Origin of the sequence: Thermovenabulum gondwanense, assembly GCF_001601575.1 — a bacterium.
Lineage (GTDB): Bacteria > Bacillota > Thermosediminibacteria > Thermosediminibacterales > Thermosediminibacteraceae > Thermovenabulum > Thermovenabulum gondwanense.
Map to the genome: position 1 here is coordinate 1 of NZ_LOHZ01000042.1, position 57671 is coordinate 57671.

General features: G+C 32.1%; 48 protein-coding genes, 4 tRNA genes, 2 pseudogenes and 1 riboswitch (1 of these 55 running past the window's edge). Of the genes and pseudogenes, 30 read left to right on the plus strand and 24 right to left on the minus strand.

Annotated features, from left to right (window positions below; translation table 11 throughout):
- The 23 genes and pseudogenes from ATZ99_RS12230 to lexA all read left to right on the plus strand — a co-directional run.
- The coding region (locus ATZ99_RS12230; RefSeq protein WP_187694799.1) for a sodium ion-translocating decarboxylase subunit beta at positions 1 to 128 on the plus strand (128 nt) is incomplete at its 5' end.
- A 26-nt stretch (positions 129 to 154) separates the two neighbouring features.
- On the plus strand, positions 155 to 1552 hold the full coding sequence (locus ATZ99_RS09450) for an oxaloacetate decarboxylase subunit alpha (protein WP_068748991.1): 1398 nt from the start codon (positions 155 to 157) through the stop codon (positions 1550 to 1552).
- A 102-nt stretch (positions 1553 to 1654) separates the two neighbouring features.
- Positions 1655 to 3067, plus strand: coding sequence for a VanW family protein (locus ATZ99_RS09455; RefSeq protein WP_068748992.1), 1413 nt, complete (start codon positions 1655 to 1657; stop codon positions 3065 to 3067).
- A gap of 95 nt (positions 3068 to 3162) precedes the next feature.
- Positions 3163 to 3906, plus strand: coding sequence for a uracil-DNA glycosylase (locus ATZ99_RS09460; RefSeq protein WP_068748993.1), 744 nt, complete (start codon positions 3163 to 3165; stop codon positions 3904 to 3906).
- A 31-nt stretch (positions 3907 to 3937) separates the two neighbouring features.
- Positions 3938 to 5269: a tRNA (N6-isopentenyl adenosine(37)-C2)-methylthiotransferase MiaB gene (gene miaB / locus ATZ99_RS09465; protein ID WP_068748994.1), complete on the plus strand. Its 1332-nt coding sequence runs from the start codon at positions 3938 to 3940 to the stop codon at positions 5267 to 5269.
- Positions 5270 to 5280: 11 nt separating this feature from the next.
- On the plus strand, positions 5281 to 7863 hold the full coding sequence (mutS, locus tag ATZ99_RS09470) for a DNA mismatch repair protein MutS (RefSeq protein WP_068748995.1): 2583 nt from the start codon (positions 5281 to 5283) through the stop codon (positions 7861 to 7863).
- 12 nt (positions 7864 to 7875) lie between these two features.
- Positions 7876 to 9684 carry a DNA mismatch repair endonuclease MutL gene (gene mutL / locus ATZ99_RS09475; protein WP_068748996.1) on the plus strand — a complete coding sequence of 603 codons (1809 nt, stop codon included), beginning with the start codon at positions 7876 to 7878 and terminating at the stop codon, positions 9682 to 9684.
- The gene (gene miaA, locus ATZ99_RS09480; protein WP_068748997.1) at positions 9681 to 10631 is read left to right on the plus strand and encodes a tRNA (adenosine(37)-N6)-dimethylallyltransferase MiaA; all 951 of its coding nucleotides are present in this window, start codon (positions 9681 to 9683) and stop codon (positions 10629 to 10631) included. The genes mutL and miaA overlap by 4 nt, the downstream gene beginning before the upstream one ends.
- Before the next feature lie 39 nt (positions 10632 to 10670).
- Positions 10671 to 10925 (plus strand): RNA chaperone Hfq, encoded by a 255-nt coding sequence (gene hfq / locus ATZ99_RS09485; protein ID WP_068748998.1) that lies wholly within the window; start codon positions 10671 to 10673, stop codon positions 10923 to 10925.
- Positions 10926 to 11054: 129 nt separating this feature from the next.
- On the plus strand, positions 11055 to 12020 hold the full coding sequence (spoVK, locus tag ATZ99_RS09490) for a stage V sporulation protein K (RefSeq protein ID WP_187694844.1): 966 nt from the start codon (positions 11055 to 11057) through the stop codon (positions 12018 to 12020).
- 230 nt (positions 12021 to 12250) lie between these two features.
- Positions 12251 to 13189, plus strand: coding sequence for an aspartate carbamoyltransferase catalytic subunit (locus ATZ99_RS09495; RefSeq protein WP_157074750.1), 939 nt, complete (start codon positions 12251 to 12253; stop codon positions 13187 to 13189).
- On the plus strand, positions 13173 to 14492 hold the full coding sequence (locus ATZ99_RS09500; RefSeq protein WP_068749000.1) for a dihydroorotase: 1320 nt from the start codon (positions 13173 to 13175) through the stop codon (positions 14490 to 14492). The genes ATZ99_RS09495 and ATZ99_RS09500 overlap by 17 nt, the downstream gene beginning before the upstream one ends.
- Entirely contained in the window at positions 14452 to 15540 is a 1089-nt protein-coding gene (gene carA, locus ATZ99_RS09505; protein ID WP_068749001.1) for a glutamine-hydrolyzing carbamoyl-phosphate synthase small subunit, read from the plus strand. The genes ATZ99_RS09500 and carA overlap by 41 nt, the downstream gene beginning before the upstream one ends.
- Complete coding sequence (gene carB, locus ATZ99_RS09510; RefSeq protein WP_068749002.1) at positions 15533 to 18715, plus strand: carbamoyl-phosphate synthase large subunit; 3183 nt, start codon at positions 15533 to 15535, stop codon at positions 18713 to 18715. The genes carA and carB overlap by 8 nt, the downstream gene beginning before the upstream one ends.
- Complete coding sequence (locus tag ATZ99_RS09515; RefSeq protein WP_068749003.1) at positions 18712 to 19503, plus strand: dihydroorotate dehydrogenase electron transfer subunit; 792 nt, start codon at positions 18712 to 18714, stop codon at positions 19501 to 19503. Before carB ends, ATZ99_RS09515 begins: the two co-directional genes overlap by 4 nt.
- 1 nt (position 19504) lies before the next feature.
- On the plus strand, positions 19505 to 20224 hold the full coding sequence (gene pyrF, locus ATZ99_RS09520; RefSeq protein WP_068749004.1) for an orotidine-5'-phosphate decarboxylase: 720 nt from the start codon (positions 19505 to 19507) through the stop codon (positions 20222 to 20224).
- Between the two features lie 6 nt (positions 20225 to 20230).
- Positions 20231 to 20803 carry an orotate phosphoribosyltransferase gene (pyrE, locus tag ATZ99_RS09525; RefSeq protein ID WP_068749005.1) on the plus strand — a complete coding sequence of 191 codons (573 nt, stop codon included), beginning with the start codon at positions 20231 to 20233 and terminating at the stop codon, positions 20801 to 20803.
- Positions 20749 to 21708 (plus strand): dihydroorotate dehydrogenase, encoded by a 960-nt coding sequence (locus ATZ99_RS09530; protein WP_068749006.1) that lies wholly within the window; start codon positions 20749 to 20751, stop codon positions 21706 to 21708. Before pyrE ends, ATZ99_RS09530 begins: the two co-directional genes overlap by 55 nt.
- A gap of 306 nt (positions 21709 to 22014) precedes the next feature.
- A pseudogene (locus tag ATZ99_RS12235) lies at positions 22015 to 22107 on the plus strand (ABC transporter permease); the annotation flags it as partial.
- A 118-nt stretch (positions 22108 to 22225) separates the two neighbouring features.
- A complete protein-coding gene (locus tag ATZ99_RS09535; protein WP_068749007.1) occupies positions 22226 to 23341 on the plus strand; it encodes a C40 family peptidase in 1116 nt (371 codons plus the stop codon).
- A gap of 83 nt (positions 23342 to 23424) precedes the next feature.
- Positions 23425 to 24086 (plus strand): annotated as a pseudogene (locus ATZ99_RS09545) (ABC transporter ATP-binding protein); the annotation flags it as partial.
- 256 nt (positions 24087 to 24342) lie between these two features.
- Positions 24343 to 25629: an acetamidase/formamidase family protein gene (locus ATZ99_RS09550; RefSeq protein WP_068749010.1), complete on the plus strand. Its 1287-nt coding sequence runs from the start codon at positions 24343 to 24345 to the stop codon at positions 25627 to 25629.
- A 403-nt stretch (positions 25630 to 26032) separates the two neighbouring features.
- On the plus strand, positions 26033 to 26638 hold the full coding sequence (gene lexA / locus ATZ99_RS09555) for a transcriptional repressor LexA (RefSeq protein WP_068749011.1): 606 nt from the start codon (positions 26033 to 26035) through the stop codon (positions 26636 to 26638).
- Positions 26639 to 26652: 14 nt separating this feature from the next.
- Here the strand turns inward: lexA and ATZ99_RS09560 are convergent, their stop codons facing one another.
- The 5 genes from ATZ99_RS09560 to ATZ99_RS09580 all read right to left on the minus strand — a co-directional run bounded on the left by ATZ99_RS09560 (position 26653) and on the right by ATZ99_RS09580 (position 29895).
- Positions 26653 to 27939, minus strand: a complete 1287-nt coding sequence (locus tag ATZ99_RS09560) for a methionine gamma-lyase family protein (protein WP_068749012.1) — start codon at positions 27937 to 27939, stop codon at positions 26653 to 26655.
- 6 nt (positions 27940 to 27945) lie between these two features.
- Positions 27946 to 28179 carry a hypothetical protein gene (locus ATZ99_RS09565; protein ID WP_068749013.1) on the minus strand — a complete coding sequence of 78 codons (234 nt, stop codon included), beginning with the start codon at positions 28177 to 28179 and terminating at the stop codon, positions 27946 to 27948.
- A gap of 23 nt (positions 28180 to 28202) precedes the next feature.
- Positions 28203 to 28787: a hypothetical protein gene (locus ATZ99_RS09570; protein WP_068749014.1), complete on the minus strand. Its 585-nt coding sequence runs from the start codon at positions 28785 to 28787 to the stop codon at positions 28203 to 28205.
- On the minus strand, positions 28768 to 29373 hold the full coding sequence (locus ATZ99_RS09575; protein WP_068749015.1) for a GTPase: 606 nt from the start codon (positions 29371 to 29373) through the stop codon (positions 28768 to 28770). Before ATZ99_RS09575 ends, ATZ99_RS09570 begins: the two co-directional genes overlap by 20 nt.
- Before the next feature lie 102 nt (positions 29374 to 29475).
- Complete coding sequence (locus tag ATZ99_RS09580; RefSeq protein ID WP_222927106.1) at positions 29476 to 29895, minus strand: RrF2 family transcriptional regulator; 420 nt, start codon at positions 29893 to 29895, stop codon at positions 29476 to 29478.
- A gap of 224 nt (positions 29896 to 30119) precedes the next feature.
- On the opposite strand from ATZ99_RS09580, the gene ATZ99_RS09585 reads away from it, so the two are divergent.
- Positions 30120 to 31544 (plus strand): sigma-54 interaction domain-containing protein, encoded by a 1425-nt coding sequence (locus ATZ99_RS09585; protein WP_068749016.1) that lies wholly within the window; start codon positions 30120 to 30122, stop codon positions 31542 to 31544.
- 44 nt (positions 31545 to 31588) lie between these two features.
- Here the strand turns inward: ATZ99_RS09585 and ATZ99_RS09590 are convergent, their stop codons facing one another.
- From ATZ99_RS09590 to ATZ99_RS09605, 4 genes are all read right to left on the minus strand, one after another.
- Positions 31589 to 33220, minus strand: coding sequence for a peptide ABC transporter substrate-binding protein (locus tag ATZ99_RS09590; RefSeq protein ID WP_068749017.1), 1632 nt, complete (start codon positions 33218 to 33220; stop codon positions 31589 to 31591).
- A gap of 130 nt (positions 33221 to 33350) precedes the next feature.
- Entirely contained in the window at positions 33351 to 33863 is a 513-nt protein-coding gene (thiT, locus tag ATZ99_RS09595) for an energy-coupled thiamine transporter ThiT (RefSeq protein ID WP_068749018.1), read from the minus strand.
- A 74-nt stretch (positions 33864 to 33937) separates the two neighbouring features.
- Positions 33938 to 34039, minus strand: a riboswitch (TPP riboswitch).
- 65 nt (positions 34040 to 34104) lie between these two features.
- The gene (locus ATZ99_RS09600) at positions 34105 to 36186 is read right to left on the minus strand and encodes an S-layer homology domain-containing protein (RefSeq protein ID WP_068749019.1); all 2082 of its coding nucleotides are present in this window, start codon (positions 36184 to 36186) and stop codon (positions 34105 to 34107) included.
- A gap of 89 nt (positions 36187 to 36275) precedes the next feature.
- Entirely contained in the window at positions 36276 to 37163 is an 888-nt protein-coding gene (locus ATZ99_RS09605; protein WP_068749020.1) for a selenium metabolism-associated LysR family transcriptional regulator, read from the minus strand.
- Between the two features lie 261 nt (positions 37164 to 37424).
- On the opposite strand from ATZ99_RS09605, the gene ATZ99_RS09610 reads away from it, so the two are divergent.
- Together ATZ99_RS09610 and selD are read left to right on the plus strand one after the other, a co-directional pair.
- Entirely contained in the window at positions 37425 to 38585 is a 1161-nt protein-coding gene (locus ATZ99_RS09610; RefSeq protein ID WP_068749021.1) for an aminotransferase class V-fold PLP-dependent enzyme, read from the plus strand.
- Between the two features lies 1 nt (position 38586).
- Positions 38587 to 39624, plus strand: coding sequence for a selenide, water dikinase SelD (selD, locus tag ATZ99_RS09615; protein ID WP_083947453.1), 1038 nt, complete (start codon positions 38587 to 38589; stop codon positions 39622 to 39624).
- A gap of 23 nt (positions 39625 to 39647) precedes the next feature.
- On the opposite strand, the gene ATZ99_RS09620 is transcribed toward selD, so the two are convergent.
- The 10 genes from ATZ99_RS09620 to ATZ99_RS09665 form a co-directional block, all read right to left on the minus strand.
- On the minus strand, positions 39648 to 40667 hold the full coding sequence (locus ATZ99_RS09620; protein WP_068749022.1) for an alpha-hydroxy-acid oxidizing protein: 1020 nt from the start codon (positions 40665 to 40667) through the stop codon (positions 39648 to 39650).
- A 172-nt stretch (positions 40668 to 40839) separates the two neighbouring features.
- The gene (gene pdxA, locus ATZ99_RS09625; RefSeq protein ID WP_245641371.1) at positions 40840 to 41829 is read right to left on the minus strand and encodes a 4-hydroxythreonine-4-phosphate dehydrogenase PdxA; all 990 of its coding nucleotides are present in this window, start codon (positions 41827 to 41829) and stop codon (positions 40840 to 40842) included.
- A gap of 3 nt (positions 41830 to 41832) precedes the next feature.
- The gene (locus ATZ99_RS09630) at positions 41833 to 43083 is read right to left on the minus strand and encodes a four-carbon acid sugar kinase family protein (protein WP_068749023.1); all 1251 of its coding nucleotides are present in this window, start codon (positions 43081 to 43083) and stop codon (positions 41833 to 41835) included.
- 19 nt (positions 43084 to 43102) lie between these two features.
- The gene (locus tag ATZ99_RS09635) at positions 43103 to 44047 is read right to left on the minus strand and encodes a 2-keto-3-deoxygluconate permease (protein WP_068749024.1); all 945 of its coding nucleotides are present in this window, start codon (positions 44045 to 44047) and stop codon (positions 43103 to 43105) included.
- Between the two features lie 11 nt (positions 44048 to 44058).
- Positions 44059 to 45216, minus strand: coding sequence for a UxaA family hydrolase (locus tag ATZ99_RS09640; RefSeq protein ID WP_068749025.1), 1158 nt, complete (start codon positions 45214 to 45216; stop codon positions 44059 to 44061).
- Positions 45194 to 45514, minus strand: a complete 321-nt coding sequence (locus tag ATZ99_RS09645; RefSeq protein WP_068749026.1) for a UxaA family hydrolase — start codon at positions 45512 to 45514, stop codon at positions 45194 to 45196. The genes ATZ99_RS09640 and ATZ99_RS09645 overlap by 23 nt, the downstream gene beginning before the upstream one ends.
- Before the next feature lie 151 nt (positions 45515 to 45665).
- Positions 45666 to 46721, minus strand: a complete 1056-nt coding sequence (locus tag ATZ99_RS09650; RefSeq protein WP_068749027.1) for a sigma-54 interaction domain-containing protein — start codon at positions 46719 to 46721, stop codon at positions 45666 to 45668.
- Between the two features lie 191 nt (positions 46722 to 46912).
- Positions 46913 to 47001, minus strand: a tRNA-Leu gene (locus ATZ99_RS09655).
- A gap of 5 nt (positions 47002 to 47006) precedes the next feature.
- Positions 47007 to 47081 (minus strand) — tRNA-Gly (locus ATZ99_RS09660).
- Positions 47082 to 47085: 4 nt separating this feature from the next.
- Positions 47086 to 47163: transfer RNA gene (locus ATZ99_RS09665), tRNA-Asp, on the minus strand.
- Positions 47164 to 47424: 261 nt separating this feature from the next.
- Between ATZ99_RS09665 and ATZ99_RS09670 the strand changes: the two genes are divergently transcribed.
- From ATZ99_RS09670 to ATZ99_RS09685, 4 genes are all read left to right on the plus strand, one after another.
- Positions 47425 to 47814, plus strand: a complete 390-nt coding sequence (locus ATZ99_RS09670; RefSeq protein WP_083947454.1) for an HIRAN domain-containing protein — start codon at positions 47425 to 47427, stop codon at positions 47812 to 47814.
- A gap of 171 nt (positions 47815 to 47985) precedes the next feature.
- A tRNA-Trp gene (locus ATZ99_RS09675) sits at positions 47986 to 48061 on the plus strand.
- 290 nt (positions 48062 to 48351) lie between these two features.
- The gene (locus ATZ99_RS09680; RefSeq protein WP_222927107.1) at positions 48352 to 50202 is read left to right on the plus strand and encodes an aldehyde ferredoxin oxidoreductase family protein; all 1851 of its coding nucleotides are present in this window, start codon (positions 48352 to 48354) and stop codon (positions 50200 to 50202) included.
- Entirely contained in the window at positions 50192 to 50479 is a 288-nt protein-coding gene (locus ATZ99_RS09685) for a MoaD/ThiS family protein (RefSeq protein ID WP_068749028.1), read from the plus strand. The genes ATZ99_RS09680 and ATZ99_RS09685 overlap by 11 nt, the downstream gene beginning before the upstream one ends.
- A 38-nt stretch (positions 50480 to 50517) precedes the next feature.
- On the opposite strand, the gene ATZ99_RS09690 is transcribed toward ATZ99_RS09685, so the two are convergent.
- The 5 genes in view from ATZ99_RS09690 to ATZ99_RS09710 are tightly spaced (at most 44 nt apart) and all read right to left on the minus strand, a layout consistent with a single transcriptional unit that may run on beyond the window.
- Entirely contained in the window at positions 50518 to 52026 is a 1509-nt protein-coding gene (locus tag ATZ99_RS09690; RefSeq protein WP_068749029.1) for an efflux RND transporter periplasmic adaptor subunit, read from the minus strand.
- Between the two features lie 19 nt (positions 52027 to 52045).
- The gene (locus tag ATZ99_RS09695; RefSeq protein ID WP_068749030.1) at positions 52046 to 54259 is read right to left on the minus strand and encodes an ABC transporter permease; all 2214 of its coding nucleotides are present in this window, start codon (positions 54257 to 54259) and stop codon (positions 52046 to 52048) included.
- Positions 54256 to 54954, minus strand: coding sequence for an ABC transporter ATP-binding protein (locus ATZ99_RS09700; RefSeq protein WP_068749031.1), 699 nt, complete (start codon positions 54952 to 54954; stop codon positions 54256 to 54258). The genes ATZ99_RS09695 and ATZ99_RS09700 overlap by 4 nt, the downstream gene beginning before the upstream one ends.
- Before the next feature lie 21 nt (positions 54955 to 54975).
- On the minus strand, positions 54976 to 56106 hold the full coding sequence (locus tag ATZ99_RS09705) for a DUF362 domain-containing protein (RefSeq protein ID WP_068749032.1): 1131 nt from the start codon (positions 56104 to 56106) through the stop codon (positions 54976 to 54978).
- A gap of 44 nt (positions 56107 to 56150) precedes the next feature.
- Positions 56151 to 57671: the 3' portion of a sigma-54-dependent Fis family transcriptional regulator gene (locus ATZ99_RS09710; RefSeq protein ID WP_068749033.1), read on the minus strand. 390 nt of this gene lie beyond the right edge of the window; the window shows 1521 of its 1911 coding nt (coding positions 391–1911); its start codon lies off the right edge, out of view; it ends in the stop codon at positions 56151 to 56153.

Sequence of the window (57671 nt, forward strand, 5' to 3'; positions counted from 1 at the left end):
TAGCCCAGGTTGTAGCTCAAGAAGAAAAACCGGGCAATTTCATATTAATGCATGCCATGGGACCAAATGTAGCCGGGGTTATTGGTACTGCAATAGTTGCAGGTGTGTTGCTTTCCCTTTACGGATAAACTAAATTGGGAAAGGAGTATGTCGATTGCAAAAGAAAAAAATCGGCATAACGGATACTATTTTAAGGGATGCTCACCAATCCCTCATTGCCACCAGAATGAGAACCGATGAGATGCTAACGGTTGCTGAAAAATTGGATGAAGTAGGTTACCACTCTCTTGAAGCATGGGGAGGAGCTACCTTTGATAGTTGTCTTAGATATTTAAACGAAGATCCATGGATAAGATTGAGGCTTTTACGGGAAAAAATCAAAAAAACCCCATTACAGATGCTTTTAAGGGGACAAAATCTCCTGGGGTATCATCATTACCCCGATGACGTAGTAGAACTTTTTGTTAAAAAATCAATAGAAAACGGTATAAGTATTATTAGAATTTTTGATGCTCTTAATGATATAAGAAATATGGAAAAAGCTATAGAAGCCACGAAAAAATATAAAGCTCATGCACAGGGTACCATCGTTTATACAATTAGTCCCGTGCACAATCTGGAATATTACATAGATATAGCAAAAAGATTAGTGGCCCTGGGCATAGATTCATTGTGTATAAAAGATATGGCAGGACTTCTTACACCTTATAACGCATATGAATTAGTTAAAAAACTAAGAGAAGAAATAGCCTTGCCAATTCAAATCCACAGTCACTATACCAGCGGGATGGCTTCTATGGCATATTTAAAAGCTATTGAAGCAGGGGCTGACATAGTTGATACTGCTCTTTCCCCCTTTGCTCTTGGAACTTCACAGCCTCCAACAGAGACAATGGTAGCGGTGTTAAAAGATACCGAGTTTGATACCGGCCTTGATTTGGAACTTTTATCCTCTATTTCAGATTATTTTAAAAAAGTTAGAGAAAATTACAAAATAGACAGTGTAGTTACAATCATTGATACTGCAGTCTTAAACTATCAGATACCTGGAGGAATGATTTCAAACCTTACCAGTCAGTTAAAGCAGCAAAATGCTCTGAATAAACTCCCCGAAGTATTGAAAGAAGTGCCGAGGGTGAGGGAGGATTTGGGTTATCCTCCTCTTGTAACCCCTACCAGTCAAATTGTCGGTACACAGGCAGTAATAAATGTTATAACTGGAGAAAGATATAAGGTTGTAATTAATGAAGTCAAGAATTACATTAAAGGTTATTACGGTAAACCGCCGGGTGAAGTAAATCCGGAAATTAAAAAGAAAATTATAGGTGATGAAGAGCCTATTGATTGCAGACCTGCCGATTTATTGGAGCCAGAATTGGAAAAGGATTTTGAAGCAATTTCAGGATTTATAGAAAAAGAGGAAGATGTATTAACCTATGCCTTATTTCCTCAAATAGCATTAAAGTTTTTTCAGGAAAGAGAAGCAGGCAAATATAAATACGATTCCAATCTTCTTGTTGAAGATAATAAATTTAAATACTATCCTGTATAAAAATGGCCCCTATTATAGGGGCTTTTCCATTTTAATAATTCAATCATTTTTTTAAGAGGGCATTATTATACATAAAAGTAGGATGCATTGGAAGGTGGTTTTATGAGAAAGAATTTTTTTATCATCCTGCTTTTATGTATAATATTGGTATTTTTTGTCATTATTTTAATTTTCATATATCAGCAAAATAATGATATTCTTCCGTATAATGTGCGTATAGGTCCTATAGATGTAAGTAAATTGAGAAAAGAAGATGCATCTTTAAAAATTCAATCTTATATAGAAGAAAAAAATGATCAAAAAATAATATTCAGATATAATAACAAGAAATACGAAATTACAGTAGGAGAACTAATTATATTTAATCCCGAGAAAAGCATAAAAGAGGCTTTACTTATAAAGAAAGAAGAATTTTTTTTAAAATCCTTTTATTTAGACAAATTTAATAAAAGAAAAGTAACGATTATTCCTTTGAACTACGCCATTAACGAGCAAAATCTTCAAAGTATCATTACCAAAATAGAAAAGGAAATCTGCACCTTACCTCAAAACGCACGATTTACATTTAGACAAAACAAACTTCAAATAATAGATGAAAAGGAAGGTACCGAAATAGATAAGGAACTTTTAAAAACAATGATTTCAAATAAAATATTCGATGATGAAATTATAATTGATCTACCATTAAAAAAAATAAAACCTTTTTATACAAAAGAAAAATTAAAAAATATGAATATTAAATATGAAATAGCATCCTTTTCAACCAGATTTAATTTAAATCAAAAAGATAGGATAAATAATATCAAATTAGCTTCTGAAATTTTAAACGGGATAATTATTGCTCCAACTGAGGTTTTTTCCTTTAACGAAACCGTTGGAGAAAGGACGAAGGAAAAAGGTTATACAGATGCACCGATATATTTCAATAATGAGGTCATCCAGGGAACGGGTGGAGGTGTATGTCAAATTTCCACTACCCTTTATAATTTGGTTCTCCTCGCAGATTTAGAGGTAATCGAAAGGCACCATCACTCTATGCCGGTAGGTTATGTCCCTCCAGGAAGAGATGCAACCGTAAGCTATGGTATATTAGATTTAAAATTTAAAAACAGCACGGGAGGTTATTTGGTATTATCTACTGAAATAATTGGAAATAATCTTGTAATGAAATTTTTTAGCAATGAAAAATTCAATAAAAAAATAGATATCATTTCTGAAATAGTTAACACTTTTCCTCCCGGGAAAATACAAAAAATAGATAATAATTTGGAGTTAGGTAAAACACGAATAGAAGAAGGAAGACCGGGTTGCAAAGTAAAGGTATGGAAAATAATAAATTATCAGGATAGAATTGAAAAAAAATTAGTTTCTATAGATACTTATAAACCATTAAATACGATCGAATATGTAGGTAAAAAGCCTATTTCAAGCCTAAATCAATATATAGATAAAGAAGATCCCTCAGTCGAAAACAATACTAATGATTTATTAGATATTAATGCGGTAAATCAATAATTATTTATAAAATGACCTCGTTAGAGGTTATTTTTTTATTTTCAATCGCTTTATAAATTGTTATAATATCAGTTGAGAAATCGGGGGAGAATAAAATGGAATTGAACGAAATAATAAAAACCTTTAACGGGAGAGAGGTTAAGCTTACAAAAAAAATTGAAATTCTTTTGTCCCTTCAAAAAGAATTTGGACTTCAATTTCAAACCTATGATGATATTCTGGAAAAATTAAAGGAAAAAAATGAAACGGCAAAAATAATGAAAGATTTTATTTATAAAAAAATAAAAGATTATCTTATTGAATGCAGAAATTGTTCCCTCTGTTTTGCTGAATGTCACACACAAAAAGTAGCCGGAGATGGTAACTTTTCTTCTCCTATTGTTTTAATAGGAGAAGGACCGGGAGAAGAAGAAGATAAATTGGGTAAGCCTTTTGTAGGACGAGCCGGCCAATTGTTAAACACCTTGCTCAGCAAGTTTAATGTCGATAGAAATCGTATATATATTACTAATGTAGTTAAGTGCAGACCTCCGAAAAATAGAACTCCCTACGTTAATGAAGTAAAAGCATGTTCAGAAATATTAAATTTAGAATTAGAGTTTATTTCACCGAAAGTAATCATAACCTTAGGTTCTACTCCATTAAAATTTTTTAGACCCGAGCAAAGTATTACTAAAATGAGAGGTATTTGGATAAAAGAAAAAAATTATTGGATTATGCCCACATATCATCCAGCTTATATTTTAAGACAAAGAGGAGAAAGGCTTGAAACTACTAAAAAAGAGATTTATTCTGACTTTAAGAATGCCTTTTTAAAACTTAAAGAGTTATTAAATTAGCAACATACTTACAGAAGGAGTGATCTTTTTAGTGAAATATAAGGTTATTACCTGGGGATGTCAAATGAACGTACATGATTCCGAGGTTATATCGGGTATGCTCGAAAAGATGGGATATGTTCCTGCAGAAGGAATAAAAGATGCTGATATACTGATATTAAATACATGCAGTGTAAGAGAAACCGCTGAACAAAAGGTTTACGGTCGTTTAGGACAATTGAAACCATTGAAGCAAAATAAGCCAAATATGATCATAGCCATCACCGGTTGCATGATACAGCAACCTCATGTGGTTGATTTTATCAAAGATAAATATCCATTTGTTGATATTATTTTTGGAATTCATAATGTCAGCAAACTACCTCAACTAATAGAAACCGTAAACTATTCAAACTATACTATTGTTGAAACCATTGAAAATGAAACATGGCTGGAGGAAGGATTGCCCTATTTAAGGGAGGATAATATAAAAGCCTGGGTTACCATTACTTATGGTTGTAATAATTTTTGCACCTATTGTATCGTTCCTTATGTAAGAGGAAGGGAACGGAGCAGAAAGCCCGCAGATATTATTAATGAAGTTAAATCTCTTGCAGAAAAAGGAGTTAAGGAAATAAACCTTTTAGGCCAGAATGTTAACTCTTATGGAAAAGATTTATTGGATGAAAGGATCACTTTTGCCCAATTACTTTATGAATTGAACAAAATCAAAGGAATTGAGAGAATTAGATTTACCACTTCCCATCCCAAGGATTTAAGTAATGAACTCATATTTGCCATGCGAGATTTAGAAAAAATTTGCGAACATATTCATCTTCCAATTCAGGCGGGTAGTAATAAAATATTAAAATTAATGAATAGAAATTACACCAGAGAACATTATTTAGAACTAATTCAAAAATTAAGGGACGAGATTCCAGAAATTGCAATATCTACCGATATTATTGTAGGATTTCCAGGAGAAACCGAAGAAGATTTTTTAGACACTCTCGATATTGTTCAAAAAGTTCAGTACGATCAAGCATTTATGTTTATGTATTCAAAAAGAAAGGGAACACCAGCTGCTGAAATGGAAAATCAAGTAGAGGAAGAAGTAAAAAAAGATAGATTGGAAAGATTAATGAAACTTCAGGATTCTATATCTGCTAAGAAAAATGAGCAGATGAAAGAAAAGTTAGTGGAAGTGCTCGTTGAAGGCTATTCTAAAAAAGATAAAGGTAAATTAACTGGAAGAACCAGGACAAATAAAATAGTAAATTTTAAGGGTTCGGAAAGCTTAATCGGTCAACTTGTAATGGTAAAAATTGTGGAACCTCATACTTTTTCCTTGTTTGGAGAGCTTTATAACTTTCAAGGGGGTTAAATTATTTTAATATGGAAACTCCAATGATAAAACAATATAAAGAGATTAAAGAGAAATATAAAGATTATATACTATTTTTTAGATTGGGCGATTTTTACGAAATGTTTTTTGAAGACGCTTTTACAGCATCAAGAGAATTAGAAATAGCACTCACTTCAAGGGATTCAGAAAATAAGGTGCCCATGGCTGGAATACCCTACCATGCAGCAGATCAATATATAGCAAAACTTATTGATAAAGGCTATAAAATTGCTATTTGCGAACAAATGGAGGATCCTAAACTTGCCAGAAACATTGTTAAAAGAGAAGTAGTAAAAATTATTACACCGGGTACAGTAACGGATATAAACTTCTTAGACGAAAAAAAGAATAATTACCTATGTACAATTTACAAATCTGAAAATAAATTTGGTTTGGCTTTTGCCGACATATTAACCGGGGAATTTATAACTACCGAAATATCTGCTGAAGATAATTTTCAAGAAGTAATCAATGAATTATATAAATTTTCTCCTACTGAATGCATTGTTAATGATGAAATCTTAAATACTACTATTTTAAAGAAGAATTATTTTGATGCCAATCATTGTACTCTTACTTTAAAAGAAGAGAACTATTTTGATGTGGATTTTACTTTGCTTTCAAATAATTTTGATGTGGACTCTTTAAAAGCCTTAGAAGGCAGGCCTTTTTCACTAAAAGCATCCTGTGCCTGCCTAAAATTTTTAATTGAAACTCAGATGCAGCAATTACAGCATTTTAATAATATTAGATACTACGAACCATCGGAGTATATGATACTGGATGCTAATACAAAAAGAAGCCTTGAACTAACCGAATCTCTTTTTGAAAGAAAAAGACAGGGGAGTCTTTTTTGGGTGTTAGATAAAACTCAGACTGCCATGGGAGCAAGGTTACTAAGAAAATGGATTGAACAACCTTTGATTGATCCCATAAAAATAAAGGAAAGGCTGGATGCGGTCGAAGAATTATTTGAAAACTTCTTTAAAAGAGAGGAATTAAAAAATGAACTAAAGAATATATACGATTTGGAAAGACTTACTGGAAAATTAGTATGCGGCAATGTAAACGCAAGAGATTTGCTGGCCATAAAAAATACTATATCTCGTTTTCCCCGAATAAAAAATTTGATAAAAGATTTTTCTTCAAAACTTATAAGATCTTTAGAAAAACAATTGGATAGTCTACACGATATTTTTGACTTATTAGATAGGGCAATAAATGAGGATCCTCCTCTGTCAGTAAAAGAAGGGAATATAATTAAGGACGGCTTTGATGAAAACATAGATAAACTTAGGAAAATTGCCTTTAAAGGAAAAGATTTTATCGCAGAATTTGAAGCAAAAGAAAGAGAAAGAACGGGTATAAAGTCTTTAAAAGTAGGTTATAATAAAGTTTTTGGATATTATATAGAAATTACTAAAGCCAATTTAAATCTAGTACCCGAGGACTATATAAGAAAGCAAACCCTTGCTAATGCAGAAAGATATATTACCGAACAATTAAAAGAATATGAAGAAATGATACTCGGTGCTGAAGAAAAACTTATGGAACTTGAGTACAAAATGTTCTGTGAAATAAAAAAGGAACTTTTAAAAAACATTAACCGTTTTAAAACCAGCGCTCTTTCAATAGCCACGTTAGATGTTCTTTTGTCTTTTGCTCAGGTTGCAAGAGATAATAACTACGTAAAACCTGAAATTACTACCGGTAACGAAATTGTCATTATTGAAGGTAGACATCCTGTAGTTGAATTAACCTTAAAAAACGATCTTTTTATTCCCAACGATACGTATATAAACTGCAAGGACTCAATGATTTCAATAATTACCGGTCCAAATATGGCAGGAAAATCAACATATTTACGTCAGGTAGCATTAATTGTGCTAATGTCTCAAATTGGAAGTTTCGTACCTGCAAAAAAAGCAATAATCGGAATAGTAGATAGAATATTTACAAGAATTGGCGCTTACGATAATTTGGCCTACGGCCAGAGTACTTTTATGGTAGAAATGATGGAGGTTGCAAATATATTAAAAAATGCAACACCTAAAAGTTTAATAATACTTGACGAAGTTGGAAGGGGTACAAGCACTTATGATGGTTTAAGCATTGCATGGGCTGTGGTGGAGTACATTCATAAAAATGTAAAAGCTAAAACCTTATTTGCCACACATTATCATGAAATTACAAAACTTAAAGAACTTTTCGGAATAAAAAATTATAAAGTTACTGTAAAAGAAAAAGGAGATGAAATATTATTTTTAAGAAAAATTATTCCGGGAGAAGCAGATAAAAGTTACGGAATAGAAGTAGCAAAATTAGCAGGACTGCCAAAAAGTTTGATAAAAAGAGCCAGCGAGTTATTAAAAAATCTTGAGAAAAGTTTACCAGAAAAATCTTATGTAAACAATTCGGGATTACCGGAAAATGATAATGAAGATTCTCAATTGGATTTAGAGAAAATTAAGAATGAAACTATTATTCAAAAATTAAGAGATATAGATATTAACACTATGACGCCATTAGAAGCTTTAAATTTTCTTTACAAATTGAAAATGGAGATTTTGTGAGGGGAAGAGAAAATGGGTAAGATAAAAGTGCTAAGTGAAGATGTGGCACAAAAAATTGCAGCAGGAGAAGTGATAGAAAGACCTGCATCGGTAGTTAAAGAGCTAATTGAAAATTCCATTGATGCAAATGCTAAAAATATTTTAATAGAAATTAAAGATGGCGGGAAAAAGCTTATAAAAGTTTTAGATGATGGACAAGGGATAGCATCTGAAGATGTACTTCTGGCATTTGAAAGGCATGCTACCAGCAAAATATCCAAACTTGATGATATTTTTGCTGTAAAAACCCTTGGATTTAGAGGTGAGGCATTACCAAGTATTGCTTCGGTTTCAAGAGTAACCATGATTACCAGGACTAAGGAAGAAAATATTGGAACCAAATGTATTGTTACGGGAGGAAAAGTTGAATATTTTGATGAAGCTCTATCAAAAGAAGGGTGCACCATCATTGTAGAAGATTTATTTTTCAATACCCCGGCGCGATTAAAATTTTTGAAATCTTCTTCAAAGGAATCAGCCTATATTTCGGAAATAATATCAAAATATGCCTTAGGGCATCCTGAAATTTCTTTTAAACTCATTATAGATGGAAGGGAAATTTTCACTACTTCGGGCAATGGAAACATAAAAGAAGTTTTTGCTAAAATTTATGATTTTGAAGAAGCAAAAAATCTGATAGAAGTTGAAAAACACTATGGCATTTTGAAAATAAAAGCTTATTTATTACCACCTCAATTTTCGAGAAATAATCGATCCTATGAGATATTTTTTGTGAACGGAAGATATATCAAAGATAAAAATCTATCTTTATTTCTGGAAAAAGGTTATTCGCCCTTTTTGCCTGCAGGTAAATTCCCTGTTGCAATAATATTTATTAACATCGACGAATCTTATGTGGACGTAAATGTACACCCTTCAAAAACTGAAATAAAATTTAAAGATGAATATAAAATTTACGAAGCGCTATTACTGATGATAAAAGAGGCATTAAGAGGCGATGTTTTGATTCCCAAGGAAAAAATTTCAATTAATAAAAATTTTATAAAAGAAGAAAGGATAGATTTTTTAAACAATCCAGCTGTTGAAAATAAAATTAATTCCATTAATAGGGAATATTTCTGTAATTTTGAGGATAAAATAGAAAAAAAAGTAAATGAGGTTAACCAATATATTAAAGAATTTAGTGAATTTTATAGTACAGCAGAAATAATAAAAAATGAAGTTGTAAATAAAAGTTTATCAAAAGAAACCTCTACCAATAATTTTAAAGTAATAGGTCAGATATTTAATACTTATATTATTTTTGTGGATGATAATAATCTTTATATCCTTGATCAACATGCGGCCCATGAAAGGATTTTGTATGAAATGTATCTTACCTATTCAAAATGTTTTGTTATTCAGGAACTCGTTGTTCCGCACGTTTTAAAACTGACCCATTCGGAAATGGAATTTTTCAAAGATGCCATAGATATTTTTAAAAAAAACGGATTCGATTTAGATATATTTGATAACAATTCCATAATAATACGAGCTATTCCCTTTACCTTTGGAATTCCTAAGGATCCTTCCTACATAAAAGAAATTCTTGATGAATTGCGGGAAGAAAATTTTCCGAAAGATAAAAATAAAATTGCGGCATCCTTAGCATGTCATGCCGCTATAAAAGCTGATGAAATTCTAAGTATTGAAGAAATGAATAAACTTATTAAAATGCTATTTGAAACTGAAAATCCATATAATTGTCCCCACGGCAGGCCTACGATTATTTCCTTTTCTTTATACGAATTAGAAAAAAAGTTCAAGAGGGTTATTTCTTGAAAAAAGATAAAAAACTATTGCTGGTAATTGTCGGACCTACTGCTGTGGGGAAAACCGAAATAGCAATTGAAGTAGCAAAAATAATTGATGGGGAAATAATTTCTGCAGACTCTATGCAAATTTATAGATATATGAACATTGGCACAGCAAAACCGACCGAAGAAGAAAAAAATGGTATTCCCCATCACTTAATAGATATAGTAAATCCTGATCAGGAATTTACAGTTGCAGATTATAAGTACTTAGCAGAAAAAGCTATTGAAGAAATTACAAAAAGAAATAAAATACCTATACTTTCCGGTGGAACAGGATTATACATAAACGCAGTATGTTATAATTACTCTTTTTCTGATTTTCATAAAGATGAGGAATTAAGAAGAGAGTTAAACCTTTTAGCAGAGAAAAACGGAAATGAATATTTATATAATATTTTAAAGGAGGTCGATCCGAAATCTGCGGAAAAAATTCATAAGAACAATAGAAAAAGAATGATAAGGGCCTTGGAAGTATATTACAGAACTGGAAAACCTTTTTCATTATTTGAAAACGAAAATGACAAAAAAGAAAGTCCTTATGATTTAATTATTTTTGGTCTTACCAGACCAAGGGAGGAATTATATGAAAGGATAAATAATAGAGTTTTAAAGATGATAGAAGATGGGTTAATAGAAGAGGTTAAAAACTTATTAAAAATGGGATATTCAAAAGAGTTGAATTCAATGAAAGGCTTGGGGTATAAAGAAATTATTGAGTATTTAGAAGGTAAAGCTTCGTTAGAAGAAGCAATTTATAAAATTCAACGGGATACCAGACATTACGCCAAACGCCAGTATACATGGTTCAAAAAAAATAAAGATATAATTTGGTTAGACGTTTCTATGGAAGGAAAAGAAAAAATTATCCAATATATTGTTTTAACAGTTGAAGGAAAATTAAAAAATTATTAGAATATATTCTGTAGATATAAATATGAAGGGGGACATAGAATGTCAAAAAATCAAATTAATATTCAGGATGCTTTTTTAAATCAAGTAAGGAAGGAGAACATAGCAGTAACGATCTATCTCATAAATGGTTTTCAAATAAAAGGTCATGTGAAAGGTTTCGATAACTTTACTGTGGTTTTAGATTCCGAAGGTAAGCAGATGTTAATTTATAAACATGCCGTCTCTACCATTTCTCCTCAGAAACCCGTATCCTTTACCAATAACAACAATACTGAAAAAAAACAGGAAGAATAATAAACTCGTGAAAAAACTTCCGGGAAATTCACCCGGAAGTTTTTAATTTTAACTTATTTGTATCAACTACTTTGTATTTGTCATATTATATCTCTAAGGGTTAATTTTAAAAATTTTAAGGTGAAAATCATGTTAGAAATAAAAAATCCAATTTATAAAGATTGCAATGATATATTAAATATGGTTTCTAACGGGTCCCTCTCTCCGCTCGATGCACTATCGTTATTAAAGGAAATGGAAATTAAAAAAAACGAATTAAAAAGAAATAAGGAAGAAAAGGTTAAAGAAGTATTAAATGAACTGGATAGTTTGGTAGGGTTGACCGCAGTAAAACAACTGGTTAAAGAATTACATGCTTTCGTGGAAATCCAAAAAAGGCGAAAAAAAGAAGATTTGATTGCTGAACCTTTAGTTCTACACATGATATTCAAAGGTAGTCCCGGTACCGGTAAAACTACCGTAGCAAGACTAATAGGAAAAATGTTTAAAGAAATGGAAATTCTCCAAAAAGGACATCTTGTCGAAGTAGAAAGAGCTGACCTCGTGGGAGAATATATAGGACATACAGCACAAAAAACAAGAGAACAAATCAAAAAAGCTATAGGAGGAATTTTATTTATAGACGAAGCTTACTCTCTTGCAAGAGGAGGAGAAAAAGATTTTGGAAAAGAAGCAATAGATACTCTGGTAAAAGCTATGGAAGATTATAAAGACAATTTAATAGTTATACTTGCAGGTTACAAGGATGAAATGGATTGGTTTTTAAGAACGAATCCCGGCCTTCGATCAAGATTTCCAATCCAAATAGAATTCCCGGATTATACCTTAGAAGAACTAATACAAATTGCAATTTTAATGGCTGAAAAAAGACAATACAAATTTACACCTGAAGCTATTGAAAAATTAAAATATATACTTTTAGACAGCAAAAAATCCATTTACTTTGATAAATTAGGAAACGCAAGACTGGTGAGAAATCTGCTTGAAAAAGCCATCAGAAAACAGGCTTTAAGACTAATCAACCAAAAAAAAATCTCCAAAGAAGATTTAATATTAATAAAACCTGAGGATATTTTACCCTTAGAGGATTATTAAAAAAAAACTTGACATCGTTTATATTCATGTTATAATCATTATAAATAAATAGTCACCTTTAAACTGGTCCCGTGAGGCTGGTAAGGTGAGGCGAAAAGATAGAAGGAAAAAAGCCTTTCTCTGCCTGACGGAGGAGGGCTTTTTTTTTGCCTAAATCCGTTGTAGATTAATAATATTCTAAAAAAAATCCCTATGCCTCACGGCATAGGGATTTTTTTAAGGAGGAATATATTATGTTTAAAAACTACGGGCTGCTGGGTATTGAACATTTAGAAAGAGAAGAAATTGAAAAAATATTGGAACTGGCTTTTTTTTACAAAGACTGCATCAGAAAAAATATTAAAAAATTATCCGCACTTAAAGGAAAATCAGTAGTTAATTTATTCTACGAACCCAGCACCAGAACAAAAAATTCCTTTGAGTTAGCTGCAAAATACCTTGGCGCAAATGTAATAAATTTTACCACTCAGGGAAGCAGCGTACAAAAAGGAGAAACATTAAAAGATACCGTCTCGACTTTAACTGCCATGGGAATTGACGCTGTAATTATAAGACATAATGTTTCAGGTACTCCAATGTATTTAAAAAAATATATAAATCTTCCTGTAATTAATGCAGGAGATGGAATGCACGAACATCCTACCCAGGCTTTACTAGATATGATGACTGTTATGGAATACAAAGGAACTCTTAAGGACTTAAAAATCGCGATAATTGGGGATATCGCTCACAGCAGAGTAGCTAAATCAAATTTAATAGGGTTTTCCAAAATGGGAGCAAAAGTATTTGTAGCAGGTCCTTCTACATTAGTTCCTGAAGCAGCCAAAAAGTTTGGCGCAATAATTAGTTACAATGTAAAGGAAGCCGTAAAAGAAGCAGATGTGGTAATGGGGCTTAGATTACAATTGGAGCGACAAAAAAAGAATTTATTTCCCAGTACCGGTGAATATGCCAAATATTATGGAATCAATTCAACGGTGTTAAATTTAGCTAAACCGAACGTGTTACTGTTACACCCTGGTCCTGTCAATAGAGAAGTTGAACTTACTTCTGAAGTAATGGATGGAGAAAAGTCCTGTATTGGCGAACAGGTTACAAATGGTGTGGCCATTAGAATGGCGGTTTTAAATCTTCTCATAGGAGGTAATGAGTATGAAAAAGCTGTTTAAAAATGCAAGGGTTATAGACCCATTTCAAGGAATTGATGATATTTTTGATCTATTAATCGAGGGTGAAAAAATAGCAGCTATAGACGTAAATTTAACGATATCCGATGCAGATGTGGAAGATCTTTCCGGAAAAATAATTACCCCTGGGTTGATAGATATGCATGTACATTTTCGGGAACCCGGTTTTGAAAAAAAAGAAGATATTAAAACGGGGATGCTTGCTGCTGCAAAAGGTGGTTTTACCGCCGTAGCCTGTATGCCCAACACAAATCCTCCATTAGATAATCCCTATTTGATTAAGTATGTGATTGATAGAGCCAAAGAATATGACCTAATAAGGTTATATCCTATAGGATGTGTTACTAAAGGAAGATTGGGACAGGAACTTTCTGAAATTGGAAAGATGTGTGAACAAGGAGCTGTAGCATTTTCGGATGATGGTAATCCAATTTCGAATGGTGCATTAATGAGAAGAGCCCTTCAATACGCAAAAGGGTTTGATAAAGTAATAATAGATCACTGTGAGGATTTAAGTCTATCCGAAGGCGGTCAGATAAATGAGGGCTATATGAGCTTTAAATTGGGTCTAACAGGAATTCCGTCATCGGCCGAAGAGATAATGGTCGCAAGGGATGTAATCCTTGCAAAGGAAACCAATTCTAAAATTCATATTGCTCATGTAAGTACAAAAGGATCGGTAGAAATCATAAGAAGAGCCAAGGAATCTGGAATTAATGTAACCTGTGAGGTAACCCCCCATCATCTAATATTAACAGAAGATATGGTAGAAGAATACAATACCTTTGCAAAGGTAAACCCGCCTTTAAGAACCTTGGAGGATATAGAAGCTCTGTTAGAGGGATTAAGGGATGGAACAATAGATTGTATTGCCTCAGACCACGCCCCCCATACTAAGGAAGAAAAAGAAATGGAATTCGAATATGCTCCTTTTGGAATATCTGGTATAGAAACATCCTTAGGAATAATTATTGACAGATTGGTATCAAAAGGGATTATATCTTATGCTCAAATGGTAGAAAAAATGTCCCTGAACCCTGCAAAAATATTGAACATTAATGGAGGCAGGTTAAAAAAGGGAGATTATGCTGATATTACAATTATTGACCCGGATTTGGAATGGGTAGTCAATAATAAAGAATTTTTATCCAAAGGTAAAAATACACCCTTTAATGGTTATAAACTAAAGGGTAAAGCAATCAGGACTATTGTAAGAGGTAAAGAAATTTATAGGGAGGACTATTATGAAAGCTTTGTTAGCACTGGAAGACGGTTCGGTATATGAAGGGATTGCTGTAGGTTCAAGCGGAACGAAATACGGTGAACTGGTTTTTACAACGGGCATGACGGGATATCAGGAAATTTTAACCGACCCTTCCTATGCTGGTCAAATTATTTTATTTACTTTTCCCCTAATAGGCAATTACGGTACGTTTGATGAATTTCAAGAATCCACAAAAATTTACGCAAGAGGTGCTATAGCAAAAGAAATAAATGAAATGTCCTTTACTGATATTGAAAATTTAACAAATTATTTAATTAAAAATAAGACATTAATGATAACCAATATTGATACAAGGGCAATCACTTTAAAACTTAGAAATTATGGAGTTATGAAGGCAGCTATTTCAAGTGAATTAAATAAATCCGAACTTATCGAATTTGTAAAAAAAGCTCCAGGTTTATCTGAAGAAAATCTTATTAAAGAAGTAACCTCTTCTGAAAAGATAATTTACAAACCTACCTCCCAGGCTGAAATCCCTTTAAGAATAGGTGTTATGGATTTTGGAGTAAAAAAAGGTATTATTAATGAGTTATTAAATAGAGGTTGTGAAGTGGTTGTTTTCCCAGCATTTACTTCTTATAAAGAGATTTTAAAAGAAAATTTAGACGGATTAATTTTGTCTAACGGGCCCGGTGATCCAAAGAATGTTCAATTTGCCATAAAAAATATTGAATACCTTATCGGCAAATTACCCATTTTCGGTATATGTCTTGGACATCAACTCCTGTCCCTTGCTTTAGGCTGTGAAACTTACAAGTTAAAATTCGGCCATCGAGGTTCTAATCATCCCGTAATAGATTTAAAAATCAAAAAAGCTTTTATAACTACTCAAAACCACGGTTTTGCAGTTTCTGAAAAAGGTTTAGAAAAGAATGTTAAAATCACTCACATAAATGCGAATGATAAAACTATAGAGGGTATTGAATGCCCGGATTATAATATTTTTTCAGTACAATTCCATCCAGAAGCTTGTCCTGGTCCAAATGATACAAATTATTTATTTGATAAATTTATCAGATTAATTTTAAAGGAGGAAGCTAATGCCTAAGGATCAAAATTTAAAAAAGGTATTGATTATCGGTTCGGGGCCAATAATAATCGGACAGGCTGCTGAATTCGACTACTCTGGCACCCAAGGATGTCTTGCATTAAAGGAAGAAGGTATAAAAGTAATACTTTTAAACAGCAATCCCGCTACAATTATGACCGACCCTAAGGTAGCGGATAAGGTATACATGGAACCAATTAATATAGATTTCGCAGAAAAAATTATACAAATAGAAAAACCCGACGGAATTCTGCCCACCCTCGGTGGGCAAGCAGGATTGAATCTTGCTGCAGAACTTTACGAAAGAGGAATTCTTAAAAGGCAAGGTGTAAGATTACTCGGTACCCCGATTACTGCAATTAAAAAAGCGGAAGACAGAAAGCTTTTTAAAAATTTAATGATAAAAATTGGTGAACCAGTACCGGAAAGTGCGATAGTAAAAAACGAAAACGAAGCATTAGAATTTGCAAAAAAGCATGGTTTTCCTCTTGTAATAAGACCTGCTTATACCTTGGGAGGTACAGGTGGAGGAATTGCATTTAATGAAAAAGAACTAATAGAAATTACAAAGTTAGGACTTCTATATAGCAGGATAAAACAGGTTTTGATTGAAAAAAGCTTACTCGGTATGAAAGAAATAGAATACGAAGTAATCAGGGACAAAAAAGGTCAATGTATAACAGTATGTAACATGGAAAATATTGACCCGGTTGGGGTTCATACTGGAGACAGCATAGTAGTTGCACCAAGTCTTACACTTAGTGACAAAGAATATCATATGTTAAGAAAAGCCGCAATAAAAATTATAAATGCTCTTAAAGTAGAGGGAGGATGTAACATTCAATTTGCCCTCGACAGTAAAAGCGGTAAATATTATGTAATAGAGGTTAATCCAAGAGTATCAAGATCCAGTGCTCTCGCATCAAAAGCCACAGGTTATCCAATCGCAAAAATAGCTGCAAAAATTGCCCTGGGTTATACCCTTGATGAGCTGAAAAATCCGATTACCGAAAAAACAGCCTTTTTTGAGCCGGCTTTAGATTATGTTGTAGTAAAATTACCTCGTTTCCCCTTTGATAAATTTGAGGATGCGGATAGGACTTTAAATACCCAGATGAAGGCTACAGGTGAAGTAATGGCAATAGGCAGAACCTTTGAATATGCGTTAATGAAGGCAATTAGGTCTTTAGAACAGGGCTATTTAGGACTAATAATATCAGATTTCAGTAATATTTGCGATGATGAACTTTTAAAATTAATTTGTATTCCAACGGATAAAAGAATTTTCGCAATAGCTGAAGGCCTTAGAAGAGGACTAACCCCTGAATTAATTTCAGAGAAAAGTAAAATAGATCGCTTTTTTATAGAAAAAATAAACAACATCGTAATTGCGGAAAAACAACTCATAGAAAATCCCACCGAAGAAACAATTAATAAAGCAAAAATGATGGGCTTCCCCGATAAATTAATATCGGAAATAATAAACAAAAATGAGGAAGAAGTAAAACAAAAAACTAAAATCCGTATCTCTTATAAAATGGTAGATACCTGTGCAGGAGAATTTAAAGCCTTCACTCCCTATTATTATTCGAGTATTGGTGAAGATAATGAAGCTCATCCATTAGAGGGAAAAAAAGTAGTGGTAATAGGTTCCGGTCCTATTAGAATAGGGCAGGGAATAGAATTTGATTACTGCAGTGTTCACGCTATTAACGGAGCAAAAAAAGAAGGATATAAGGCTATAATTATTAATAATAACCCCGAAACGGTAAGTACCGATTTTACAATAGCCGATAGGTTATATTTTGAGCCCCTGTATGTAGAAGATGTACTTTCAGTTATTGAAAACGAAAAACCAGATGGGGTGTTACTGCAATTTGGAGGTCAAACTGCTATAAATTTAGCAGAAAAATTAGCCCGAAAAAATGTAAAAATCTTCGGTACTCCCGTAGAATCAATAGATATTGCCGAGGACAGAGAAAAATTTGATAATTTACTGGAAAAATTAGATATAAAAAGACCTCCCGGTGTCGCAGTGAAAAGTAAACAAGAAGCTGTATTTGCGGCATCAAAAATAGGTTTTCCTGTATTAATAAGGCCCTCCTATGTTCTGGGCGGCAGAGCAATGGAAATTATATATAGCATAGAAGAACTCGAAGAATATCTAACAAAAGCAACAAAAGTGTCGGAGGAAAAATCTATACTAATTGATAAATATATTTCAGGCAAAGAGGTGGAAGTGGACGCAATATCGGATGGAAAAGAAGTATTAATACCCGGAATTATGGAACATATAGAAAGGGCAGGAATTCATTCGGGAGATAGCATTGCCATTTGCCCTCCCAGAGATTTAAAAAAGGAAACCATAGAAAAAATAATTAATTATACTGAAAAAATATCTATAGCTTTAAAGGTTCGAGGTTTAATAAACATTCAATTCGTGGTGGATAAAGATGAAGTTTACGTCATAGAAGTAAATCCCAGATCCAGTAGAACCGTTCCATTTTTAAGTAAAATAACAAATATTCCTTTAGCAGAAATAGCAGCAAGGATTGCATTAGGAAAGAATTTAAAGGAATTGGGTTTAAAAGGAGGTCTATATAAACAGGATGGAATATTCGCGGTAAAGATGCCGGTATTTTCTTTTTCAAAGCTAAAGAAGGTCGAACCTTCCTTAGGTCCCGAGATGAAATCCACCGGTGAGGTTATAGGAATTGATAAAAACCTCGAAAAGGCTTTGTATAAAGCGTTTTTAGCCACAGGTGTGAAAATATCCGGCCAGGGGACTATTTTAGCAACCATTGCCGACAAAGATAAAAAAGACGCAATTAACTTATTAAAAAAATTTCATGAACTGGGCTTTTCGATCATAGCTACGGAAGGAACAGCAAAAGCTCTTGAAAAAGCAAAAATCCCTGCGGAAAAAGTTAAAAAAGTGAATGAACAAGAACCTAACATTTTAGATTGTATAAGGGAAGGGAAGGTACAGTTAGTTATAAATACCCTCACAAAGGGGAAAGCACCCGAAAGGGATGGATTTAAAATAAGAAGGGCTGCTACCGAAACCGGTATACTTTGCATTACTTCAATGGATACTGCAAAAGCTTTATACAAGGTTCTTCAATCAATAACTTTAAAACCTGTAAGCATAGATTGTTCCGGAGGGTTAAAATGAAGATAAATGAGAAGGGAATAATTTTAGAAAACAAAAAAATTAGCAATAATATACATTTATTAAAAATACATGCACCCAAAATATCCATATTTTCACATCCCGGTCAGTTTGCCATGCTAAAAATAAATGATAATACACCCTTTTTAAGAAGACCTTTTAGCTTTGCCTGGACGAATAAAGAAAAAGGGGAAATAAATTTTTGTATAAAAGTAGTTGGAGAAGGGACAAAATACTTATCCAGGAAAAAGCCAAAAGAAGTATTAGACATCACTGGTCCCTTAGGAAATGGCTTTCCAATGGTAAAAGATTTTTTAGAATTTAAAAGCATCGTTATATTAGGTGGAGGTATGGGAGCGGCTCCCTTAGTCTTCTTGGCAAAATACTGTAAGGATTTGAAAATAGAAAAAATTGCATTTTTAGGAGCAAAAACAAAAGATGAAATTATTTTGAGTGATGTTTTTGAAGAAACAGGCTTCAAGGTAAATATTTCCACTGATGACGGCAGTAAAGGTGTTAAATCGAGTGTTTTGGAATCGTTAGTTTCTAAACTTGATAGCATAAAAAAGCCTTTCATTTTATATGCTTGTGGGCCTAAAAATATGCTAAAAGGCTTAAAAAAGTTAAATTTAAAAGATTGCAAAATTTACGCGTCCTTAGAAGAAAAGATGGCCTGTGGAATAGGAGCCTGTTTGGGGTGTGCCGTGAAAACATCCGAGGGGAGTTATAAAAGGGTCTGTAGAGATGGTCCGGTATTTAATATCAACGATATTGATTTTGAGGAGGGTTAAAATGGAGAATAATATCTTAAATAAAGTAATAGTAGCACTGGATTTTTCCGATGAAACAAAGGCTTTAGAGATAGTAGAAATTTTGAAAGATGATATTAATATTTTCAAAATAGGTTTGGAGCTTTTTATATCCAGCGGTCCAAAAATTATAGAAAAAATCCGTTCGAAAAACAAACAGGTATTTCTCGACTTAAAACTTCATGACATTCCCAATACTATTAAAAAAGCTTTAAATGCTTTGATGGAGTACGATATTTTTATGACCACAATTCATGCATTGGGTGGCAGAAAAATGTTAAAAGAAGCAAGAGATTCAATAATTGAATCTTCGGAAAGGAAAAATAAGAAAAGACCCTTGCTGATAGCCGTAACTTTATTAACAAGTTTATCCACTGACGATCTTGTTGAAATAGGCATAAAAGAAGATTTAGAAGAAGAGGTTTTAAATCTTGCTAAGATTTCAAAAGAAGAAGGCATAGATGGAATTGTTTCATCGCCTTTAGAATTACCTTATTTAAAAAAAGAGTTTAAAAATGAACTATTATTAATAACTCCTGGAATAAGGAATGGGACCGTTCACATACCTGGTGATGATCAAAGGCGTAGTTCAAGCCTTAAAAAAGCTATTTATCAAGGTGCTGATTATGTAGTGATTGGAAGACAAATAACATTAGCAGAAGATCCAAAAAAAGCTTTATATTATTTATTAGGTCAGGAGTGATGAGGTTTGGATTATTTAATAGAAAAATTCGCGCAACTTGGAGCAATTAAAAAAGGACATTTTCTGTTATCGTCCGGAAAACATAGCGATACTTATATTCAGTGTGCAAAAATTTTTGAATACCCTTTAGAAGCACAGAATATAGTAAATATATTAGCGCAAAAATTATATGGGCAAAAAGTTGACACCGTAATTGGTCCTGCGATTGGAGGTATTACAGTAGCTTATGAAATGGCCAGAGCACTTGGCGTCAGGGCTATTTTCGCAGAAAGAGAAAAGGGAATATTTACCTTAAGGAGAGGGTTCGAAATAAAAGAAAAAGAAAAACTTTTAGTAGTAGAAGATGTAATTACAACGGGAGGTTCTGCCCGTGAAGTAATAGACCTGGTGAGAAATCTAAATGGAGAAGTAATCGGAGTAGCTTCTTTAGTCGACAGAAGTAAAGAAAAAGATATTTTTGATCTGCCTTTTTATAGTTTAGTGAAGATAGACCTTGAAATATATGAGGAGGAGGATTGCCCGCTTTGCAAAATAGGAATTCCATATGTAAAGCCAGGGAGCCGGGAATTAAAAAAATAAATCTGGAAGTAAAAATAGGAGATATTAACTTCAAAAACCCTGTTATGAACGCGTCTGGCACCTTAGATTTTTTCGAGCATATGGATTTTTTTAATGTAAATGAAATGGGAGCCTTTATTCATAAGAGCATCACTTTAAAAAAACGAAAAGGAAATCCACCTCCGAGAATTGCTGAAGTATTAGGTGGTATGATAAATTCTATTGGAATTCAAAATGAAGGTGTTGATAAGTTTTCGAGCTTCTGGCAAGAAAATAAAGATTTTGTAAAAACAAATTTCATTGTCAGTATCGCCGGTACCTACTATGCTGAATATGAAGAAATTGTAGAGAAACTGGAAAGCAATAGTTTCTTTTCTGGCTATGAAATAAATATATCCTGTCCAAATATAGAAAAAGGGGGAAGATCTTTCGGACAAAGCCCCGAGGATACTTATGAAGTTGTTAAAAGAATAAAAAATAAAACCAGGAAAACTATAATAGTTAAATTAAGCCCTTTTGTAACTGATATTACAGAAATTGCAAAGAAGGCAATAGAAGCGGGAGCAGATGCCCTTACAGTTGCCAATACAATTCCTGCTATGACAATAAATTTGAGGACCAAAAAACCGTCGTTAGGAAATATTATCGGAGGTTTATCCGGACCCGTAACCAAGCCGATTATTATGAAGCTAATTTATGAAATAATAAAAAAGAATATCAAAATTCCAATTATAGCCTGCGGAGGAATAACAAATACCGAAGATGCTTTGGAATATTTAGCCTTAGGTGCAAGTGCTGTTCAAATTGGTACAGCAAATTTTATTAACCCCCTTGTAATTAAAGAAGTAATAGAAGGATTAGAAACATATTTGTTACAACAAAAAATCTATAACATAATGGAATTTATTGGAATATTAAAAATTTAACACATTTTATTTAGTAAAATTAATGCAAATAGAAGGATTTTAAAAATAAATGTAGAATAAATAATAAAAATCCAAAATGCACTGTAACTCTTTAAAAAGTTACCACGCATTTTGGATCAAACAGGCAGGAAGTTTATTATGATTTATCCAAAAAATACAATTTATATAGTAGGTTTTTTTAAATACTTCGTTAATAAAATCCAGCCAATACGTTCTCAATGCGTATTTGGCTGGATTTATTTTTTTGGAGGTGGTTAAAACGAAAATTGTAGTCATTAATATAAGAACTGCTATATTTATTCGGTATGGCCGGGGCTTGCAATAATGATTATGGTATTTTCTTTTAATCTTTTAGGAGACGGCTTGAGGGATGCTTTTGATCCTAAATTAAAACGATAAATTATCTATAATTACCTATAATGAGGGATTTAAAATGAATGTTAAAAATATCAACAAATTATTTTTTATACTAATACTCTTTTGTTTTTTAATATTCTTAGGAGAGTGTAATAAAAGTATGAAATATGACGATACCTTGCCTGCTTTTAGTAGCGAAAAACTTTCCGAGCTCACTATTCAAACAAAAAAAGAGGTTTTAAAAAAAATTGGGCTTACTGAGAGAGAAGTAATATTAGATATTAAGGTAAGCTTTGACAAGAAAAACAACCTGCTTTTCTCAGGTAAAATTTCGGACAGTAATTTAAAAGAGATGTATATCAAAACCTTTCTTAAATTTATAGGAGAGGAAAACTCAAAATACGTTGACAATATTACCATACTTCCAGATAAAGCTCTTAATGATGAGATTTTTGCTGTAGTAAAATATCCGGTAGTAAATTTAGAAAGTGCCCCAAATAAGACTTTTGATGATGATGTGGTTACCCAGGCTAAAATGGGCGATATTTTAAAAATATTTGAAATGAAAGAAAATTGGTACCTTGTTCAAATGGAAGATAATTATTTGGGATGGATAGATGGAAATTATATATGGAAATGCAATAGGGATTCTCTTGAAAATTACAAAAAAAGTAAATTCGTATTTGTAAAAGCTAAAATGACTGATGCCCTGGGAAAAGATTTTAAACCTATTTTTGATAAAAAATTAGTTCAGGGGACAGTAATACCTTATATTGCTGAAGAGGAAAATAAGATTTCCGCAATAATTCCAGGAGGACAAAAGGTTTATTTAAATAAAGAAGATGTAAAAGTAATAAAATCCCGTGAAGAAATTTTTAACACTAAAAAGGGTGCGGAAAGTATTATAAAAACTGCAAAACAATATTTAAACCTTCCTTACCTTTGGGGAGGAACTACTGCTTATGGTTTCGATTGCTCCGGCCTCACACAATTTGCTTTTAAAATGAACGGTTACAATTTAAGACGTGATGCTGATATGCAGTTTGAACAAGGTATACCAATAAATGATAAAAAGGATTTAAAACCAGGAGATTTAGTATTTTTTCAGACCTATAAAGAAGGTCCTTCTCACGTCGGAATATACATCGGCAATAACAAATTTATACATGCAGGTAGTAAATCAGGTATTTCAATTAACAGTTTTATTAAAAATGATCCCGACTATTCAGAATACTTGGATAAAAGATTTATTGGAGCTCGTCGAATTCTTCCGTAAAATCTCAAGGGGGATTAAAAGTGGAAATTAAAAGGTTGCTTGAAATAGAAAATCTTACCGTTAACTTTTCTACTGAATAAGGGATTATAACCGCTGTAGATAATGTGAGCTTTTTTATCAATAAGGGCGAAACTTTGTGTTTAGTAGGTGAGTCGGGCTGCGGAAAATCCGTAACATCATTGTCTATAATGCGCCTTTTGCCTTCTCCTCCTGCAAAAATCTCCTCCGGCAAAATAACCTTCGAAAATGAAGATCTCCTTAAAAAATTTTTCAAGAACCAATGACTTCCTTAAACCCTGTTTTTACGATTGGAAAACAAATTTCGGAAGCAATAATCATCCATCAGCATGTATCGGAAGAAATCGCAAGAGAAAAGACAATTGAAATGCTTAAACTGGTAGGCATATCAAATCCCGAAAAACGTTATTATGAATATCCTCATCAGATATCCGGAGGTATGAGACAAAGAGTAATGATTGCAATGGCTTTATCCTGTAATCCTAAACTTTTAATTGCCGATGAACCAACTACCGCTCTTGATGTAACCATTCAGGCTCAAATATTGGAATTAATTTCACAATTAAAAGAGAAAATTGGCATGAGCGTACTTTTGATAACCCACGACCTGGGAGTAGTAGCTGAAATGGCTGAAAGGGTAATTGTGATGTATGCCGGACAGATTGTAGAAGAAGCAAAAGTAGAAGATTTATGTGAAAACCCACTGCATCCGTATACTAAAGGACTTCGGTGGTTACTTAAATTTTGTTGTTACTGGGTTAATTCTGTTGGTAATAGCATAACCCATGATTCCATTAATTAAGGTTTTAATGATTATAAATCAAAGTAAAGCTTACAAAAACTTAAAATATTGTAATGCTAAAAAGAAGGAATTTTAAATAAAATATAGAATTTTATAACAAATAAAAATATATTTATATTTTTTAGGAGTTATAGTTTGTTAAAACAATACCAAATTCTTACTTAATAAGGAGGAATAAAAAATGGCAAGTCGTATTGTTTATGCCAGCAAAATGACATGGGTTTTAGATCCAAGAGAACCTATGATAGGATCAGTAGAAGATGGAGGAACAATAGTTGCTAGAGTATCTCCTGGATGCTGGGGACCAATGATTACTCCTGATTATCCCAGTGGTCACGAAGTTACTCATCCTGTTGCAGTTGAAGGTGCTGAAGTAGGAGATGCAGTTTTAATTAAGATAAAGAAAATCAATGTCTTGTCGCTGGCAACAACCTCAGGTACTGATAGTTTTAATGATGATAATTATGTTGTTGATCCTTTTGTTGCCAAAAAATGCCCAGGATGTGGAGCGATTAATCCCAAAACATATATCGATGGGATTGGCGAAGATGCTATAAAATGTGCAAATTGTCATACACCTGTTAAGCCTTTCCGCTTAGATAGTGGGTATACAATGCTTTTTGATGAGGAAAGAACCATCGGAATTACTGTTCCACCAGAATTGGCTAAGGAAATAGCAAAACAAGCAAGTAAATTTAGTGCAATTCCTCCAGAATCTAATCAGTACTCTTCGAATATTATTGCCAAAGGTGATTTGCCTGGGATCCTAACTCGTGTTCGTCCTATGATTGGGAATATTGGTTCATGTCCTGCTATTCCAATGCCATCTTCACATAACGCTGGCGATTTTGGCAGTTTTCTTTTAGGAGCTCCTCATGACTATGCGCTAAATGAAGAACAACTTTTATTAAGAACCGACGGACATATGGATATAAACGAAATTCGTGAAGGAACAATGTTAATTGTACCCGTAAAAGTTCCTGGTGCTGGAATTTATATTGGTGATGTTCATGCCATGATGGGAGACGGGGAAATAGCAGGCCATACTACTGATGTTTCAGCAGAAGTAATTATTGAGGTAAAAGTCTTAAAGGGGCTAAAAATTGAGGGACCAATTGTTTTACCAAATCTTGAAGATCTTCCCTATTTAGCCCGCCCATATACCGTTGAAGAAAAAAATAAAGCATTTAACCTGGCTCAGTATTATGGATTTGAAGTAGAAACAGAAATGTATCCATTGCAAGTAGTAGGAACAGGAGCCGATTTAAATAAAGCAACAATAAATGGACTTGAAAGAATGGCTAACTTAACAGGGTTATCAATTTCTGAAGTGAAAAACAGAGCAACTATTACAGGGGATATCCAAATAGGTCGATTGCCAGGAGTTGTGCAGGTTACCATGTTAACTCCGAGTAGTATTTTGGAAAAATTAAATTTATTGGAGATTTATAAGGAGCAATATAAGTAAAGTTTACTGATATTGTAGAGCTAATCAGGCGGATTAACCCGCCTGATTAGTTTATGTACATAATATATGAAATTTTATAAATGTTTTTAATTATTGTTTGCCACAGACAGCGATATTTTAGCATAAAATTCTTTAAAAAGAGAGCTATCTATAATTTGCTCTCTTTTTTACAGCCTTAAATTAACATAATGTATATTATCGGACGTTAGTTTTATAAAATATTACCTCCCACCTTCCTTTTTTATATTCTTTTTTATATTCTTTCTTATATTCTGTACTCCTTACTAACTTTTCGAACACCAGTTTAAAAAAAATAAAAACAATGATATAATTAATCAGATAGAATTTTTATTACTATTTATGATTATAATTTTACTTATTTTTATCGATTGGAGTGATATTTTTGCAGAAAGATTTAACACCCCGTCAGAAACAAATTCTGGAATATATTTACGACTTTGTTAAAACTAAAGGTTACCCTCCTTCTGTTAGAGAAATATGTGCGGCCACTAATTTACGTTCTACAGCTACAGTTCACGGTTATCTTGTTCAATTAGAAAAAAAAGGCTATCTTTCACGAGACCCTCAAAAACCAAGGGCTATTGATGTAATCGATAAAAAGGTATTAAACAATCAAATTGTGGATGTGCCATTGATAGGCAAAGTTACAGCAGGTCAACCCATACTGGCAGAAGAAAATATAGAAGAAATATATTCCCTCTCGAAAGAACTTCTTCATGATTCTAATGTTTTCATGCTTAAAGTTCAAGGAGATAGCATGGTTGAAGCAGGTATAATGAATGGAGACTACGTATTTGTTAAGGTAACAAATACAGCAGAAAATGGTGATATAGTGGTTGCATTAATAGAAGACAAAGCAACGGTAAAAAGATTTTATAAAGAAGACAATTATATTAGGTTACAACCGGAAAATCCATATATGCAACCTATTATTGTTAAAGATGTAAGGATTTTGGGTAAAGTTATTGGTCTATTTAGAAAATATTAAAATAAAATAAATGTTTATGGAAATTCTATAAGATTTTTTTCATATAAATTTTGTAATGCGCATAATATTCCTAATTTAATATGATAAAGGCTCGTCCCTCCCTGTACATAAACAACATAGGGTTCTCTAATCGGAGCATCCGCACTTAATTCAATTGAAGCCCCCTGTACAAAGCTACCTCCTGCCATTATCACCTGGTGATTATATCCCGGCATATCCCATGGTTCTGGCGTTACATGTGAATCAACAGGTCCAACCTTTTGTAGACCTTTGCAAAACTCGATCAAGGTTTCTTTGTTTTTTAACAATATAGCGGTTACAATATCGCTTCTTTTTTCTTCTTTTTTGGGAAACACTTCAAAACCCAATTTTTCAAATAAACATGAAATAAAGAGAGCACCTTTTTTGGCCTCACTTACTACTTTGGGAGCATAAAAAAGTCCCTGGATAATTAATCGATTGGGCAAAATTGATGGGCCACAATTTTTCCCTATTCCCGGTGCAAAGAGTTTATATGAACATAATTCAACTAAATTCTTTTTTCCCGTAATATATCCACCTGTAGGTGAAATTCCCCCTCCAGGGTTTTTTATTAACGAACCCGCACACAAATCAGCACCGACTTCCGTAGGTTCAAATTCTTCAACAAATTCTCCGTAGCAATTATCAACCAAGCATATAATTTTTTCATTAATATTTTTGATAAATTTAATAATCTCCCCTATCTCAAGAACAGATAATGAAGGTCTCAAACTGTATCCTCTACTTCTTTGAATTAAAACCATTTTAGTGTTTTTATTAATATTCTTTTTTATAGATTCAAAATCAATTTCCCCATTTATTAAATCTATTTTCTTAAACTTTATATTAAAATCCTTTAAAGATCCATTGTTTTCCCCTTCTATAACATCCTTTAATGTATCGTAAGGTTCGCCGGTAACTGATATAAGTTCATCTCCAGGCCTTAAAATCCCGAAAAGGCATATAGTTAATGCATGGGTTCCTGAAATTATTTGAGGTCTTACCAATGCATCTTCAGAACGAAATATACTTTTATAGATCTTTTCAACCATTTCCCTTCCCACGTCATTATACCCATATCCGGTTGATTCTCCCAAACAATAATCTGATAGTTCATTTTTTACCATTGCATTAATAACCTTGTACTGATTATATTCCTCTATTTTGTCAATTTCTAAAAAACTTTCCTTCAATTCCTCAATTACTTCCTGAGAAATTTTAATTACTTTTTCATTTATATTAAATTGCTCTTTAATAAACTCTATGGATTCGTTGTGCAATTTTATCTAAACCTCCTGATTTTTTTCTAACATTTTATCACTCTCAATTAAGTCTTGCAACTTGGAATTACAAACAGGGCAATAGCCTTTATTCCATAATTCTTCCTTTAATTTAATTAAGTATATTTTTTCAAATTCCAATGAACTTTCTTTTTTACCTAAGTTTTTGCCAATTATAAACCCTATTGAAAAAAAAGAGAAAATATAAATTAACATTTTTAAAAAATTATTAACTGCCATTATAATCCCCTACCCCTTTTTAATTACTCACAATTAAAATCATAATTTCTGATAAAATATAAAATAATGCTTAAACTAATATATGAAAAAATTGTTTTCAAATAATCTAAATATAAAGATATTAATACACAAAATATGAAAACCATTAAACACTCTGTTTTACCTAATTTCCATGCAAATCCCTTTTTAAATGGTTTATCTGTTTCATAATCTATATAATCATCCAATAGTTGAACACTGGCTATTAAAAAGATTGATGAACACATTTCTTTTACCCCAAACGCAAAAACTCCAACAAGTAAAACCACAATTATTTCTGTACGGAAAGTTATACCTAAATTTGATTTTACATCAACGTTATAAAGCATTCCGGTAATATAAGAAGACATAAAAATGCTTATACTGTAGTTAATGTCAGCTATAATGGCTAAGGAAAACAATAAAAGAGAATAAGGTAATATCCCTTTTTTCAATATATGAGTTAAATTTTTACTATTTGTTAAATTATCTTTATCCTCATCTAAATAGTCATCCATAAGTTTTATTACGATACCGGTAAAAAATAATGATAAAAATTTTTTAAGTAAATTAAATAGAACTAATAACAAATGATTTCACCTCTTTGAAACCCTTTTTGTATTTCGCTGAAATAGGTATTACTAAATTACCTTTAAATAAGAGCTTTAATTTCTCGAAATTTTCTTTCCCTTCTGGCAAATCTATTTTATTTGCCAAAATGCAATATCCCTTTTTTATTTCGGCAAATTTCGCTATTGTAAAATCAATTTCACTTAGAGAGTTAGGCAAATTTTTATCAACAGCCGAAGTATCAATAATATGTAAAATAATATCTGTTTGCTGTATTAATTGCAATGTATAAGAAATACCCTTTCTGATATCCTGTTCAGGATGAATATTATCTATAAATCCAACCGTATCAAAAAATTTTACACTTTTTTTCCCTTTATTTAATGGAACGTTTATAACAATGGAATATATTTGTCTTGTTTTATGAATATTATTATCTACCAGTTCTTCTATTGCTTTTTTTATGGGATACCTTTTTATCATTTTTAAACCGTCAAGGGCACTTACTTCAAATTCTAATTCTTTTATTCCCAAAAATTCCGCAAAATTAATTAAAAAGAGGGTTTTCCCCACATTGGGTTTTCCTACTATCGTTAGTTGTTTCAATATATCCCCCCCTTCAACATCCGATGCATTTTTATATATTCTTATTCTCATTTGTCTTTTTAAATTCATAATAAATAATAGAAAATAAAAAAAGCGCGGTTATTAATTACCTCGCTTGTAATTTTCACATAAGTCTTTTAGTGTTATTGATTGAGCTGTATTTAAAATATTATCGTTTATTTTTTTCCACACGTTTCTTGTTACGCATCTATCTTTATTATCACAATATTTAATACTTTCATTTAGACAATCCACAAGAGTAATGGATCCTTCAAGAACAGATAAGATATCGGCTACGGTTATTTCTTCGGGGTTTCTGGATAAAATATATCCTCCCTGGGACCCTCGAATGCTTTTTACTAAATTTGCATTTTTAAGTAATGTGATAATTTGCTCTAAATAATTCTCAGATATTTTTTCTTCTTCCGCAATTTTACTCAAAGGCACCGCACCCTGATTATAATATAGGGCCAATTTAACCATCGCTCTTAGACCATATCGAGATTTTGTTGATAACCTCAAAGAAATTACCTCCCGTCCTTTTATCAAAGGTAAGTTAAAAAATACCTCATTTCCTATAGAAATAGTATTTTTTATTTTAAATTTACCACATATTTTTAGCATTCGTCAATTTTAATGTAGATCCTATAACAGTATTATTTATTTACAATTTGTTTTGTTTGTATTAAAATAGTCTAAAATTAAAAAAATTTATTATACTTTTTGTTTGCCTTGGGAGGGTAATCATGGATTACAAGAATTTACTGGAAGTAATTTTAACCAATTTAGATGAAGGAATTATAGTTGTAGATAAAAATGCTAACGTTACCTTTTTTAACGAACCTGCTACGGAAATAGCTGGTCTTGACCCCGGTAAAGCCCTCGGCAAGAATATATTAGAACTTTTCCCGGATCTTACAGAAAAGACCAGTACTTTTTATAATGTATTAAAAAATAAAAGGCCTTTAATTGATTATGTACAAACTTATACAAATATAAAAGGTAAAAAGGTTACAATAGTAACCTCTACAATGCCAATCATACAAAATGGCGAACTTATAGGTGCGGTGGAAATATACAGAGATATAACAAATTTAAAAGATTTAGCCGAAAAGATTGTTTCACTACAAAAAGAGTTATATTATAAATCAAAAAATCCTGAAAAATATAGCGGCAACGGAACGATTTATACTTTTGATGATATTATCGGAAAAAGTAAAATAATCGAGGAGTTAAAAAATAAAGCATACAGGGTCGCAAATAGCGATTCTCCCATTTTTATTTATGGAGAAACGGGAGTGGGTAAGGAACTTTTTGTTCAAGCTATTCACAATGCAAATATTAAACGTTGTAAAAAACCCTTTATTGCACAAAATTGCGCTGCTATACCGAGAACTCTACTGGAAAGTATTTTATTCGGTATTTCAGCAGGTAGCTTTACAGGAGCCAAAGAAAAAGCAGGATTATTTGAATTAGCCAATGAAGGTACATTATACTTGGACGAGATAAATTCAATGGATTTAGAACTTCAAGCTAAACTTTTGAGAGTTCTTCAGGATGGCTTTATAAGAAGAGTTGGTGGAGAAAAGGCTTTCAAAGTAGATGTTAGAATTACAGCTTCATCCAATGAAGACCCCAAAATGCTTATTGAAAAAGGTATATTAAGACAGGATCTTTTTTATAGACTTCATGTTATTTCCTTTTATATTCCCCCTTTAAGAGAAAGGAAGGAAGATATTCCTGTATTAATAGAGTACTTTCTAAAACATTTCAATAAAAAGTTAAATAAAAAAATAACAGGTATTAAAGAAGATGCTATGACTTTACTGGTAAGCTATCATTGGCCCGGTAATGTGCGAGAGCTTAGATCGGTCATTGAAAATATTGCTAATTTTAGTGAAAATAGTCTAATATCAACTGAAGATATTCCGGATTACATTAAAAATTTAGACAATACCTCAAATTATGAAAATTATTGTATGGAGGTTCCCGAAAATATACAATCTCTAAAAGAAATGGTAGAAACTTTCGAAAAAAAATTGATAATTTTTACATTACAAAAAGTCAATGGGAACCTTTCAAAAGCTTCAAGAATTCTAAAAATACCAAAGCAAACCCTGCACAATAAAATTAAAAAATATAATATAAAAAAGAAAATAGATTTTTCATAACTACTCTTATAAAAAAATCCGGGGTAATCCCCGGATTTTTTTAACTATTTATTCTTTCCTTCAACAGTAGCGTATATGAAATCTGGATCAGAACCACTTGTAAAAGTTCTTACCAGGCCCTGGACATAATCTTTTTTAACCCATATCTTTTCCCTGAAATACAGCGGGATTACTACACCTTTTTCAAGCAAGTATTTTTCTGCTTCAAACATTACTTCATTTCTCTTTTTAAAATCCGATGTGGTTTTTGCAATCTGACATAATTCATTGTATTTTTCATCGGTCCAACCACTATTTGTCATACCTTCACTTATAGTCCAGTAATCCAAATATGTCATCGGGTCATCGTAATCAGGTCCCCATCGTGTAATCATTACTTCGTAATCACCTTTTCTCATCCTCTGGAGCCTTTCTTTGAAGGTATAAGTTTTTATAGACACATTAATTCCCAGATTTCTGATCAACATATCCTGTATAGCCTCAATTCCTACTTTTGTGCCAGAACTATCATCTACAGCTATTTCAATATTTATTTTTGAAGGATCATTGATATTTAATTCCTGCATTGCTTTGTTTAGATATTCTTTAGCCTTTTGTACATCAGCTTTTGTTGGATAAAAATCATAAGGATATTCTTCTACAAATTTCTTCTCTAAACCGCTTAAAGTTGGCGGAATATGCCTTGTTGCAGGTTTTGATATGCCTTTAAATGCCATGTTTATATAATCTTCCCTATCAATTGCAAAACCGATTGCTTTTCTAAAGTTTTCATTACCCAGCCATGGCTTATCTTCTTTTTTCATATTAAATCTTATGAAATATTCATAACTATCCATATAAGTCAGGGCTTTACCTTCGCTTTTTGCTTTATCTACGAGGACCGTTGGCACATCAGCAAAATCAAGCTCATTGTTTTCAAACATCTGGTATGCGGTATTTTGATCTGCAACAATTAAAATTCTAACCCTATCAAGCTTTATTTTATCTTTTGCCCAATAATTCGGGTTTTTCTCCAAAACTATTTCCTGTTCGTGTTTCCATTCCTTAATAATGAAGGGCCCGTTATATACCATTTTATCAGCGTCGGCAGCATATTTTTCACCGTATTTCTCTACCAATTCTTTTTTAGATGGCATAAACGAGATAAAACCTAAAAGACTTTCAAAATACTTTACCGGTGCTCTTAGAGTAATCTGTAAAGTTTTTTCATCTAAAGCTTTTACTCCTACTTGATTCGGATCATTTATTTTACCAAGATTGTAATCCTCTCCGTTTAATATGTAATACCCCTGAAATGAATAACCGGATGCTACTTTTGGATCCAGTAATCTTTTTATTGAATATTCAAAGTCGTAAGCTGTTACCTTTGTCCCGTCATTCCATTTTGCATCTCTTAAATGAAAGGTATAAACTTTTTTATCCTCAGAAACCTCCCATTTCTCAGCCATACCTGGATAAACTTTTCCATCGTAATATCTTACCAAACCTTCGAACACGGCATTTCCTACAATTATTGAATATTGGTCCGTAGCAAGTTGGGGATCAAGAGTGGGTGGTTCCGACGCAATTGAAAACACAAGCTCCTGTGCAGGTTTTGAAGAATTGCTGGAGCATCCCGCTAAAAACCCCGCAACCATAATAAAGATTAGCAGTAAAGCCGTTGTTTTTTTGAACATTAAAAAACCCCCTCTGCAAAAATATAAAAATTTGGTTAAAATTATATCATGATTCAATGATTTAAATCAATAAATGTTTTAATAAAAAAAAATAAATTTAAAAGATTTATTACAAAATTTTTTGTTAAAATTATCTAATATTCTTTAAAACCTTATTATAAAGTACAAATCTTATTAAAACAAAAGTGATAATAAATTCCGGTAATAAATAGCTACCATTGTATAATGCCGAATACAAATATACATTCATACCTTTTGGAGCATAAGATGCAAAAAATATAACACCGGATAAAAAGTGCGATAAAAATCTACCAAAAATACCCAGGAATGATCCTAAAAAAACATTATTTCTAAATAAACCTGCAAAACCTAAAAGCCCAAATGCTAAAGGATAATCAAGGATTACTTGAACAGGATGAACGATATAGGGTTCAACAATTAACTGCAAAAAACCATAAGCGACTCCAGCACTCAAACCCGCAACGGTCCCATGTCTTAAAGAAAATAAAATAATGGGAACCATACTTCCAAGGGTGACTGAACCGCCATAGGGGGCTTGAAATAATTTTACGAAGCTCAATATCAGTGATATTGCTATCATTAATGCTCCTTCAATAAGAACAGCAAAATTTTTGTTTTTCATAAAAAATTCCTCCTTTAATTTAATAAATTTTAATATTAAAAATAAAAATACCTACCCGAATAGGTAGGCACTTTATTTTCGATTCAGTGCTTCCCTACGCGGGAATTACCCCGATCAGGTTCATGGGGTCGAAGCATCAGCTTCCTCTCAGCCCTACGGCTCCCCCAGCACATAATTATTTTATATAATTATATTATTCAATTTTTCACCATTATACTTAAAATAAAATATTTTATCAATATCAATTTTGAACGATTAAATTAATTAATACATCGGCTTTAAATAATCCCCCTTCAACTTTTCCTATTATAATTATATCATCCCCTTCTATAAAATAATCAGAAAACCTGCTAAGTGAAATTATCCTATTGCCTTTTATTAATAAAGTATTTGTTCCATAATGAATTTCTCTTATTTCCGTAACTCTTTCAGTCGTGATTTCTGCTATTATAACCATTATATCTTGATGTATGTATTTTATTTTACCTCTAAGAGCCAAAAGACTTTGTGTTGTAAAAACTTCAACACTTTTTGCTTCTTCTCCTTCAACAATTGCTCTAATGTTATAATCGGGTTTTAAGTCATATACCGTAATATTTTTTTTATCCTTTATAATATCTGTATCCGGAGTAATAACGATATTAACTTCTTCACCTTTTTCATTAAAAATAACCATTTTAGAATAATTTGCAGAAGTATGAGAAATTTCTTTTATAGTGCCGGTGATCTCTTTTTTTACCGACTTAGCCGAGATAGATACTATTTTGTTATATCTAATTACTACGGTAACTTCATCAGAAATTTTTAAATCATTTAATTTGGATGTTATTCCATTTTTTATTACTTTTACTTGACTATCTACCTCAAATTCCTTTAAATTACCATCACCATCTACTACAGAAATCAGTGGAACCTTGTTTGCAAAATTAATGGATTTAATTACTCCAAAAATCGTTTTTTCCGCACTTTCTGCAATAATTCTTGTAACACTTCCATTTGTAATCGAAGCGATTACCATGTCTCCTCCCAGAAGGTCGTTAATTCTTGCAGGTTTACCATTTTTTATAGTTTCTATCAAATTGGAAAGTATGTAAGTCTCATTTTCTCCCGTTAATGAATTTTCAATTATTATATATGAGGGTGAAATATTCGAAACTACTCCTTTTAAAATTCCTTTTACTTCTTTATTTTCTCCTGCAACTTCTATCCTGATGACTTTACCATCCGTTACTGAAATTTTCACATTTTTACCTATTAGATTCTCGTTTACAGGAATAACATTATTATTAATATAACATTTTGTATCAGAATTTATAATATAAGAAGAAATGTTCCCATCCAATTTTTCTAAAATAAGGTAATTGTTTTGCAAATTTAAAGCTTTTATTTTACCCTCATGGTTTTCTAATTCACTTTCCATTTTATTATTTGAATAAATTGCTTCTATATAGCTAATATTATTAGACTTTATAATATAATTAACATCCTGATATTTTTTTAAGTCTTTTAATTCTATTTTTATTAAATTCCCTTTTTCATCTTCTTTGTATACAGAAACATTTTTATCCAGATTATATTTTTTAATAATGTTACCCTGTAAAATTTCTATATTTCCCTCCAATAAATTTAAATTTTCAATTCTTCCTTTTACTATCCTCGTATTATTTGAATATTTCACAACCTGATTTAACACTTTAGCAGCCTGTGCCCGGGTAATATTATCGTAGGGCTTGAAATTTTCCTTATCTACACCTGACATGATTTTTTTATCTACAATCAACTGCAGGTATTTTCTTGTCTCAAAGGATAAAGTATAAACATCTTTAAAAGTCAAATTTAAAACCTTAATAGAATTTGCTTCTTTTTCTAAACCCAAGGCTTTAATAATAAAAATTACTGCCTCGTATCTTTTTAAATTTTCTTCAGGCCTCAAATTTTTAATGTCATCTCCTGTAATAATTCCCTTTTCAATCGAATAAGCAATATATTCTTTTGCCCAGCTTTGAATTTTCCCTTGATTTGGAAAATCTTTTGGTAGTAATTTTCCTTTTACTTTGCTCTCTTCTCCCAAGGCCTTTATTAGCATTACAATAAATTCCTGCCTTTTTATAGGGTCTGCTGGTGCAAAAATATCTTGAGCTTTCCCTGATACTACTCCCAAATTATACATTTTGTCAATAAATGGTGTTGCCCAATCAAATTTTTTATCATCCAAATCTTTAAAAGGTAATGCGAATACCAAAGTTGGGAAAAAAGCAGTTAAACAAAAAAAGAAGTAAACTACAAAAATTCCTTTTATTAGCTTGTAATATGCTTTTTTCAACTTATCAACCCCTTTCTTTTTCTTATATTATTACAATTTCGACAATTATCCATATGTTTCCTTCATTAAAAAATAAAAAAATACAGCCATTAATCAGCCGCATTTAAAAGATAATTTATAAAGCTTTCGGCATTTGGCGAAAGAGTTCTACCTTTTTTTGTTACTATGTAAAAATCTCTTAGCATTTTAATACCTTTTATTCTAAAAGTTTTTAAAATGCCGGTATTTTTATAATCTTCAATGGCCCTATTGGAAATAACTGAAATGCCTACTCCTGCTTTTACAGCCTGTATTATAGCCTCTGTACTGCCTAACTCAGCTATAATTTTTAGTTTTTCTAATGATAAACCTTTTTGTATTAAATATCTTTCAAAGGTTTTCCTTGTACCCGATTTTTTCTCCCTAATAACCAAAGGATATCTAATGAGTTCTTCAAAATCAATCTCTTCATCGTTATTTAAATTAAATTTTGATATTACCACCAATTCATCATTACAAAAGGGGATATATTCCAAACTGGAATTATTAATAATAGTACCTACAATGCCTAATTCACTATCTTCTTCCTCAATTGAATTTATTACTTCCATTGAATCCTTTTGGACAATTATAATTTTCAGTTTAGGATGCATCTCTAAAAATTTTTTTATTTTTACCGGTAGTATATATACAGCTGGAACGGAGCTGGAATATAATCTTAATTCACCTTCTATTTTATTCATATACTTATAAAGAAGGAATAACGCTTCGTCCTTTGTCCTTAAAATTTTGACAGCTTCATTATACAAAACACGACCGAAAGGGGTTAACTCCACTTCCCTTCCTTTTCTATCAAATAGTCTTACTTCCAACTCTTTTTCTAAGGATAAAATATGTGAACTTATAGTGGGTTGTGTTAAAAATAAAAGGTCAGCAGCTTTAGAAAAACTTTTTGTTTGAGCCACTTTTACAAAAGCTTCTAATTGATGAAAATCCATAAAATCAACCACCCAAAAACTTTTTAGATTTTTTATAATAATTTATTAGCTGCTACTTTTTTGTACATTGATCCAAATCAGTTCCTGTTAAAGATTAATCACATAAATATTATCATAAATAATAAAAAACTTCTATTTATTAAATTTATAATTACTATATTTTTTATAGAATTTTTCTATTGTAGTTTTGTATTAATTGACAAAAAAATGTTTTAATGAAATACTCAAAGTATAGAAAAATATTTAAGAGAAGGGATAATAATGAAATATATTTATTTTGACAATGCTGCAACCTCATATCCTAAACCTCTAATGGTATTAAATGCAATGCAAGAATACTTTTTAAATATAGGGGCCAGCCCCGGACGGGGTGGATATAAAAATAGCATTAACGCAGGTAGGATAATTTTTGAAGCCAGAAGTAAACTAAAAAAACTATTTAACGCCCCAAAGGAAGAAAATATCATTTTTACTTTAAATATTACCCATGCTATAAATTTTTCTTTAAATAGTCTTTTGAACCCGGGGGATCATGTTATAACCACCTCAATGGAACATAATTCTGTAATAAGGCCCTTAAGGTTTCTTGAAAAAAACAAAAATATCGAATTAAGTATAATTAATTGCAGCAAAGAAGGTATTTTAGATCCCGGTGATATTAAAAAAGCAATAAAAAGAAATACAAAACTTATTGTTCTAACCCATGCATCCAATGTAACAGGAACGATAATGCCGGTTGAAGAAATATCAAAAATAAAAAAAGAATATGAAATTTTTTTACTTCTTGATACCGCTCAGACTGCAGGGTTTTTAGACATTGACTTTAAAAAGTTAAATATAGATATTTTAGCCTTCACCGGGCATAAAGGTCTTTTAGGGCCCCCGGGTACAGGTGGACTTGTTATTAGTGATTCTATGACAGAAATTCTTACCCCCTTTATACACGGTGGAACGGGAAGTAAATCGGAATATGAATTTCAGCCGGATTTTTTACCCGATAAATTTGAAGCGGGTACGCCAAACACCATAGGAATTGCAGGACTATCATCAGCACTTGATTTTTTAGAAAAAGAAAATATTAAAAAAATAAGGATTCACGAATTAGAATTGGCTGAACGATTCATCGAAACCATCAAAGAAATTCCTCAAATTACACTTTACGGACCAGACAATAAAGATAAAAGAGTACCCACAGTATCTATTACTGTTAAAGATTTTGATCCGTCTTTTTTAGCATATAAATTAGATAATATTTACAATATAATGGTACGTCCCGGACTTCACTGTGCCCCCCTTGCTCATAAAACCATTGGTACGTTTCCTCACGGTACTTTAAGATTTAGCTTTGGTTATTTCAATACTATGGAAGAAGTAGAATTTGCTTTAAAAGCTCTTATTAAAATAATTGAAGAAGGTGAATAGCTTGAAAAACATAAGATTAACGGATCTTTCATGTAGTGCCGGATGAGCTTCAAAAGTACCGCCGCAGGTGCTGGCGGAGGTTCTTAAAAATATCCCCACGATGAAAAGTGAATATTTATTGGTTGGCATAGATACCTCCGATGATGCTGCAGTATATAAAATCGATGAAACAACAGCTTTAATACACACAATAGATTTTTTTACACCGATAATTGATGATCCATATTTATTTGGCAAAATTGCTGCATGCAACTCTTTAAGCGATGTATACGCCATGGGAGGCACTCCTTTACTTGCATTAAATATCGTAGGATTTCCGGAAGAATTGGTAGAGGATATTTTGCCATTAGTATTAAAAGGTGGAGCTGATATGGTAAAAGAATCCGGAGCAATAATAGCAGGCGGTCATACAATAAAAAATCCCGAAGCCTTTTATGGATTATCCGTAATAGGTATAGTTAATCCAGAAAATATCACTACTAATTCTCATTCAAAACCAGGAGATGTCTTAATTATAACGAAACCTATTGGAACAGGAATTATAGCAACCGCTTACAAAGCTCAAATGATAAAGGATAAAATTTTAGAAATAGCTGTAGAAGTAATGTGCACTCTAAATAATAAAGCATCTTTTTGCGCTGTTTCAGCTGGCGTAAAAGCTATGACCGATATAACCGGCTTTGGATTACTGGGTCACGCCTTTGAAATGGCAGAGGCTTCTAATGTTTCATTTGAGATAGAGGTAGATGATGTCCCCATTATAGAAGGAACTGATGAGCTTGCTTCAATGGGACTATTACCGGCGGGACTTTATGCAAATAGGAAATATCTAAAAGAAAAAGTAGAATTGACAAAAGAAGTACGTGATGAAATCTTTGATCTATTATTTGATCCTCAAACTTCGGGAGGCCTATTGATTTCATGCCCTGAAGATAAATTAGATATTTTATATACTAATTTTAAAGAACAAAACTTTAAAGATGCTTATATTATTGGACGTGTGATAGAAAAAAAAGAAAAAAGAATATATTTAAAATAAGAAGCGAGGAAAATCCCCGCTTCTTATTTTTTATATAATATTTTTTCATCTACACTTTTTATATCTTTACATCCTGTTAAAATCATAGCCTGTTTTAGTTCTTTTGCAAATTTTTCTAATATAAATTTAACACCTTCTTTACCTCCTCCAAAAGCACCTATTATAACCGGTCTACCTATAAGTACCGCATCGGCTCCAAGTGCTAAATATTTTAAAACATCGACACCGGACCGAACACCACCGTCCGCAAATATAGTAATTTTGCCTTTTACTTTTTGGGCAATAGCTGGCAATACTTCAGCAACCCCCGGTGTATGATCCAATATCCTTCCTCCGTGATTCGAAACCACGATAGCTTTTGCCCCTATTTCTACCGCCATTTCTGCTTCATCGACCGTCATAATCCCTTTTAAAATAAATGGGAGCTTTGTTTTAGTTATTATTTGTTTTAATTCCTCTTTTGTCTTTGGTCCTACGGGCTGACCCATTAAAGCCATTGTTATAAGACCAGCTCCATCTATATCTATTCCTACAGCTAATGCTCCTGCTTCTTCTGCTCTTTTTGCTCTTTCAAGTATTTCTGTGTTCTCCCTGGGTTTAATAATTGCAATCCCATCTCCATTTTCTTCCTTAATAGCTTTTATACCCGATTCATAAAAAACAGGATTACCTCCATCTCCGCACATTCCCAAGGTACCCGCTTCTTTGCTACCCGATATTACCATCTTTATGAAATTTTCTTCTGAGATTTTACCTCCCATATTGTAGTTGGTGCCCGTTATTGGTGCAGCTAAAACTGGCATGGACAATTTTTCCCCAAAAATTTCTATACTGATATCGGGTTCCTTGGCATCATGAATCGTTCTTAAATTCAATTTAATTTCGGATAAGGCTTCTACATTGGCGATAAACGAGGAACCGGTACCCACGCCTCCCATTCCCGGTACTTCTCCTCTGCACGCTTTTCCATCACAAAAAGAACAAACCCGACAAAAGCCCTTTAAATTTTCTTTTGCAGCAGATTTTAATTCTTCAAAATTCATATTAAGCCTCCTTTTTAAAAACTTTTATTATTTGAATTTCCTTATATAATATTATAAAAAATGCCAAATATTTTAACTATATTAAATAAAATAATTCAAAATTAAAATTAAAAGGGGCTGTTAAATTTTATTAAGCTGTAAACAGCCCCTTTTTTATAATTTATATTAAAAATTATTTTTCATTAATATTTTTTACAATTTTAGCAGCCAATTTTATGGCTTCAATCATACTTTTTTCATTTGCTATTCCTTTTCCTGCAATATCAAAAGCCGTCCCGTGATCAACTGAAGTCCTTATTATCGGTAGTCCAACGGTAAAATTAACACCAGTTTCCAAACCAAATAATTTTATGGGTATATGCCCTTGATCGTGATACATGGCGACCACCACATCAAATTCTCCCTTCATTGCTTTTAAAAAAATTACGTCAGCGGGTATAGGACCTAAAGCGTTAATTCCTTTTTTGTTTGCCTCTAATATAGCAGGAATTATTTCGTTTATTTCTTCTTCTCCAAATAAACCGGATTCTCCACCGTGAGGATTTAAAGCTGCTACTCCTATTTTAGGAGTGGTATTGCCTAAAAGTATTCCTGCTTCCCGGGCGAGAAGAATTGTTTCTAATATCTTGTCTTTTTTAATGTTACTACATACATTTTTCAGCGCAACATGAGTGGTAACATGTATTACGTTCAATCTTCCATTTGTCAGAACCATAGAATATTTTTGAGCCTTAGTTAGTTCGGCAATTAATTCTGTATGGCCGTTAAATCTGTATCCAGCCTTATTTAATGAAGCTTTATTTATTGGAGCGGTAATAATAGCAGATAATTTTTTTTCTAAAGCAAATTGTACCGCTGCATAAATATATTCAAAAGCAGCTTTTCCACAGATAGAACTTATTTCTCCAATTTTAAAATCATATAAAGATAAATTATTTATAGGATAAACATTTATTGTTCCATCTTTTAATTCATTCAAGTCTTTGACGATATTGATCTTTTTGTTTATTTTACAAATCTTTATATAATATTCTATAACATTATACGACCCAAATATTACCATCTTCAGTTTTTCCAAATCATTATTATTAAGTGCTTTGACTATTATTTCAGGGCCTATTCCGGCTGGATCTCCCATAGTTATTCCAAAAATTTCTTCCAATTTTTATTCTCCTTTCAGATGTTTATATAAATTGTACAATGTCATTTCATTTCCAAAACCACCTGCTTTAGTAATTATTTTTAACCCTTTAAAAGGACCTTTCAATAGTTCTATCTCCGGTATTCCCGGCTCTATCTCTTTATTTATTTTTATGATTTTTGCATTTAATTTTTTTACTACGTTAAAAGCTATATCCCCTCCTGTTAATATTAAACCTTTTGGTTTTTGGATATTTATAACCTTTAAACTGATTTCCGATATTTTTTCTGCAATAATTTGACTGATATCTTTTAAATCGATCCCCAATTCTAATGAAATATTTTTTGTGACATCCAAATCCTGTTGTCCCATACATGAAGTAATTATGATATCTTTATCATAATAGGTATTTACCAGAGAACATATTCTATTTTTTTCCTCTTCTTCATTGCTAAATAAATTATATAAATCAATATTTATGATGGGAATACATTCTTTTTCTGATAGATTCATCAACTGAGATATGGCTACAGTCCTTGTACTTCCTGAAATAGTAATAATCTTCCCTTCTTTTTTCATGGATAAAATCAAAGCTTCTGCAAGGCCAGCAGATCCTACCCACAAAACTTTTTTCCCTGATTTTAATACCTGTGTTGCTATTTCCAATAGATCTTTATCATTTTCAGCATCAAAAGTCAATGTATTAATTCCCTCTATATTTTTTATAATTTTTTCTAAGTTTTTGATTTCATCTCTATAAACATGTCTCACTTTAAAAACATTACCTTCATTTTTAAAAAGTATTTTTATATTAGAAACTCTAACAGGGTTTTTTATATCCTCCGCAAATTCAGATTTATCTACCGGTATACCATTAACATAATGTATTTCATTTAATGTTATTCTATTATTTTTAGGATAGGCCGGAGCAAAAACAATAAGCTCCGGCTTTAATTCTTCATATATAGCCTTTATTTCTTCAACAATATTTCCCCGCAATGTAGAATCTACTTTTTTATAGATAATTTCTCCTTCCAATTTTAAACTAATAACAGACTTCAAATTTTTTATTACCTGCTTCACTCTTTCATAAGCATTCTCAGAAGATAAACCCCTTGATTCTGTATCTAAAACCAAAGCATCACATTCTAAATCTTTCAAAGTAAAATTTTCCATATCTATTAGAGTATAAGTTTTATAACCCTTTTTTGTTAATTGAACTCCCGTATCATTTGCTCCCGTAAAATCATCAGCTATTATTATAATTTTTGACACTTTCTTTCTCTCCCTTTATTTATTCATCATTTTTCCTTTTTTCGATTTTATCCAAATAGGATACTAAAAGCGGGCACAAAATCGCAGTAATTATAACGGATGCCGCAACCTGAGCGGTAGCTGCACCAACCAATGGAGCAAGGTTTTGGTCGACAGCAGCTACTGCTGCTGGGGTAGCCACTGCATTACCCGCAGTGGTGCCAATTGCAGCACCCACTGCTTTATTTTCTTTAAAGAAAATTTTTATAGTAAAGTAGCCTGCCAACCCGGTAAAAATTACCGTAATTAAACCTAATAATAGACCAGGTAATCCAGCTTTAAATATTGTTTTAAAGTCCAGAGCTGCTCCCAGAGGGAATGCAAAAAACGGAATCAATAATCTCTGTCCAGGTTCCAAAAATTTTTTCCAGTCATTATCCAGGTTCCCCAAAATCATTCCTATTATTATAGGAACTATTACTGCGACAAGTGCAATAAAAGGAATATTTGCAAGTCCAGATACTCCCATAGCTACCATTGTCAAAAAAGGCCCATCGTTTATCGATAATATAGCGATTGCGCCTACATCGGCAGGATCTCCGTATTGTGATGCAAGAGCTGTATAAAGTCCACCGTTAGAATTTGTCACCGCTGCAATAATTGCAAGAGAAGAAAGACCTAACAGTCCGGCATCTCCCAAAAATTTTCCGGTAAACCATCCAAGAAGAGCACCTATTATGAATTTAACTAATGTTAGTGCGGTTCCTTTAACTAAAGAAAGGCCCGCTTGCCTGATGGTAATTTGTGCTCCATTGCACAATAGAAAGAGTGCTATAAGAGGCATTGCTCCCTGTTTAAAAAGTGCAGTTGTAAAACCTCCAATCTGAAGGATTCCGGGGAAAAATGTATTTATTGTTGCACCCAATAGCAGGGGTATTACCATTAATCCTCCGGGAACTTTATTAATAGCTTTCAATATTTTCATAAAGTCCCTCCTTAAAATGTGGATATTAATTTATACATTCCAAATTCTTTATGTTTTAATGTTTCTGCTTTTGTCATTTTACCATTGCATACTTCAATTAAGAGATTAAATAATCTTTCTCCTGCATCTCTTATTGATTCAATGCCTTCTACAATTGTCCCGCAATTAAAATCAATATTATCTTCCATGTTTCTGAAAGTTTCAGGGTTTCCTGTAATTTTAATTACTGGAGCTATAGGAGAACCAGTAGGAGTCCCCCTTCCAGTGGTAAATATAACAACCTGGGACCCTCCAGCTGTCATACCTGTAATCGATTCTATGTCCTGACCCGGAGTGTCCATGAAATAAAGACCTTTACCCTCCGGTTCTTCACCGTATTCTAATACACCCTGCAAAGGTTTTGTTCCTCCTTTGTATATACAACCTAAGGATTTCTCCTCTATGGTACTTATGCCTCCTTCGATATTCCCTGGAGTTGGCTGACCGCCTCTCATATCTACTCCCATGGTTTTTGCTTTTTCTTCGCATCTTTTGACAATGTAAATAAGTTTGTCTCCAACGTCCTTTGTTATTGCCCTTTTTGCTAAAATATGTTCTGCCCCGATTAACTCAGTTGTTTCAGAAAACATAGAAGTACCACCAAATTCCACAATTTTGTCCGACACATATCCTGCAACGGGATTTGAAGCCAAACCTGATGTAGTGTCAGAGCCCCCACATTCGATAGATAAAATCAATTCTGAAATATCAACTTCTTCTCTTTCGTATCTACATATTTCTTGTATCATCCGGCGCGCTATTCTCGTACCTTTTTCTTCAGCTTTTAAAGTTCCCCCGCAATGTTGAATGATTATATATTCTACAGGTTTACCAGTTTTAGATATCTCATGTGCTACATTTTCTGTAGGAACTCCTTCGCATCCCAAACCAATTACTAATACTGCACCCACATTAGGGTTTTTCCCTAATCCAATAAGAGTGTTTTTTATCAATTCCAGATCTGCTCCCACTTGACAACATCCATGCTGGTTTGGAATTGATACTGCTCCTTCCACATGGGAAGCTATTCTTTCAGCGACAACACTTGCACACACCGATGATGGTATGACTAATAAATGATTTCTTACACCTACTTTACCGTTTTTTCTAACATAACCTTTTATTTTCATTTTCATCCCCTTCCCAATCTCCGCGTCCTCTTAAGCTTTCCATATTATGGACATGGACATGTTCACCTTTTTTAATATCTGCAGTCGCTCTCCCAATTACCTCACCATATTTAATAATTTCTTCTCCTCTTTTTATATCCCTTATTGCAAATTTATGTCCAAATTTAATATCGGACAGTAAAGCTATGTTTAAGTCATTACCGTTCAAATCTACTGTTACCTCCTCAGCTTCAATTAAATCTTTAACTGCCGTTGCCACATTATCCCGAGGATTTGCAATAACTGCAAATTTTTTCAATTTAAAACACCTCCCTGTAATTTATTGATTTTTTTATTAATCTTACTAAATGCAAAATAAATGCCACTTTAAAATATTTAAAAGAAGCTTCTTTTAATAAGTTTATTGTAGTAAATTGCTTCATAAGAATAAATTCCTGATGCAAAATGCATCAGGAATTTATTCTTTCAATCTTATATTTTTTTATTTTTCTTAAAAGAGTTGTTCGATGTATTCCTAAAATTTTTGAAGCCACTGTAAGATTTCCATTGGTTTCTCTCAAGGTTTCAATTATTAATTTTTTTTCTTGATCTTCAAGGGTTAATTCTTTAGAAATATCTACATATTCTTCAGTATTTTCATAATAACCAATTAGGTCTTCTATATCGATGTATTTATTGTCACAAATTGCACAAGCTCTTTCTATAATTCCTTCAAGTTCTCTGACATTCCCCTGATATTCTAAGGATAATAAATACTTTTTCGCATCTTCAGTAAAGCCTATAATACACTTTTTCATTTTTAATGAACAATTTTTTAAAAAATACTCCGCTAATGGAATAATATCTTCCTTTCTTTCCCTAAGAGAAGGTAAATAAATAGAAAGAATATTAATCCTGTAAAATAAATCTTTTCTGAACCTACCTATTTTAATTTCCTGCAATAAATCTTTATTTGTAGCACAAATTATTCTAATATTTACCGGAATTAATTTGTCATCGCCCAGGCGCATCACCTTTTTTTCCTGAATAACCCTTAATAGTTTTGATTGAAGCGATAATGGAATTTCCGAAATTTCATCTAAAAAAATTGTCCCGTTATGGGCCAATTCAAAAAGCCCTGCCTTACCTCCTTTTCTGGCACCGGTAAAAGCTCCTTCCGAATAACCAAATAATTCACTTTCCAATAAATTTTCTGGCAAAGCCGCACAATTAATTGCTACAAAAGGACTGTTCTTCCTTTTGCTTTCGTTGTGTATACTTTGTGCAAAAATTTCTTTTCCCGTACCCGAATCTCCAAAAATCAAAACGGTGGAATCTAATTGAGCATATTTTTTTGCAATATCGATACATTTTGACATTTTATCGCTTTTATGTATAATATCTTCAAACCTATAATTAGCCACAAAGCCATTTTCGTATAATTGACTTCTTATTTTTAACTCTGCCTTCATCAAAGTACTTACTTCCTGAAATGTAGCAACAGCCCCCATCACTTCGTTTTCCACAATTATTGGAACTCTAAGGGAGCAATAAGTAATAAATTCATCTTCTTCACCGCTTTTTTATAATATTTTTTTAAGTATTGAAATAAAAAATCATAAATTTAATATAATTCTACCATAAAAAATTTATAAAAAATAAAAAGCATTTATTCAGAGTTAAATCTGAAATAAATGCTTTAAATTACTACATTATTTGGTGCCGGGGACCGGAATCGAACCGGTATGGGTATTTCTACCCGCAGGATTTTAAGTCCTGTGCGTCTGCCTGTTCCGCCACCCCGGCAAATCTGGAGCGGAAGACGGGATTTGAACCCGCGACCCTCGCCTTGGCAAGGCGATGCTCTACCGCTGAGCCACTTCCGCAAAATGGCGACCCAGAAGGGGCTCGAACCCTCGACCTCCAGCGTGACAGGCTGGCGTTCTAAACCTGCTGAACTACTGGGCCATTATTTAATAAGTCATTGCTGATAAAATTATTATATATAATTTTATTTCAAAAGTAAAGTACCCTAAAATCTCAATTGCCTTTTTCACGAATTAGATAAAATAATAACCCCATTTAAGCATTTGACATGTAGAGTTAGATTATAAATTTATTAAAAATGCAAATAGTACAAAGCAAAAAGCTCCATAAAGAATTCTATTGACCTTTGGTTTATTATATAATAGAATTATAGAACAATTTATTGTCAGAGGAGGGGGTAAAATGGTCCGAAAACGATTTGTTGCATTGGTCGGTTGTGAAAATTATTTCGGGTATAGAGTACTTAAGCCAGGAATGATTGTAACCCTTGAAAAAGAGCCTAACAATGATTACGATACGGAAGCAATCAAAGTAACGGTCTACCCCTTAGGTAAAATAGGATATATTGCTAATAGTATAAACACGGTCCCTAAAGGATGTTTCAGTGCTGGAAGAATTTATGATACTTTTCATAAAAAAACTAAAGGAATAATTAGATTTGTAACAAAAAATTGTGCAATTATTGAACTTTTTGAAAGAAAACGCGCAAATTTTAATATAAAATTCACAATGATCTCTAAAATTAACCCTCCTTTCGATAAAAAACGCGAATTTCCTATGGATCTAAATTAATATTCTCAATACTCATATTACGTATGGAGTATAAATAATTATTATTTTTTATTCTCAAAGAGTAATAGAACGAAACTGTGGGGCATTAACAAAAAAATTATTTTTCATTGACACTTCGTTAATGATTTTGTATAATAATAATGCTCATAAAATTAAACAAATGCTATTTGCAGGGGAGTAGCTCAATTGGTAGAGTAGCGGTCTCCAAAACCGTTGGTTGCGGGTTCGAGTCCTGTCTCCCCTGCCATTTTATTTTTATATAAATTAATAAAAATTAACATTAATACTTACTGATCATCGATTAAACAACCGGTTTTAGGATACAAAAACCTAAAATCGGTTGTTTAATTTTTTCATTTCGCCCTTAAATTTCATATATTTAATAATCAAGCTTATAGTTGACATTGGTTGTTTAATTTTCTATAATTTTTTATAAAGTACGTATTTTTTTATTATTTTTGTATTTAATACATGTATATTTATGGGTAAAGGGGGGATATATTTTTTATCTTCAATAAATTATTTGGAGGTGTTATTGTGAAATTGGGCGGATATAAAAATAGAATATTGAGGGTAAATCTTTCTAACTATACTTATTCAATTGAACCATTAAACGAAAAAATGATCTTAGATTTCATCGGTGGTCGCGGATTTGCAATAAAAATTCTATATGACGAGCTTAGGCCGGGTATTGATCCAATGAGTGAACAAAATAAATTAATTTTTGTTGCTGGCCCTTTAGCAGGAACAAACGCACAATCTTTTGGCCGCTGGAAGGTATTTTTTAAATCTCCGCTAACCGGTACATACTTTAAATCGTCCGGTGGAGGATATTTGGCAGCTGAAATGAAGTTCGCAGGATTTGACATCATTATTATAGAGGGTGTTTCTGACAAACCGGTATACCTTTGGATTCATGATGGAAAATGTGAGTTTAGGGATGCATCCTACTTGATGGGTTTAGATTGCGATGACACCCATACTTTAATAAGAGAAGAATTAGGCGATCCAAGAATTAGAATAGCATGTATAGGCCCAGCAGGTGAAAATAAAGTAAAAATATCAGGAATTTTCAGTGACCGCCGCGCTGCAGCAAGAGGTGGCGGTGGAGCGGTTATGGGCTCTAAAAATCTTAAAGCAATTGCCATAAGAGGTCATGAAAAAGTTGAAATAGCCGATCCGGAAGGTTTCTCGGAAGCTGTTAAAGCACAAATTCAAATGTATAAATCAAATCCAGCTTTTGAAGGATTTAAAGCCCGAGGGACACAAATTGCAGAATTTACAAATCTGTTAGGAATGTTCCCTACCAAAAACTTTAGAGAAGGTGTTATTCAAGGCTGGGAAAACATTGAGGGAGAGGAATTTGATAAATATCGCGTTCGTAAAACCGGATGCCACAGCTGTATGTTGCACTGCGGTAATCTTTCTAAAGTCAATTATGGGAAATATAAAGGAGCATGGAGCGAAGGTCCTGAATACGAATCAATTTGGGCTTTTACCGGAACAATATCACTTCCGGATGTCGGTTTAACAATAGCACTCGATAAACTATGTGATGACCTTGGTCTTGACACGATTTCTACTGGAAGTTCTATCGGCTTTGCCTATGAGCTTTATGAAAAAGGTATAATATCAAAAGATGATACCGGTGGTTTAGAATTAGTATATGGTAATGACGAACCTCTGGTAAAACTAATAAAACAAATCGCATATAGAGAAGGTTTTGGAGATATTTTAGCAGATGGTACCCGGGAAGCAGCAAAGAAAATTGGTAAGGGAGCAGAAAAATATGCTATCCAAGTTAAAGGATTGGAATTACCTGCATATGATCCTCGTGGTGCAAAATCTCATGGTCTTAACTTATTAACTTCCAATATAGGGGCGGATCATAATTCCGGATATGCTCCTCAGGAAATTTTTAACGTTCCGATTCCGAGACCAGTAGATCGTTTTGCAGTGGAAGGAAAAGGAGAAATAACAAAATTTAATCAGGATTTAACAGCATTTTTAGAAACAGGAATATTATGTAGTTTTCCTCCTTCAATGGGTATGATAAACGCCGAAGTATATGGTAAATTAGTATCAACGATTACTGGAATTAAAGATTTTGATGACCCCGAATACATCTGGTTAGTTGGGGAACGAATATACAACTTAGAAAGAATTTTTAATGTTAGAGAAGGTTTCGGTAAGAAAGATGATAGTTTCCCATCACGCCTTATTAGTGAACCTCTTCCTTCAGGCCCGGCTTCAGGTCAAGTATTCGAACAGGACGATTTACTAAAAGATTACTATAAAGTAAGAGGATGGGACCTCGAGACGGGTGTGCCAACAAAAGATAAATTAAAGCAACTCGGGTTAGATTTTGCCTTAGAATATGGAAAATAATGAATATATTAAAGTTAATGTAATGTTTTTTGGAGATTTGCGTAACTTAACAGGCACCCGTCAAAAAGAAATCACTACTAAAAAAGGAGTTAAATTATCTGATTTACTAACCTTATTAGAGCAAGAATATCATTTTTCTTTTAAAAATTATATTGAAGATAATAAAGGCATAAGAATACTAATTAACGGTCAGGAATACGAGCGATTGGGCGGAATTAATGCTTTATTGGGCGATGAATTCACAGTAGTTTTCTTTCCAGCTTTGTTTGGGGGCTAAAAAACATGGGCAGGATTAGAAATTCCTGCCCATGTTTTTTATATATTTGATTTTACAGTTATTTTTTCTCCCTCTTTCAGTCCATTTATAACTTCGACAAATTCACCATTTTTAATTCCTATTTGTATTTCCCGAAGGGATGTTTTATTATTTTTTTCATCAATCACATTTACATAAAATTTATTCTCTTTTTTTACTATAGCAGAAAGCGGAACTATCAAAATACCTTCTCTTCTATCAGTTATTATTTCTACATTTGCATTCATCCCTGGTTTCACATCATTATTTTTTTCAATTAAAATTGTAACATCGTAAGTAGTAACATCATTATTTTTTTTACCGATATCAGCTACCTTTTCCACTATACCTTTGCAAATTGTCCCTGGCAAAGAATCAAACGTTATATTTGCCGGCATACCCTGTTTTATTTTTACAGCATCTATTTCATCAAAAGGAACAATAATTTTAAATTCAGAATAGTCGGCTATCACTGCAATTGGTTTAGTTGCAAATAGATTTTGTGTAATATTATCTCCTTCCTTTACATTTATTTCAACTATTTTTCCATTAATTGGCGAATCTATTATGAGTTTTTCTGATTGACTTTTTCTTAATTGATATTCTAAAAAGGCTTTTTTATAAGAAATTAGAGCTTTTTCTTTATCTTTTATAATATTGTCATCATTTACAACAAATATTGCTTCCCCCTTTTTTACTTTAGAACCTTTAATAAAATTTATTTTCGACACATAACCATTTACCTCTGAAACAATATCCTTTTTCTCTGGCTCCATTATTAAACCAGCTTGAACACTTTCTTCCACACCTTTAACTGTCTTTACTTTTATTATCGCATTAGGATCTTTATTATCACTAAAATAGTTCCCATCTATTTCTACAGTAATATAATAAAATATCGCTCCGTTTTCTTTTATTTCTCCTTTTTTGTTTATTTCTTTAACCTTTCCTTTAATTTTAAAGAAAGAATCTGTAAAAAATACCTCTGCCTCTTGCCCTGATTTAATATTTTTAATTTGTTCTCCATTGAAAGGAGCTTTTACATATGTTTTATCTGGGTTTATACTAATTTTTGCCAAAGTTGCTCCTGTATTAATTTTATCCCCTACATCTACATAAATTTCTTCAATATAACCGTCATTTGGGGCTTTTATTATATACTTTTCTTCCGATGAAGTTATTTCATCTAAGTAGATTTCCTGCTCTTTTAAATTTAATTCTGCTTTTTTAAAATTTACTTCTATTTCCTCGTTAGTTAATTCCAATAATTTTTCTCCTTTTTGCACAAAATTATTTTCATTTTTATAAATTTTTTTAACAATTCCGTTTATTTCCGGATAAATAAATGCAATATCTTTTGCATTTACAGTTCCTTCTTCCTTCACAATAACATCAAGGTTACCTTTTGACACTACATAAATATTGCTTTGAACTACGTTAGTACTTTTTGTTATCAAATTGTAAACTATTCCCAAAAGGATTAATAATAAAATGGCCACATAAATAAAATAGTTTTTTTTGAATTTCATAAATTAACCCCCAAACATTTTAATCTATTTTTTCTTTGAGAATCTGAGACATAGATATAGAATAAATTTTATTTATAGATAATTTTTGCGAAAACATATAAATAATTATTAATATTAAATAGGACAATAAAATACCAAAAAAGTCAGCCTTAAATTCAATGTAAAAATCTGCTTGTTTTGCAGCATTTGATATTAATAAATTCGAAAGAATATTAAAAAGGGGAATACCCAATAATATACCTACAAAGAAAGAAAATCTGTTTGAACCCAAAATTATTTTGGAAATTTCCCTATCGTAATAGCCCAATACCTTAAAAATAGCAATATTTTTCCTGTTTTCATTAATAATTAAATTTGAAAAAACATAAGTTATCGCTAACGATAATATAGAAGAAATTCCCCCGATTAAACTTAACATTTTTCTCATAGGTTCTATTGTATTTTTAAAGGACTCAATTATATAACTTTTATCCTGTTCTAAAAATAAAATACTTTTTTTAATATCATAGGCTACTTTCGAAAATATTCCTCTATAAGAACCTTCAGGATAATCAAAGGTTTGATTGAAATCAACAAGCCGCATATACCCGTAATTACCCAGGTTTATATCAACAATATCGCTTATTGTTAACATAAAAATTTTATCGTCAACATTATTTTTAAGTGCTACTTTATCACCGATTTTTACACCCAATTTTATTGCAAGGGGTTTAGTTATAACTAATCCTGAAATATCTGCATTTTCTCCTTTCAAATTTGTTAATTTTATCATTTTTGAATTACTTTCTATACCGTAAATAATTACATTGCTATTTTTTTCATCGGTTAAGTAGATAACGTTAAATCTTTCCGCTTCGCGGTATTTTTCACCTCTTAATGTTTCATTGAATATATACATGTAATTATAATTAAAAGCTCTGTTAAAAGTGTTTTCAACAATTCCCCTAATCTCCCTTTCTGCTGTGAACCCATAAATAAGCAGAAATGCTGCGAAAGCTATCCCTGTAATCATTACTAATTCACGACTTATTCTTATTAATCCATATTTTATCATTATTTTATTTATAAAGTTGAATCTATCCAGCAAAGGAAAATCAATAAATTTAAATACCTTTTCATTATCGTCTCCTCTTATTAATTCAACAGGCTCTTTTTTTAAAAGTTTTAAAATCCCTAATATGCTGGAAAAAATAACAAATACCCCGGGAAGCAAAATTGAAAATATAATTTCTCTAATCGGAACGACATTATATATTATTGGTATATTAAAATAAGTTTTGTAAAGGTCAATAAAAGGAAGGGAAATAGTATAACCTAAAGATAATCCTACCAATGAACCTGTAACCCATAAAATTACGGGGATAATCATAAATGTTTTAAAAATCTCCATCTTTTTATAACCAATGGCATATAAAGTTCCAATTTCTACCTGCATAGAATTAATTATCCTTAATAAAACAATAAAAAGTAAAAAAGAAGAAATAAAAGTAATGAATAAAGTTATCGGAGCAATGATACTTTTTGTGCTATTAACCTTCATTTCCGTATAAACTATACGGGGATTTTTATTTTTTTCAACAAAATTTATTAAACTATATTTTTTTAAATCCTCTTTTATCTCATCAATATTTGTATATAAATTTTTAACAACATAATAATGATAAGATAATTGCTCAAAATGTGCCAAATCGCTATCATTCAAAATCCCTATTCCAAATTTTTGGGAATTATTCATTAAATCCTGATCATATCTTATAATGTAAATATAATCGGGTAAACTGATAAATCCGGCAACCCTGAAATTTCTGCTTCCAACAATATATTCGTCTCCGATTTTAATATTATTTGCTTGAGCAAATAAAGTGTCCAGTAATATCTTCCGTTTATCAGGATAATCCTTTCCTGCAATAGCATAACATTTATTTATTTCTTTTGGAGGAGAAAATATTCTTAGCGTTTTTCCCTCCATTTCTATTTCAGATACTTTTCTTTCTTCAAGCTTTAATCCATATTTTTCTTCAAATTTTTTTTCATTTATTGGTTCTAAAGTAATAAAATGAGCATCTTCCTGAACATATTTAGTTGTAAAAAGCTTGTAATTGTTTTCAATGTTAAACATGGATATTGAAAGAAGGGAATAGGTCATCGTTGCCAATAACATCATAATAAAAATTCCCATAAATTGACCTTTGTTTCTTAAGATTATTCTAATGGGGATCCTGTAAATTATCACCACTCAACCTCCTCCGCTTTCAGAGGTGCCTCATTTAATATGTAATCTATTATTTCCCCGCTTCTCAATCTAATAATGACATCAGCCATTTTCGAAATCGCCACATTGTGAGTCACTAAAAACACCGTCGTGTTGTATTTTTGGTTAATATTCCTTAAAATCGAAAGAATATTTTTTGCATTTTCGTAATCTAATGCTCCCGTAGGTTCATCACACAAAATCATTTTGGGGTTTTTAACTATTGCCCTGGCAATTGCCACTCTTTGTTGTTCTCCCCCCGATAGTTCATAGGGAAATTTCCTCTTATGAGCTTTTAGTCCAATCACATCTAAAATTTCTTCCACGTCTAATGAATTTTTAGAAAGAACTGCAGTCGAACATACATTTTCGTAGACATTTAAAGTATTTACCAGATTGTAAAATTGAAAAATAAAACCTACGTAGTTCCTTCTATATTCTGTTAATTTTTCATCAGAATACTTTGTTATCTCTTCGTCATCAATGATTATTTTACCTTCATCAGCCTTATCGATGCCACCCAGAATATTCAAAAGGGTTGATTTACCGGAGCCTGAAGGTCCTAATATTACGGCAAAAGAACCTTTGTTTATTTCAAAACTTACATTATTCAATGCAAAAATTTCATTTTTTCCTATCATATAACGTTTTTTTAAGTTGCATACTTTGATAGACATTTTGCTCTCCTTTCATCCCTATCATTTAAGCAATTTTTCATATATGAAATTTCTTCTTATCTTTATGGCTTGATAAGGACAAAGCTCATGACAGCAGAAACATTTAATACATTTTTTATAATCGATTTTAGCCTTTTTATCTTCTATACAAATAGCCTTGGGAGGACATGTTAAATAGCACTCAGAACACCCCTTGCATTGATTTAAAACGACATAGGGTTTTGGCGTCATTATCTCTTTTAAATAAATTTCCAAAAATCTCGGAAGAATTCCTCTAATGAAGGTCATGTCTTTTTTTAATGGAATCTTAAAATCGTTAACTTTAACCGAATCTATACTATCTCCAACAAATCTTATACTTTCTTCTTTAAACAATCCCCTTTCTATAGCTCTCTTAATAAGCGGAAAATCGTTTTTACTCAAATTGATTATCCTGGATGCAGCATAATCTGCAGCTAAAGCATCATCGGAAATAATAAGAATACCTAATTTTCTCCCAGTCCCCTGTGAAGGACCATCTCCCTCCATTGCAATAACCCCATCAATTATAGATAATAAAGGATTAATTGTTTCGTACATATCTAAAAGAAGATCCATAAACCTTTCTATTTCTCTAATCCTGAAATGTAATTCCACCTTATAGCCTCCGGGAATCATTCCGTACAAATTTTTAACAGCTCCTGTATACACTGCCATACCATGAGTTTTTAGTTTTGCAAGAGATACAACACCATCGCATTCTTTATAAGGATAAATAACAGGTAAGGCTTTTATCTTACTTTCCCCTTTGAGTTCAATTTCTATTGAACTTGTATTATAGTTTAACGGAGTTCCGGTTTTTTCACATACGTCTTTTATCCCGGTCTTTTCATATACAGCATTAAGCCTTTTTACATTATAAGGTCCCCCCGGACTGTCAGCTACTATCAAATCAATATTTTCTTTTTTTAAAATATTTATAAGGCCTTCAACTACTGCTGGATGTGTAGTTGTAGCTTCTTCAGGTTTTTTACTCATTAGAAGATTTGGTTTTAATAAGAGTTTTTTATAATTTTCAGGCCTAAAATCTATCATTTTTAAGGCGTATTGTAATTTTTCACAAATTAATTCTGGATTATAATCTTCACATTTTAGAATTACTACTGTTGACAAACAAATCACTTCCTTTTTCTTTGATTTGATATTATAATATTACTTTATTTTTCATATTCTTTCATTTTTTTCCATAAAGTGGTTCTACTTACTCCTAAAACCCTGGCTACTTCTTTTTTATTATTATATTTTAAAAATATTTCTTTAAATATTTGTTTTTCCATTTCTTCCAGCGTTCCAATATTTACTATAATTTTTTGCCTGTCATTTAAATCATTATTTTGAATTAACCCGGTTTCATTAAGCAGTGACGAAATTAAACTATAAGAAATTTTTTGGTCTTCGCATAATATTACACATTTCTCAATTATATTTTTTAATTCTCTCACGTTCCCGGGCCAATGGTAATCAAAAAGTAATTTATAAATCTTATCTTCCAGCTGCGGAGAAATTTTTTTACCGTATAGTTCATTAAATTCTTTGATAAAATTTATACATAATACCTCAATATCTTCCTTTCTTTCTCTTAGAGGTGGAATAGTCAATGTCAAAATATTTAATCTATAATATAAATCCCTTCTAAATTTACCTTCTTCGATCTTATTTTTTAAATCGGTATTAGTGGCAGCGATAATCCTTACATCAACAGGAATTAATTGATGTCCCCCCAAGCGCATTACTTTTTTCTCCTGTAATACTCTTAAAAGTTGAGCCTGCAAATTTAAAGATAGGTCTCCTATTTCATCCAAAAACAGAGTGCCTCCATGAGCCAATTCAAAAAGTCCGGCTTTTCCTCCTTTCTTGGCTCCGGTAAACGCGCCTTCTTCATAACCAAAAAGTTCACTTTCCAAAAGATTTTCAGGTAAAGCAGCACAATTTATTGCTACAAAAGGACCATCGCTTCTTTTACTTTCGTTGTGAATACTCTGAGCAAAAAGCTCCTTGCCCGTGCCACTTTCACCCAAAATTAATACTGTTGAATCGGTACAGCTGTATTTTTTTGCTTTGTTAATAGTTTCCAATAAAATTTTACTATTTCCGTAAATATCTTCAAATCTGTATGTGGCAATTAATCCTTTTTTAACAAGTTTTGTCCTGATAGATTGTTCCACTTCCTGTATTTTGCTGATATCCTGTACTGTAATAACCGTACCTATATTTTTGCTATCTATATTAATATTTGATCTTTTTACCAGTAATTTTTTGTTTTCTATTTCTATGATTTCTTCTTTTGCTAACTGACTATCTTTATAAATTTTTTGAAGGGTATTAAAATTGATATCAAAAATTTTTTTATTTAATACTTCTTTTTTCGGTGCTTTAAGTAATTTTTCCGAAACGGAATTGTACATAATTACTTTTCTTTCTTCGTCTAATGCAATTATACCTTCCGTAATATGCTCTAAGAGGGTATTAATTAATTCCTTTTGTCCTCTGTCTTTTTCTATAACTGCCCTGATGTTTTTAGCGGTAATTATTGCCTGTAATACCGATGAAGCACTGGAAAAAACCAGTTTCCCTTTTAATCCCAATTTTTGTGCTTCTTCAATTATACAAGCTCCCGTACCTACTGCCATGTCTATACCTGATTCTTTTGATTCATAAAGTTTTTCCCTTAATTCTTT

Excerpts from the sequence above, each read along its gene's own strand:
- ATZ99_RS09640 (WP_068749025.1), bottom strand. The coding sequence starts at position 45,216 with ATGAAAATAAAAGGTTATGTTAGAAAAAACGGTAAAGTAGGTGTAAGA.
- pyrF (WP_068749004.1), top strand. The coding sequence starts at position 19,505 with ATGGAGAATAATATCTTAAATAAAGTAATAGTAGCACTGGATTTTTCC.
- ATZ99_RS09610 (WP_068749021.1), top strand. The coding sequence starts at position 37,425 with ATGAAATATATTTATTTTGACAATGCTGCAACCTCATATCCTAAACCT.
- ATZ99_RS09685 (WP_068749028.1), top strand. The coding sequence starts at position 50,192 with ATGGAAAATAATGAATATATTAAAGTTAATGTAATGTTTTTTGGAGAT.
- hfq (WP_068748998.1), top strand. The coding sequence starts at position 10,671 with ATGTCAAAAAATCAAATTAATATTCAGGATGCTTTTTTAAATCAAGTA.
- ATZ99_RS09460 (WP_068748993.1), top strand. The coding sequence starts at position 3,163 with ATGGAATTGAACGAAATAATAAAAACCTTTAACGGGAGAGAGGTTAAG.
- ATZ99_RS09605 (WP_068749020.1), bottom strand. The coding sequence starts at position 37,163 with ATGGATTTTCATCAATTAGAAGCTTTTGTAAAAGTGGCTCAAACAAAA.
- carA (WP_068749001.1), top strand. The coding sequence starts at position 14,452 with ATGAAAGCTTTGTTAGCACTGGAAGACGGTTCGGTATATGAAGGGATT.
- ATZ99_RS09585 (WP_068749016.1), top strand. The coding sequence starts at position 30,120 with ATGGATTACAAGAATTTACTGGAAGTAATTTTAACCAATTTAGATGAA.
- carB (WP_068749002.1), top strand. The coding sequence starts at position 15,533 with ATGCCTAAGGATCAAAATTTAAAAAAGGTATTGATTATCGGTTCGGGG.
- ATZ99_RS09670 (WP_083947454.1), top strand. The coding sequence starts at position 47,425 with ATGGTCCGAAAACGATTTGTTGCATTGGTCGGTTGTGAAAATTATTTC.
- mutL (WP_068748996.1), top strand. The coding sequence starts at position 7,876 with ATGGGTAAGATAAAAGTGCTAAGTGAAGATGTGGCACAAAAAATTGCA.
- ATZ99_RS09535 (WP_068749007.1), top strand. The coding sequence starts at position 22,226 with ATGAAATATGACGATACCTTGCCTGCTTTTAGTAGCGAAAAACTTTCC.
- ATZ99_RS09550 (WP_068749010.1), top strand. The coding sequence starts at position 24,343 with ATGGCAAGTCGTATTGTTTATGCCAGCAAAATGACATGGGTTTTAGAT.
- ATZ99_RS09620 (WP_068749022.1), bottom strand. The coding sequence starts at position 40,667 with ATGAATTTTGAAGAATTAAAATCTGCTGCAAAAGAAAATTTAAAGGGC.
- ATZ99_RS09515 (WP_068749003.1), top strand. The coding sequence starts at position 18,712 with ATGAAGATAAATGAGAAGGGAATAATTTTAGAAAACAAAAAAATTAGC.
- spoVK (WP_187694844.1), top strand. The coding sequence starts at position 11,055 with ATGTTAGAAATAAAAAATCCAATTTATAAAGATTGCAATGATATATTA.
- ATZ99_RS09635 (WP_068749024.1), bottom strand. The coding sequence starts at position 44,047 with ATGAAAATATTGAAAGCTATTAATAAAGTTCCCGGAGGATTAATGGTA.
- ATZ99_RS09500 (WP_068749000.1), top strand. The coding sequence starts at position 13,173 with ATGAAAAAGCTGTTTAAAAATGCAAGGGTTATAGACCCATTTCAAGGA.
- mutS (WP_068748995.1), top strand. The coding sequence starts at position 5,281 with ATGGAAACTCCAATGATAAAACAATATAAAGAGATTAAAGAGAAATAT.
- ATZ99_RS09590 (WP_068749017.1), bottom strand. The coding sequence starts at position 33,220 with ATGTTCAAAAAAACAACGGCTTTACTGCTAATCTTTATTATGGTTGCG.
- ATZ99_RS09565 (WP_068749013.1), bottom strand. The coding sequence starts at position 28,179 with ATGGCAGTTAATAATTTTTTAAAAATGTTAATTTATATTTTCTCTTTT.
- thiT (WP_068749018.1), bottom strand. The coding sequence starts at position 33,863 with ATGAAAAACAAAAATTTTGCTGTTCTTATTGAAGGAGCATTAATGATA.
- ATZ99_RS09700 (WP_068749031.1), bottom strand. The coding sequence starts at position 54,954 with ATGTCTATCAAAGTATGCAACTTAAAAAAACGTTATATGATAGGAAAA.
- ATZ99_RS09455 (WP_068748992.1), top strand. The coding sequence starts at position 1,655 with ATGAGAAAGAATTTTTTTATCATCCTGCTTTTATGTATAATATTGGTA.
- ATZ99_RS09690 (WP_068749029.1), bottom strand. The coding sequence starts at position 52,026 with ATGAAATTCAAAAAAAACTATTTTATTTATGTGGCCATTTTATTATTA.